General features: G+C 39.8%; 37 protein-coding genes and 1 pseudogene. 19 read left to right on the top strand and 19 right to left on the bottom strand.

Annotated features, from left to right (window positions below; genetic code table 11):
• Window positions 1-19: 19 nt before the first annotated feature.
• Window positions 20-364 (bottom strand): LysE family transporter, encoded by a 345-nt coding sequence (locus HC000_RS12410; RefSeq protein ID WP_257025516.1) that lies wholly within the window; start codon window positions 362-364, stop codon window positions 20-22.
• Window positions 365-467: 103 nt separating this feature from the next.
• Here HC000_RS12410 and HC000_RS12405 point away from each other — a divergent pair, with 103 nt between their 5' ends.
• Entirely contained in the window at window positions 468-920 is a 453-nt protein-coding gene (locus HC000_RS12405) for an Lrp/AsnC family transcriptional regulator (RefSeq protein WP_011329694.1), read from the top strand.
• 135 nt (window positions 921-1055) lie between these two features.
• Here the strand turns inward: HC000_RS12405 and HC000_RS12400 are convergent, their stop codons facing one another.
• The 4 genes from HC000_RS12400 to HC000_RS12385 form a co-directional block, all read right to left on the bottom strand.
• Entirely contained in the window at window positions 1056-1715 is a 660-nt protein-coding gene (locus tag HC000_RS12400; RefSeq protein WP_179807810.1) for a class I SAM-dependent methyltransferase, read from the bottom strand.
• A gap of 73 nt (window positions 1716-1788) precedes the next feature.
• The gene (locus HC000_RS12395) at window positions 1789-5442 is read right to left on the bottom strand and encodes an AAA family ATPase (RefSeq protein ID WP_179807809.1); all 3654 of its coding nucleotides are present in this window, start codon (window positions 5440-5442) and stop codon (window positions 1789-1791) included.
• Entirely contained in the window at window positions 5439-6686 is a 1248-nt protein-coding gene (locus tag HC000_RS12390) for an exonuclease SbcCD subunit D C-terminal domain-containing protein (protein ID WP_179807808.1), read from the bottom strand. Before HC000_RS12390 ends, HC000_RS12395 begins: the two co-directional genes overlap by 4 nt.
• Window positions 6687-6778: 92 nt before the next feature.
• A complete protein-coding gene (locus tag HC000_RS12385; protein ID WP_011329698.1) occupies window positions 6779-7021 on the bottom strand; it encodes a hypothetical protein in 243 nt (80 codons plus the stop codon).
• Window positions 7022-7492: 471 nt separating this feature from the next.
• Here HC000_RS12385 and HC000_RS12380 point away from each other — a divergent pair, with 471 nt between their 5' ends.
• The 4 genes from HC000_RS12380 (at window position 7493) to HC000_RS12365 (ending at window position 12336) form a co-directional block, all read left to right on the top strand.
• The gene (locus tag HC000_RS12380) at window positions 7493-9943 is read left to right on the top strand and encodes a M1 family metallopeptidase (RefSeq protein WP_179807807.1); all 2451 of its coding nucleotides are present in this window, start codon (window positions 7493-7495) and stop codon (window positions 9941-9943) included.
• A complete protein-coding gene (locus tag HC000_RS12375; RefSeq protein WP_058374662.1) occupies window positions 9943-10437 on the top strand; it encodes a DUF6702 family protein in 495 nt (164 codons plus the stop codon). Before HC000_RS12380 ends, HC000_RS12375 begins: the two co-directional genes overlap by 1 nt.
• A gap of 430 nt (window positions 10438-10867) precedes the next feature.
• Window positions 10868-11479: an HAD family hydrolase gene (locus HC000_RS12370; protein ID WP_011329701.1), complete on the top strand. Its 612-nt coding sequence runs from the start codon at window positions 10868-10870 to the stop codon at window positions 11477-11479.
• A 131-nt stretch (window positions 11480-11610) separates the two neighbouring features.
• Window positions 11611-12336, top strand: coding sequence for a YebC/PmpR family DNA-binding transcriptional regulator (locus HC000_RS12365; RefSeq protein WP_011329702.1), 726 nt, complete (start codon window positions 11611-11613; stop codon window positions 12334-12336).
• A gap of 224 nt (window positions 12337-12560) precedes the next feature.
• Here the strand turns inward: HC000_RS12365 and HC000_RS12360 are convergent, their stop codons facing one another.
• Entirely contained in the window at window positions 12561-14744 is a 2184-nt protein-coding gene (locus tag HC000_RS12360) for a malate synthase G (protein WP_179807806.1), read from the bottom strand.
• Between the two features lie 238 nt (window positions 14745-14982).
• Between HC000_RS12360 and HC000_RS12355 the strand changes: the two genes are divergently transcribed.
• The gene (locus tag HC000_RS12355) at window positions 14983-16584 is read left to right on the top strand and encodes an isocitrate lyase (RefSeq protein ID WP_011329704.1); all 1602 of its coding nucleotides are present in this window, start codon (window positions 14983-14985) and stop codon (window positions 16582-16584) included.
• Between the two features lie 1087 nt (window positions 16585-17671).
• Here the strand turns inward: HC000_RS12355 and HC000_RS12350 are convergent.
• The 6 genes from HC000_RS12350 to HC000_RS12325 all read right to left on the bottom strand — a co-directional run bounded on the left by HC000_RS12350 (window position 17672) and on the right by HC000_RS12325 (window position 25349).
• Window positions 17672-19690 carry a S9 family peptidase gene (locus HC000_RS12350; RefSeq protein WP_179807805.1) on the bottom strand — a complete coding sequence of 673 codons (2019 nt, stop codon included), beginning with the start codon at window positions 19688-19690 and terminating at the stop codon, window positions 17672-17674.
• A 148-nt stretch (window positions 19691-19838) separates the two neighbouring features.
• Window positions 19839-20567 (bottom strand): 5-oxoprolinase subunit PxpA, encoded by a 729-nt coding sequence (locus HC000_RS12345; RefSeq protein ID WP_179807804.1) that lies wholly within the window; start codon window positions 20565-20567, stop codon window positions 19839-19841.
• 11 nt (window positions 20568-20578) lie between these two features.
• On the bottom strand, window positions 20579-22378 hold the full coding sequence (locus tag HC000_RS12340) for a glycoside hydrolase family 3 protein (RefSeq protein ID WP_179807803.1): 1800 nt from the start codon (window positions 22376-22378) through the stop codon (window positions 20579-20581).
• A gap of 206 nt (window positions 22379-22584) precedes the next feature.
• Window positions 22585-23370: a heme ABC transporter ATP-binding protein gene (locus tag HC000_RS12335; protein ID WP_179807802.1), complete on the bottom strand. Its 786-nt coding sequence runs from the start codon at window positions 23368-23370 to the stop codon at window positions 22585-22587.
• A complete protein-coding gene (locus HC000_RS12330) occupies window positions 23371-24426 on the bottom strand; it encodes an iron ABC transporter permease (RefSeq protein ID WP_011329709.1) in 1056 nt (351 codons plus the stop codon).
• Window positions 24427-24431: 5 nt separating this feature from the next.
• Window positions 24432-25349, bottom strand: a complete 918-nt coding sequence (locus tag HC000_RS12325) for an ABC transporter substrate-binding protein (RefSeq protein WP_179807801.1) — start codon at window positions 25347-25349, stop codon at window positions 24432-24434.
• A gap of 124 nt (window positions 25350-25473) precedes the next feature.
• On the opposite strand from HC000_RS12325, the gene HC000_RS12320 reads away from it, so the two are divergent.
• The 8 genes and pseudogenes from HC000_RS12320 to HC000_RS12285 all read left to right on the top strand — a co-directional run bounded on the left by HC000_RS12320 (window position 25474) and on the right by HC000_RS12285 (window position 33854).
• On the top strand, window positions 25474-26169 hold the full coding sequence (locus HC000_RS12320) for an energy transducer TonB (protein ID WP_157696012.1): 696 nt from the start codon (window positions 25474-25476) through the stop codon (window positions 26167-26169).
• A 14-nt stretch (window positions 26170-26183) separates the two neighbouring features.
• Window positions 26184-26735 (top strand): MotA/TolQ/ExbB proton channel family protein, encoded by a 552-nt coding sequence (locus HC000_RS12315; RefSeq protein ID WP_011329712.1) that lies wholly within the window; start codon window positions 26184-26186, stop codon window positions 26733-26735.
• The gene (locus HC000_RS12310; protein ID WP_179807800.1) at window positions 26728-27141 is read left to right on the top strand and encodes a biopolymer transporter ExbD; all 414 of its coding nucleotides are present in this window, start codon (window positions 26728-26730) and stop codon (window positions 27139-27141) included. The genes HC000_RS12315 and HC000_RS12310 overlap by 8 nt, the downstream gene beginning before the upstream one ends.
• A gap of 146 nt (window positions 27142-27287) precedes the next feature.
• A complete protein-coding gene (locus HC000_RS12305; RefSeq protein WP_089369033.1) occupies window positions 27288-29375 on the top strand; it encodes a TonB-dependent receptor in 2088 nt (695 codons plus the stop codon).
• Window positions 29376-29420: 45 nt separating this feature from the next.
• Window positions 29421-30473 carry a ChuX/HutX family heme-like substrate-binding protein gene (locus HC000_RS12300; protein WP_179807799.1) on the top strand — a complete coding sequence of 351 codons (1053 nt, stop codon included), beginning with the start codon at window positions 29421-29423 and terminating at the stop codon, window positions 30471-30473.
• 827 nt (window positions 30474-31300) lie between these two features.
• Window positions 31301-32818, top strand: coding sequence for an RNA-guided endonuclease TnpB family protein (locus HC000_RS12295; protein WP_089369036.1), 1518 nt, complete (start codon window positions 31301-31303; stop codon window positions 32816-32818).
• Window positions 32819-32839: 21 nt separating this feature from the next.
• Window positions 32840-33394, top strand: a pseudogene (locus tag HC000_RS12290) (GGDEF domain-containing protein); the annotation flags it as partial.
• A 250-nt stretch (window positions 33395-33644) separates the two neighbouring features.
• Window positions 33645-33854 carry a cold-shock protein gene (locus HC000_RS12285; RefSeq protein WP_002959120.1) on the top strand — a complete coding sequence of 70 codons (210 nt, stop codon included), beginning with the start codon at window positions 33645-33647 and terminating at the stop codon, window positions 33852-33854.
• 1048 nt (window positions 33855-34902) lie between these two features.
• On the opposite strand, the gene HC000_RS12280 is transcribed toward HC000_RS12285, so the two are convergent.
• Together HC000_RS12280 and udk are read right to left on the bottom strand one after the other, a co-directional pair.
• Complete coding sequence (locus HC000_RS12280; protein WP_179807797.1) at window positions 34903-36126, bottom strand: NupC/NupG family nucleoside CNT transporter; 1224 nt, start codon at window positions 36124-36126, stop codon at window positions 34903-34905.
• A 17-nt stretch (window positions 36127-36143) separates the two neighbouring features.
• Window positions 36144-36773 (bottom strand): uridine kinase, encoded by a 630-nt coding sequence (udk, locus tag HC000_RS12275; RefSeq protein ID WP_011329721.1) that lies wholly within the window; start codon window positions 36771-36773, stop codon window positions 36144-36146.
• Window positions 36774-36964: 191 nt separating this feature from the next.
• On the opposite strand from udk, the gene HC000_RS12270 reads away from it, so the two are divergent.
• Together HC000_RS12270 and deoD are read left to right on the top strand one after the other, a co-directional pair.
• The gene (locus HC000_RS12270; RefSeq protein WP_179807796.1) at window positions 36965-38182 is read left to right on the top strand and encodes a phosphopentomutase; all 1218 of its coding nucleotides are present in this window, start codon (window positions 36965-36967) and stop codon (window positions 38180-38182) included.
• Between the two features lie 13 nt (window positions 38183-38195).
• Window positions 38196-38897 carry a purine-nucleoside phosphorylase gene (gene deoD / locus HC000_RS12265; RefSeq protein ID WP_179807795.1) on the top strand — a complete coding sequence of 234 codons (702 nt, stop codon included), beginning with the start codon at window positions 38196-38198 and terminating at the stop codon, window positions 38895-38897.
• 569 nt (window positions 38898-39466) lie between these two features.
• Here the strand turns inward: deoD and HC000_RS12260 are convergent.
• The 4 genes from HC000_RS12260 to HC000_RS12245 all read right to left on the bottom strand — a co-directional run bounded on the left by HC000_RS12260 (window position 39467) and on the right by HC000_RS12245 (window position 40791).
• The gene (locus HC000_RS12260; protein ID WP_257025514.1) at window positions 39467-39841 is read right to left on the bottom strand and encodes a hypothetical protein; all 375 of its coding nucleotides are present in this window, start codon (window positions 39839-39841) and stop codon (window positions 39467-39469) included.
• 90 nt (window positions 39842-39931) lie between these two features.
• On the bottom strand, window positions 39932-40300 hold the full coding sequence (locus HC000_RS12255) for a hypothetical protein (protein WP_086993876.1): 369 nt from the start codon (window positions 40298-40300) through the stop codon (window positions 39932-39934).
• Between the two features lie 78 nt (window positions 40301-40378).
• Window positions 40379-40582, bottom strand: coding sequence for a hypothetical protein (locus HC000_RS12250; RefSeq protein ID WP_179807794.1), 204 nt, complete (start codon window positions 40580-40582; stop codon window positions 40379-40381).
• Between the two features lie 107 nt (window positions 40583-40689).
• Window positions 40690-40791 carry an ATP-binding protein gene (locus HC000_RS12245; RefSeq protein WP_275942346.1) on the bottom strand — a complete coding sequence of 34 codons (102 nt, stop codon included), beginning with the start codon at window positions 40789-40791 and terminating at the stop codon, window positions 40690-40692.
• On the opposite strand from HC000_RS12245, the gene HC000_RS12240 reads away from it, so the two are divergent.
• From HC000_RS12240 to HC000_RS12230, 3 genes are all read left to right on the top strand, one after another.
• On the top strand, window positions 40752-41291 hold the full coding sequence (locus HC000_RS12240) for a hypothetical protein (protein ID WP_275942347.1): 540 nt from the start codon (window positions 40752-40754) through the stop codon (window positions 41289-41291). The genes HC000_RS12245 and HC000_RS12240 overlap by 40 nt on opposite strands.
• Before the next feature lie 55 nt (window positions 41292-41346).
• On the top strand, window positions 41347-41487 hold the full coding sequence (locus tag HC000_RS12235) for a hypothetical protein (RefSeq protein WP_179807792.1): 141 nt from the start codon (window positions 41347-41349) through the stop codon (window positions 41485-41487).
• Window positions 41488-41795: 308 nt separating this feature from the next.
• Entirely contained in the window at window positions 41796-42320 is a 525-nt protein-coding gene (locus HC000_RS12230) for a hypothetical protein (RefSeq protein ID WP_179807791.1), read from the top strand.
• 21 nt (window positions 42321-42341) lie between these two features.
• Here the strand turns inward: HC000_RS12230 and HC000_RS12225 are convergent.
• Window positions 42342-42701: transposase (locus HC000_RS12225; protein WP_179807790.1), on the bottom strand; the 360-nt coding region annotated here is incomplete at its 5' end.

The raw sequence follows: 42701 nt of genomic DNA, 5'->3' as shown, positions 1-42701 counted from the left end.
TAGCGAAACTAATTACGGATTATTCACGATCATTTAGATCGGTCAACCGATCAATTAACCTTAACTGATCGGCATTAGCGGGTACTGGCGGGTTTTTATAAAGCGAAACCGCGATCCAAACAACATACAGTGCGCCAAATAAGGTTAAAAATTTCATTAACATCACATGTGAAGCTAAAATAGCACCCAAACCTACCACTACAATCAGCGCGGCAATAAGGTGGCCTAACAAGAGCCCTGAAACTGCCGGAATAATTTTATCTCCCGCAATTCCTGCGCTTATGGTATACGCCCAATCAGCACCAGGGGTAAGTACAAACAATATTGACACCAGCCAAAAAGAAAAAATAACATTAATATCCATCAACAATAACCTAAAATAATTGGGAGCTTATTTTATTGCTTTCTTATGGGGAAAAATACTATATTTTACCTTATTAAACGCCATTATTAGGAAACAATTGAATATGGATAGCATAGATCGGAAAATTCTTGCTGAGCTGCAAGTTGATGGCCGACTCACTCTTTCAGAACTTGCAGATCGCGTGGGGCTTAGTGTTTCGCCATGTCACCGCCGAGTTAAAGAATTAGAAAAAACCAAAGCTATTGTGGGCTACAGGACGGAGATCTCTCCAGAAAAAGTAGGGCTTAATTTTTCTGCGTTGGTTTTTATTACTATTAAAGAAGGTGATAAAGCATCGTTGGCTAAACTTGAATTAGCAGTTGAAGATATTCCACAAATAACTAATGCGCAGCGTTTGTTTGGTACACCTGATTATTTAATACATGTGGTGACTAGAGATTTAGGCGCGTTTCAAAAATTATACGATGATAAACTATCGGCGCTGCCAGGCGTGCAACGTTTAACCTCAACCATTGTGATGAAAGATATTGTTCGAGCCCGAAACCTGCATTTTTAATTATATACCCCATTAAAAAAGCCCTGCGCTAGGCGGGGCTGTTTAATATTTAAAGCTGAGCTACTAAGTGGTGTAGTTACTAAGTTACTAAGTTACTAAGTTACTAAGTTACTAAGTTATTTAGTTAAGCAGTTACTAAATTACATAGCCGCTAAAACCTAGCGCTTTAAAGTACAATTTAGGAATAGTGCTAAATCCACACTCATGCAGTAGCTCGCTAAAACGCATGCGATCTAACGGATAAAATTCATTTTCTAGGCTATGACGAATATGAGTTTGTCCGGCCTCACCTAAGCCTAGTTTTGCACTAGTTAAAAGTTGCGCGTCACGCTCAAATAAGGTTTCTGGGCGCATTAAATCAGCAATATACAGTGCAGCTTCTTTGTTCAGACTTGCTTTAATGTTTTTAAGAACTTGCTTTTTATCGCCATTATCTTCTACAAACTGTAGCACTAATAAGCATAAGGCTGCATCGGCTTTAGTTTTAAGTTTTTCTAAAGGCCCGCAATGTACAGTTACTCTATCGCTTATTCCTTGCTCAGCAAACTTATCGCTAGCAACACTAAGCATGTCGTTTGAGGTATCTTGTGCGGTAAACTTCCATGTTGGATTAATGCTAGCTAATTCAATTACCTCTTTGCCAGTCCCCGCCCCTACCACTAAAATATGTGCGTTATCTTTTAATGTGGCTTGCAGTTGCGCATTAGTTAGTTGATGCAATAACTCGTAGCCTGGTACTAGTCGCGTAATGCGGCTATCGTATTGTGTTGCTTGATCATCTGTAAATGTTGGCATTATTACTTCCTTTATAGACCCCAAGTTTTTTGGGGATCATAAATACAATGGGTGTTATCAAGATAAATTAATATCACACAATTTCTACGCTAGAATAACCGCCCGGCTTTTTAGCCACATGGACTTGTGTTGCTACGCGCTCACTCATTTCGCTTACATGCGATATAACACCTACTTTTCGCCCTTGTGCTTGTAATGAATCAAGTGCATCCATTGCAACACTGAGCGTTTCGCTGTCTAACGTACCAAACCCTTCGTCAATAAACAAAGAATTGATTTGTACTTTGTTTGACGACAATGAAGCAAGCCCTAAAGCCAGCGCCAAAGAGACTAAAAATGATTCACCACCAGAGAGCGTATTTACAGAGCGTTGCTCATCGGCCATGTCGCGGTCAATAATAGCAATATCTAAAGAGTGCTCAATAGCAGTTAATTCATAGCGTTTATTAAGGGTTTTTAAATGACTATTTGCATAGTGCAGCAGTATTTTTAAAGTTTGCGTTTGCGCTAAATTACGCATGGTTTTACCGGTTGCATCGCCTAATACTTTATTAAGTAAATGCCACTGATCAACTTGCGTTTTAAGCGTAGTTAACTCAGCTTGTTTGCCTTTGAGCGTTTTAGCATTTTGGTTGTGCTGCTCAATAGCGGTATTAGTGGCAAGCAAGCTATTTTGTAGCTCTGTTTGCTGGGTATTTAATACATTTAGCTGCTCAGTTAACTCATCGTGGTTTTTTGAAGGCTTGTCAGTATTTTGATGCTCAGTGTACGATTTTTGTTGCTGTTTAAGCGCCGCATTTGTATCGGTTAGCGTTTGTGATACTTGTTCAAACTGTTTTAAGTGCGCTTTAATTTGCTCGCTACTTAAGGTTAGTAAAATAGTGACCTGTTCGTGTGTTGCATCGCTATGTTGCGCTTTAAACTCAGTAAACCACTCTAAGTAACGTGCCTCAAGGCTGGTTAGCTCCTGGGCGTGCTCTTGCAAGCGTTGCTCAACATTTTTAAGTGTAATGGCATGCTCGTCGCGCTGTTTAATTGCTTTTTCGTGCGCTTGTTGGCTGGCATTTAGCTGTGTTTGACATTGCTCAAGCTGCATGGCTAGTTTGGTTTGATAGTCGCTTGCGCTTATTTGCTCATTATTAAATAAAGCTAAGCGCTCGCTTTGCGTAATATTTTGCTGTTGCTGCGCTTTGGCTAAATCGTCATTTAATGCTTTAAGTGCGTGCTCACTTTTAGTGATTAATGGCGTTAATTGCTGTAGTTGCTGGTTTGCACTGTCGAGCTGTTTTTGGCTTTGCTCAAGCTGCGTTAGTGTTTGCTGGTATTGCTCAACCTGTTTGTTTAAATCGCTTAGGGTAAGCGATTCACTTTGCAGCTGCTGCCAAAAATCGCTGTGTTCAAATTGCGCGTTAAGCGCTGCGCTTAGCTCGTTTATTTGTACGCTTAGCTCGTTATGTTTACTGCTTAATTGGTTTAGCTGATTAGTTAACTCAACATGCTGGTTTTGTAATTGCTGCTGTGCGTGTTGCTCGGTTTTTAAAGCATTAAACTGCTGATTTACTTTTTCTTGTAAGGTACGCAGCTGTGTTTGTACTGCAAAGTACTGGGCTTTTTGCTCGCTGAGTTGCTGGTAGGTTTCATCAAGCTGCTCGGTTGTTAACGCGTTAAGCTCGGTGCGAGCCTCTTGCATGGTCGTTTTAATTTCTAGCTGCTTAGCCTGTGCAATTTGTATTGCTTGGCTATGTTGCGTTTGCTCGGCCACTAACACAGCATGTTGTGTTTGGTGCTGATGCAGCTGGGTTTGGGCGCTATCGCGTTGCTGTTTTGCATTGTTATAAGCTGTTTCAAAATCGGCTATTAAGTTATTTAATTGCTGGTTTTGAGTGCTTGCATATGGGTGCTCAGTTGCACCGCACACTAAACATGGCTCGTTAGGAGCAAGTTGTGTACGTAAGTGTTCTACATTTTCACTGGCGCGAAGGCGTGCTTGGCTAAGCGTGTATTCGTTGTGCTTAAGCGTTTGCTCGCACGAAGCCAAATTTTGTAATAATGCGTTTTGCGCTTGCTCACTTTGGATAAGTTTTTCTGCAACGCGTGTTTGCTGTTGTGTGCTGTATTTTAGTTCATGATTAAACTGTTTATAGCGCTCGCGTTGATCTTTTAAGTAATCAATATTTTTAAGCTTTACATCGCACTGTTCAATATTAAATTGGCGTTGCTGCTCATTTAATTGGTTAAGATTTTTTTGCTCACTAGCAAGTAGCTGTTCTTGTGACTCAACCTTTGCATTTTGCGCGGTTAAAAGCGTCGCTTGCTTAGCCTGCTCAGCCACTAACTTTTGGTTTTGATGTGCCGTTGTTTTTAATTGCTCAGTTGCGTTTAAAAACTGATTAAAACTGTGCTGATAGTAATTCCAATCATTGGCTAAAGGTTTTAATTGTGTATGCGTAGTTAACCACTGCTGATGCTGGGCACTTAATTTTGTAGCTTCATCAAGCACAGATTGGCTTTGCTTAAATTGCTGCTGCAAATCGTTTAATTGTAATTGCTCTTTTTCGCTTTGCTGGGTAAGGCTTGCAATGGTTTGTGCTTGAATAGCTAATTGACTGTCGAGCTCGCGCGCTTTAGCAATAATAGGCTCAGCAGTTTGTTTTTGTTCTTTAGCTGTTTGTAATATCTCTTGGTGCTTACTAAGCGTATTAGCATGCGCAGTAATTATTGCAGTGTGATCTATACTTTTTAAGTCACTTACTTTCGTACTTAACTCAATATTTTGAGCTGTTAAACTTTTAAAGCGACTGCGGTTATCTTTAATTTCAAGTGCGCTTTGTGCTTGTTTAGCTTGCTCACTTTGCTGAGCAATAGCATTAAGCTCGTTTTGCGCTTGTTGCTGGTTTTGCTGTGCTTGTTTAAGTGCTTGCTCAAGCGTATTGGCTTGTTTATACCAATTTAAATTTTTCTCTGTAGTTGTTAAGGTTTTTTTAGTGTGTTCAATTTGCAGTTTTAATTCATTAAGCGAAGTTTGTTTAGCGGCTAATTCATCTTCACTTAGTAATGTGTAACTTGCTAAACTCGCTTGGAGTAATTCAAACTTTTCTTTTAGCTCTTTATTACGCTCAAAAATACGTACACCAATACGGCTAAATTTATCGGTACCGGTTAAGCATTCTAAAAGCTGTGCGCGCTCATCGCCGGTGGCTTTTAAAAACGCGGCAAATTCGTGTTGCGCTAATAACACTGCTCGCGAAAACTGATCAAAGGTTAAGCCTATTTTGGCTTCTATTTGTTTTACTGTTTTACTTTTATCTGATGAAATTAACGTATCATCAGGTAACAAATAAAGCGTATGCTGTGCTGCTTGTAAATTGCCGTCGCTTTTGCCTCGCGAGCGATTAACGCTCCAACACGCTCGGTAACTTTCTTTATCTTGTCCTACAAAGTCTACTTCAGCAAAGCCATTAGACGTTCCTCGCCTAAGTAAATTACGTGCGTCATTAAGCCTAATGCTGTCGCCTTGAAACTCTACCTTATTGCCTCTATCGCCACCTAACCTTGCGGTTTTAGCATATAAAGCTAAGCAAATAGCATCTAAAATAGTACTTTTACCTGCGCCGGTATCGCCGGTAATTGCAAATAATCCGGCGTCTTTTAGCGGGGCTGCTAAAAAGTCTATTTCGGCATCAACAATAGAAGCTAAGTTATGAATACGCACTGCGGTTATTTTCATAGTTGCTGTTGCTCCTCTAGTTCGTTAATAACATCGTTTAATAGATTTTTTAGTGCGTCGGGTACGCTTTCACCGTGCATATCTTTGTCGTTTGCAAATGCTTGTTCTAATAAATTAAGTGGGTTGAGCATTTCAACTTCAGTTAAATCTTCAAATACTGCGCCGCCTTCATTGTTAGCTGATTGTTCGCGCACGCGCTCTATGCCACAAAAACGAATATGTTTACCCTCAAGAGCTTGTTCTATTTGTTCTCTGAAGGTGGTGTCGGTATCGCTAGATTTAAGTTTTACCCGTAAATATGGTGCTATTGTATTGGCTGTGGTGTCGAGGGCTTTAATTTCCTCGCATAGCTCAGCTAATGGTACGCACTCCCCTTTCGGTAAAACTATTACATCGGCTAAACGAGGAATGTAAAGGGGGTTTACAGTTACACTAATTTGCTGTTTTTCATCGCTATTAAATTCAACTACATTTACTTGGTGGCTGTAATTTCGCTCTGAAAACGACATAGGAATTGGCGTACCGCTGTATCTAATGCATTCATTTTTAGCAACTTGCTGCGCTTTATGTAAATGCCCCAGCGCAACGTAGTGTGCTTGTTTACCAAATACGTTGGCAGATATGGCTTCTTCGCCGCCTATTACTAAGTTGCGCTCAGAGTCACTCGATATATCGCCGCCTTTAGCATGAAGGTGCCCCATAACAATTAACGGGGTATTTTCACTTTGTAAAGTAGCTGCATGCTCAAGGGCAAGTTCATATGCCTTTTTAACGCCTTGGGCATAGCTAGGGCCGCTTTTGGTTTGACTGAGTGTAGTTGCATCGCTTGCGCGCAAAAATGGCATGGCAACGATTACAGCGCGTTTTTTGTTAGTGTTAATAGTGATTACGCTATCAGCCGCTGCTGTTGCCTCAAAACGCCCTACAACATGGGTATCAAATTGAGCGAGTAACGGTTGCGCGGCTAAAATACGATTTGCAGAGTCGTGGTTCCCGGCAATAATTACTACATGTAAATTAGGGCACTGCTTTTTGGCATCTTTAATAAATTGATAGAGTTGATTCTCGGCGCTAGCACTGGGGGTTGCAGTATGATAAATATCGCCAGCAACGAGCAGTAAATCTATTTGTTGCTCAACGAGAGTGGCTAACAGCCAAGTGAAAAAAGCAAGGTGTTCATGACGACGGTCATATTCATAAAATTGTTGGCCAAGGTGCCAATCAGAAGTGTGCAGAACTTTCATGTAGCGCTCTTAAAAAATCGTAAGAGCGCCAATATACCCAAGGCAGTTAAAGATGCAACCTTATAGGCTCATCTTGCTAGGGTGAATGGGCTTTAGCTAGCTCCTAAGCTAAACCAACCAACATAAATAAGAGGCAAGGCTAAAAGTGCCATAAATAACGGCAGTTTAATTGCTTTGGCTTTTTTAGCTTGTAACGCTTTCAATGCATTTTTTTCGTTACAAGCGGCCACTTTGTCAATATACAAATAACCTGAGTTTAAATACTGCTTACAGTTTTGCGCGTCTGCTGGAATAGCAATTAGTTTTTGCTGCTTTTTTAGAACATAAAAATCCATACACCACCACACTTTTCAACACTAAAATATTAATAAACATATTTGAAAATAATTATATTAAATTACCCTCAAATGAAAAAAGTGGGCGATTCTAAGTACAAATGGATACAAAGATCAACCTTAAACTTCACTATTGGCGGTTTCTCATACAAAGGGATTAACTTTTTTGCTAAATAATTACATTTGGCTACCTTTGAAGCCAAAATACAGAGGGAGATTTAGTAGCTGTAAGCCGTTATTTTTAGCTGATATTTGGCAATTATTTTTATTTAAAACGACAAACTGTAAAGCCCCTTTACAGTTTTATTATTTTAATTCACGTTTAATTAATTTTATCTAAAAGAATAATGCGCTTTAATTGTAAAAAAATAGTGAAAACTAGCCTGAAAAAGTCGCACTTTATCGTTATTTTATTGAAGAAAAACGATAATTTTGTCAAAGTGCGCACACTAAAATCTAACAGGTTTAATAATGAAAAAAATAATTTATACGCTAAGTGCGGTTATATTGCCAATAGCAATGTCGAGCACTGTTTTAGCGTCTGCTATTGAGCAAACCAAAGGCAGCTATATCGATAAGTTTCGTCAACTAGACGAAGCATTGCCAACACCAAATGTTTATAGAAGTGCTGCCGGAGAACCTGGCGAAAATTATTGGCAGCAACGCGTTAATTACGATATTGACGTACAATTAGACGAAAAAAAGCGCCGTATAAGCGGTAGCCAAAAAATAGAATATAAAAACAATTCACCACACACATTAAAGTACTTATGGTTACAGTTAGATCAAAACGTTTTTAAAAATGATTCAATTGCAGAAACCACGCAAACGTTTAAAAGTACTTTAACAAGTTTACCAGCCGATAAACCCGCCAAGTTAAGTTTAGGCGACCTTCGTCGTCAACAGTTTATGAGTGACAACGAGCTTGGCTATACAATTAGCAATGTAAAAGATGACAATGGCAACGAGTTACGTGTAACCGTGGTTGATACCTTAATGCGCATTGACCTAAATAAGCCGTTAAAGCCAGGTAAAGAAGCCGAATTTAGCATGAACTTTGCATTTAATTTAGTTGAAGAAGATGCAGTAGGCGCACGCTCGGGCTATGAGCACTTTGAAAAAGATGGTAACGATATATTTTTAGTGGCGCAGTGGTTTCCGCGTTTAGCTGCTTATACTGATTACGAAGCTTGGACTAATAAAACATTTTTAGGTGGCGGCGAATTTACCTTAGAGTTTGGTGATTACGATGTTGAAATTACCGTACCTGCGGACCATATCGTGTCGGCAACGGGTAAGCTTAATAACGCAAGTAGCGTATTAACGAGCAGGCAACGCAAACGTTTAAAGCAAGCCGAAAATGCTAAACGCCCTGTGTTTATTGTTAGTGAAGAAGAAGCGCTCGATAACGAAAAATCCAGTACAGATAAAACTAAAACTTGGCACTTTAAAGCTAATAACGTACGCGACTTTGCTTGGGCGTCGTCACGCAAATTTATGTGGGATGCTAAAGGCTATCAGCAAGGCGGTGATGAGCAGCCATTGGTTATGGCTATGTCGTTTTACCCTAAAGAAGGGGGCGATTTATGGAAAAAATATTCAACCGAAGCTGTTATTCACACTATGGAAGTGTATTCAAAGTATTCATTTGATTACCCATACCCAACCGCGCAGTCAGTAAATGGCCCTGTTGGTGGTATGGAATACCCAATGATCACCTTTAATGGCCCGCGCACTAAGCTGCAAGATGATGGAACTCGTACTTACTCTCAAGCAGAAAAACGATTTTTACTCGGTGTAGTGATCCATGAAGTGGGTCATATTTACTTTCCGATGATAGTAAACTCAGATGAGCGCCAATGGACTTGGATGGATGAAGGTTTAAATAGCTTTTTAGACGGTGTTGCAGGGCGAGAGTGGGACCCGAGCATTCCATGGGGTGTTGAGCCGCGCGATATAGTGGCGTATATGAAGTCAGAAATTCAAGTGCCTATAATGACCCAGTCAGACAGCGTATTGCGTTTAGGCCCTAACGCGTACACTAAACCCGCTGCTGCACTTAATATTTTACGTGAAGTTATTTTAGGCCGAGAGCTGTTTGATTTTGCGTTTAAAGAATACGCCCAGCGCTGGAAGTATAAGCGCCCTACCCCAGCTGATTTTTTTCGTACCATGGAAGAAGCTTCGGGTGTTGATTTAGATTGGTTTTGGCGTGGTTGGTTTTTTACCACAGATCACGTAGATATTGCTTTAGATAAGGTATATCAACTGCGTTTAGACACTAAAAACCCTGATATTGATTTTAGTCGCTTGCGCGATATTGAAGCAAATAAGCCAACTTCGCTGTTTGTAGAGCGTAACCGCGCACAAGGTAAAAAAACCTGGGTAGAAGAAAATCCCGATGTTACTGACTTTTATGATGAAAACGACCGTTTTACCGTTACTAATAAAGAACGCAACGCGTACAACAAGTTTTTAAAGGGCTTAGAGCCGTGGGAGCGTAAAACGCTTGAGCGTGCAATAAAAGAAGACCAAAACTACTACGTAATGGAGTTTTCTAACGTAGGCGGCTTAGTAATGCCTATTTTATTAGAGCTGACTTTTGAAGATGGCAGCAAAGAAGATCGTTATATTGCGGCCGAAATTTGGCGTCGTAATTATAAAAATGTGCAAAAACTAATAGTGACAGACAAAAATAAATCGCTGGTGTCGGTTACTATCGATCCGCGCTGGGAAACGGCTGACGTAGATATTGAAAATAATAACTACCCACGTCGTATTATTCCATCACGCATAGAAGTATTTAAAAAAGAAAAGAGCAAAGCAAAAGTAAGCCGCGATATCATGCAAGATATTAAAACCGAGCTTAAAAAAGATGAACCTAAAGGTGACGAAAATAACAGCAGTGAGGAGCAACAATAATGCGCATATTGCTAATTATTGTTAGTTTATTAATTGCTGCGCCTAGTATGGCGCATCAATTAAAGTCGTCTGTTACTACTGTGCTTTTTAATAAACGTACTAATAATATTGAGCTAATGCATCGTTTTTATTTGCACGATACTGAGCATGCTGTGGCGCACTTATTTAAAGGTAAGGTTGATATTATTAGCAATAAAATAGATCAACAACGCTTTGCTAAGTATGTAGAGTCGCATGTTGCGCTACAAACGTTAAACGGTGAACCACTGCCGCTTAACTTTGTAGGAGCACAAGTTGATGGCAAGTTTTTTTGGGTTTACCAAGAAGCGCCAATTCCGGTAAAAATTGCAGGAATTAAAATGAGTAACGGTGCACTGCGCGACTTATGGCCTTCGCAAGTTAATATGGTTAACGTTGAAGGACAAGGAAAAATAAAAACCTTAAACTTTACTCAAGACGACACTTGGCTTGAAGCAAGGTTTGAGCAACAATAATCCTACAAACTACGCGCACAGTCACTGTGCGCGTTTTTGTTATTTTCATTCCCGTTTTTCTGATCGACTTAATACTAAATTACGTTAATATACCTTGTATATTAGTGTGCTTTTTAGCAAGCAAGGTAACCTGAACTTTGGATAATAAATCTATCTCAAGCAGCTACTTTCAGCGCTAACTGCGTTGAATTTACTTGCAATAGGCCAGCTATTGACGCGTAAATTCGCCTTGTTTTCACTGAAAATCTCTGGCTAGAGAAAATAAATTTAAATATAACTATGATTTAGTATGTTAGTAAATCTCTTAACCAGAGGTCAGGTTAGGTATATAAATTTTGTTATTCATCAGTGATTTAGTTTTATAAACGATGAAGTTATTTTTATATAGGGTTTAATTCAATGGGTATTAAATACAAGGAAGGATATATAAATGCAGATTGAAGCGATTAAAGGTGTGATTTTTGATTTAGATGGCACTTTAGTGTCATCAGAATTAGATTTTTCATTAATTAAAGCGCAAATAGGGTGCCCGTGTGAGCAAGACTTACTCGATTATATTGCCCAATTGCCTTCAGCATATATGCGCGAAGAAGCAATGAATATTGTACATCAGCATGAGTTACTCGACGCTCAACATGCCAAAATGCTACCCGGTGTGAGTGAGGCTGTAAATGCCCTTAAAGCTAAAAACATTCCAATGGCGATAGTTACACGCAATTTTGACAAAGCGGCCGCTATTAAGTTACAAAATAATCCACTGCCAATAGAAATCGTACTTACCCGAAGTGACGCGCCAGCAAAACCCGATCCGAGTGCATTAAATAATATTGCTACCTTGTGGAATATGAGCCCAAGTAATTTATTGTATGTGGGCGATTTTTTATATGATATTCAGGCAGCGCATAATGCCAATATGCGTGCATGTTTATACGCCCCCGATGTTACTCCTAGTTATGCTAGCCAGGCCGATTATGTATTACATGATTTTACGCAGTTAGTTACTTTAATTGACAATTACGCACAAAAAGTTGTGTTATGTTAAATAGCGCTTTGTTTATTTTTTTATGTAATTAGTGTGGTGTTATAAACGTTATATATTAACGTGGTGCTAGCCCAATACGTTTTGAATTGGTAAAATGTCGACAAGTTTAACGTATTCATTAGAGGTACATGATGGGCAGAGCATTTGAAGTTCGTAAAAGTTCGATGGCTAAAACGGCTAACGCAAAAACTAAAGTAAATTCAAAATACGGCAAAGAAATTTACGTTGCAGCTAAAAACGGCGAACCTGACCCAGATGTAAACCAAACTTTGCGCCGCTTAATCGAAAAGGCAAAAAAAGATCAAGTGCCTGCGCATGTTATCGAAAAAGCAATTGAAAAAGCCGCCGGTGGAGCAGGGGAGGATTACTCAACTGCACGTTACGAAGGTTATGGCCCTGGAAATTGTATGGTTATTGTTGACTGTTTAACCGATAACCCAAATCGTACTATTAAAGATGTACGTTTGCCTTTTACTAAAACAGATTCAAAAATTGGTACACCGGGTTGTGTAGCGCATATGTTTGATCATTTTGCTGTGCTTGGTTTTTCAGGCGATGACGACGAAGTTGTGTTAGAAGCACTAATGATGGCTGACGTTGATGTAACCGATGTTGAAGTAGAAGACGGTAAAGTATCGGTGTTTGCCCCACATACAGAATACTTTAAAGCTAAAACAGCCCTTGAAGAGGCGTTTGAAGGCATTAATTTTGAAGTAGACGAAATTACTTTTGTCCCGCAAGTGCATATTGAAATTACAGATGAAGAAGTAATTGCTAACTTTGATAAGTTCATCACTATGCTTGAGGATTGTGATGACGTACAAAATATTTATCACAACGCAATCATCAAAAACTAATTAAAGCTGTATATTAAAGCGGTAATAATTTTAGAAAAAGCGTGTTTTGTGCAAGCAAAACGCGCTTTTTTGTGGTTAAAAACTAATAACGGTTACTAAGATGAATGTTAGCCATTCACCTTAGTTATTAATAATGGCTGGTATTTTTGGCAAATAAATAAAAACCAGCACTTTGGCTGGTTTTTGTATGCTAACTAGGGGGTTTTATTACTTGAAGTTAAGTGTTAAGTACCCTGCTGCGCTTTATATTTTAAGCGGTAGCTGTGCAATAAAGGCTCAGTGTAGCCACTTGGTTGCTTAGCTCCTTCTAACACTAAGGCTAGTGCAGCTTGGTAGGCAATATTATTAGCAAGTGATTGCTCACTAATTGCCATAGGCTTATAAGCACTGTCATGTTCATTTTGGCCATCTACCACTTTTGCCATTTTGGCCATGGTTGATCTAATTTGTTGCTCGCTGCAAATACCATGATGCAGCCAGTTAGCCATATGTTGGCTTGAAATACGCAGTGTTGCTCTGTCTTCCATAAGGCCAATGTGGTTTATGTCGGGCACTTTAGAGCAGCCAATCCCTTGGTCAATCCAGCGTACTACATAACCTAAAATACCTTGGGCGTTGTTTTCAAGCTCGGTTTTAATATCTTCTTTGCTAAGTAGCTCAGGCTCGTCCATTAATGGCGGGGTAAGTAGCTCATCTAGGCTGGCAATAGCACGCTTAGCAATGCTTTGCTGCTCGCTAAATACATCTACATCATGATAATGCATAGCATGCAGAGTTGCTGCAGTGGGGGAGGGCACCCACGCGGTATTAGCACCTGATTTAGGATGAGCTATTTTTTGCTCCATCATTAATGCCATTTTATCGGGCATAGCCCACATACCTTTACCTATTTGTGCTTTATGGCTTAAGCCACAAGCCAAACCAATGTCTACGTTGCGATCTTCGTAGGCGCTGATCCACGGCTCTAATTTAATAGCGGCTTTAGGCAGTACTACACCGGCGTGCATTGAGGTATGAATTTCATCACCTGTTCTATCTAAAAATCCGGTATTAATAAATACAACACGCTCTTTTGCTGCATGAATACAGGCTTTTAGGTTAGCTGAAGTACGGCGCTCTTCATCCATAATGCCCATTTTAATGGTGTTTTTTTCTAAGCCAAGTGCTTCTTCAACCATGTTAAATAGCGTGTTTGTTAATGCCACTTCTTCTGGGCCATGCATTTTAGGTTTTACAATGTTTATACTTTGCGCACTGGAGTTTTTAAGCGCACTGCTAGAATTTAAGTCATGTAGCGCCGCTGTTGCAGTAAACATGGCATCCATAATGCCTTCAAACACATCGTTACCGCTTACGTCGGTAATTGCAGGATTGGTCATTAGGTGGCCTACATTGCGCACAAACATCATGCTGCGGCCCTTTAAGCTTAAGGTTTCACCATTTAGCGCAGTATATTGACGGTCGCTTTGCAGGGTACGTTCGACTATGTTATCGCCTTTTTTAAACGATTCGACTAAGTTGCCTTGCATTAAACCTAACCAGTTTTTATAAACTTGTACTTTATCCTCTGCATCAACTGCAGCTATAGAGTCCTCGCAGTCCATAATAGTGGTAAGCGCAGCTTCAAGTACCACATCTTTTAAGCCTGCTTTATCTGCTTGGCCTATTGGGTGATGGTGATCTATATGCAGTTCAAGGTGTAGGCCATTATTTTTGAGCAAAATAACGCTAGGGTTTTGTGCTTCACCTTGGTAACCCACTAATTGTTCTGGCTTTTTTAGTTTGGTTTGTGAGCTGTCGCGTAGAGTAATTGATAGCGCGCCATCAACAACTGAATAGTTAGTACTCTCTATATGCGAGCCGTTTTCTAGTGGCAAGGCTTTATCTAAAAACTGTCTCGCGTATGCCATTACTTTAAAACCACGAACTGAGTTATACGTGCGGCCTTTTTCGGCACCATCTTCTTCGCTTAGTACATCAGTACCGTATAGGGCATCGTATAACGAACCCCAACGCGCGTTTGCAGCATTAAGTGCAAAGCGTGCATTGCTTACCGGCACTACCAGCTGCGGCCCAGCTGTTTGTGCTATTTCGGGCTCAACATTTTTTGTTTCAATACTAAAATTTTCAGGCTCGTTTACTAGGTAACCTATGTCGGTTAAAAACGCCTGATACTGTGCTTTATCCCAGCTTTTATTGGTCAGATGATACTCATCAATTTGCTGTTGTAGCTGTTCGCGTTTAGCAAGTAGAGCTCTATTTACTGGCGTTAATGTTTGTACAATATGCGCAAAGCGCTGCCAAAATTGCTGCTCATTTAAATGTGTACCAGGTAATAGCTGGTTTTTAACAAAGTCAGCTAGTTGGTTGTCTACGCTGAGTCCTGAGTGAGTGAGAGTATGGGGCATTTTAATAATCCTTAAACGGTCGCGATATTGTAAATTTTAGTGTGCGTAGTGTAACCATAACGTAAAAAAGGGAGGTTGAGTGCAATTTACTCATTCATGATATGTATAGCCGTAATAACAACTATAAATTTACTAAATCTGAAAAATAAGCCTAATGTTTAATTAAGCGCTGCAGAGCAACTAAAGCAGTCACTCTCATAACACTATAATAATTTACCCCGTTCAAAGGATTTTAATTATGACTACATATAAAAGCGAAACAGATACATTAGCAACACTTTGTAAAAAACAAGGTAGTGCATGGAAAACCATTAACCCTGAATATGCAACACGTATGCGTTTACAAAATCGCTTTCGTACTGGGGTAGAAATTGCACAGTTTACTGCTGACATTATGCGTGAAGACATGGCCGCATACGACGCTGATACAAGCCAGTACACTCAGTCTTTAGGTTGTTGGCATGGATTTACTGCGCAACAAATGATGATGGCTATTAAGCGCCATCAAAAAACAACTAAGCGTAGTTATGTATACTTAAGTGGCTGGATGGTTGCGGCACTTCGTTCAGAGTTTGGTCCGCTTCCGGATCAAAGTATGCACGAAAAAACCTCAGTTCCGGCACTAATTGAAGAAATTTACACCTTTTTAAAGCAAGCCGATGCACGTGAACTAGACCATTTATTTAATGACCTAGATGCAGCTAAAGCAAACGGCGGCGACGTACAAGCGGTACTAGATAAAATTGATAACTTTGAAACGCACGTAGTGCCAATTATTGCTGATATTGATGCCGGTTTTGGTAACGAAGAAGCGACTTACCTACTCGCTAAAAAAATGATTGAAGCAGGTGCTTGTGCAATTCAAATCGAAAACCAAGTGTCCGACGCTAAGCAATGTGGCCATCAAGCAGGTAAAGTAACTGTACCGCACGAAGACTTTTTAGCTAAAATTAACGCAGTACGTTACGCATTTTTAGAACTGGGCATTGATAACGGTATTATTGTTGCGCGTACCGATTCACTAGGCGCCAGCCTAACGCAAAAAGTACCGGTTTCACAAACTCCAGGTGACTTAGCTAGCCAGTACAATGCATTTTTAGAAACTACGCCAATTAACGGTGTTGAAGATTTAAATGAAGGCGACACTGCAATGAAGCTTAATGGCCAACTTTGCAAACCAACGCGCCTTGATAATGGTTTATTCCAGTTCCGCGAAGGCACAGAAAAAGACCGCGTAGTACTAGATTGTGTAACTAGCCTACAGTCGGGTGCAGATTTACTGTGGATTGAAACCGAAAAACCACATGTTAAGCAAATTGCTGAGCTGGTTAATCGTGTTAAAGAGCAAGTGCCAGATGCTAAGCTTGTTTATAACAACTCACCGTCGTTTAACTGGACACTTAAGTTTCGTGAGCAAGTGTATCAAGAATGGCAAGAAGCGGGCCGTGACCTTAGCGCTTACCCAAGCTTGGGTGACAATAAAGGCCTTATGGCACCAGAAATGGATGCTACCGAGCTTGCAGTAGCAGCCGATTTACTAGTACAAAACTTTCAACGTGATGGTGCACGTGAAGCCGGTATTTTCCATCACCTAATCACATTGCCAACGTACCATACAGCAGCACTAAGTACGGATATTTTGTCAGAAGGTTACTTTGGTGACTTAGGTATGCTGGCTTATGTACGTGATGTACAGCGTCAAGAGATTCGTCGCGAACAAGCGTCTGTTAAGCACCAAGACCTTGCAGGCTCTAACATTGGCGATACACACAAAGAGTACTTCTCTGGTGATAATGCGCTTAAAGCCGGTGGTGAAGATAACACCATGAACCAATTCTAATTCAACTAGATAGTGTTACGTAAAGGGCCGAAAGGCCCTTTTTTTATGCGTATAATTAAGTAACCTGTCTGTGGGTAATAAAGCTATCTCTAGTCGCTTTTTGACGTTAACTGCATTGAATTTGTTTGCAATAGGCCAGCCATGGGCGCGTAAAGCTGCCTTGTTTCCTCCCCACTCCTCAAATAAACCTCTAATTAAAGAAAATAAAATTATCATTACAGTTTAATACTTTAGTAAACCTTTTAACCAGTTCAGTTAAGTAGCTACCCGCAACAGATCAGTATTTAACTAGCTGGCTATAATTACGGATCAGAGTTTAACCAAGCTTAGTGTAAAGCCCATTATTTAACCTTTTTAGCACTTTTATGGCTTTATAAACTGTAAATAAAGGCCATAAGTGACTGATTTTAGCTTTTTGAGTGAACATTCACCTTATAATAAACCGATTTTTTACTAACTTGAGCCATCGACAAAACACTTTTTTACTAACTGAGGGCCTATAAACACTAGCTCAAACCGGTTTTTTACCAACTCAGTGGGTATTTAATTGTATAAACCGAAATTTTACCAACTCAAATAATAGTTAAGTCCGATACTTAAGCTAGGCATTAAGATAGCTTAAGTATTAGTAAGCATTTAGATGGCTTTATCTCTATATTGCTGATGTTAGCGTGTAGGTGAATATAGTTAAAGTGGACTATATCCCTAAAGGGGGAGTGAGTACTTTTTGGCTATAATTAACCTGAGATCCGGATCTCAAGCAGCTTTTTTCAGCGCTAACTGCGTTGAATTTTCTTGCAATAGGCCAGTTATTGACCCGTAAATTCGCCTTGTTTTCACTGAAAACCTCTGACTAGAGAAAATAAAATTAAATATAAATATGATTCAATACGTTAGTAAATCTCTTAACCAGAGGTCAGGTTAATTAACTTGCCGCGGCGTTTGTAGTTTGCCTAGGCGTTACTATTAAAAATACCTAACCTGAGTTTAGGTTACTTACTGTAAACCCCCTTTACACTTATTGGTAATGTAAAAAAGCCACTTTAAAAAAGTGGCTTTAACTTACATACCAAGCGGTATGTTTAGGTTATTTAGTGTGTTTATCAAACCACCATTGAATATAGGCAACTTTAGCCATTAAATTAGACGGACGAGCGGTAATACCATGTGATGCATCGGGAATACGTACCATAGCGGTTTCAACACCTTGTAGCTTTAATGCTTGATAAAACTGTTCGGTTTCTGAAATCGGTGTACGGAAATCAGATTCACCGGTTAGTAGCATAGTGGGTGTTTTTACATTGCCGACATAACTAATTGGCGAGCGTTTCATATAATGTTCTATATGATCCCACGGCTTACCCGGAAACCAATAGTCAGCAAAGAACGGGTAAAAGTCGGCAGTTAGTACAAAACTGATCCAGTTAATTACAGGTTTAGCAACCACGGCTGCGGCAAAACGGTCGGTATGGCCAACTATCCACGCGGTAAGTACGCCGCCACCAGAGCCACCGGTAACAAACAATTTAGACTCATCAATAAAACCTTTGGCAATTAAAGCATCTACTCCAGTCATTAAGTCGTCATAATCGTTACTTGGGTAATTATGATGAATAGTTTGTGCAAACTCTTTGCCGTAAGAATCACTCCCGCGAGGGTTCATATACAATACAACGTTTCCCTTAGCCGCATATAATTGTACCTCGGCGCTAAAGTGCGGGCCGTAATTGGCTACCGGGCCACCATGAATTTCAAGAATTAATGGGTACTTTTTATTACTGTCAAAACCAGGCGGGTAGGCTACCCAAGCTTGAATTGGCAGTTGATCGTGGCTCGATTTAAGCCATAGCTCTTCTACCTTGGCTAGTTGTTTATGCCCCAGCGAGTTGTCATTTAAACTTGTTAAGCGCTGTGCTTTACCACGTTTAATTGCCGCTACATCGGCAGGGCGCTGCGTGTCGGCTAGGGTAAACACAATTTCGTCATCTTCGCTCACATCAAAGTCGCCACCAGAATAAGGACGACCAAACGAAACGCTGCCAATTTTTTCAGTAATAACTTTACGTGAACCGCTACGAGGTTGGTACGCTAACGTGGTTTGCCCTTGATCAGCGTAACTAAAGTAAATGCCTTTAGAGTTACCGCTCCACTTTATTTTAGCTACGCTGCGGTCTAAGTCGGCAGTTAAATTAGTTGTTTTACCCGAACGTAGGTCGCGAATATACAATTGGGTGTTTTCGTAATTAGTTTGCTTGTCATCGTAACCGGTATACGCAAGGTAGCGGCCATTAGGCGATACTTGAGGTTGGCGATCGGGGCCGTTTCTATCGGTTACAGCGGTTACTTCAAGCGTAATTAAATTAAGTTTATATACTTCGCTGTTAGTTGGTTTTAACAAGTAATTGTTATGCCTATTAGCCGAAAAATATAACGCTTTTTTATCTTTACTAAAGCTAACTTCGCCGCCGTTATTAAACTCATCAAAGGTGAGCTGTTTAGCATTGCCGCCATTTGCGTCAATAATAAATAATTGCTCAAAGCCCTTCTTAGAGTAACCAGCACCATCAGCACGATAATACACATCGTCAATATATTTAGCTGGCTCTGCCCAAGTAGCGCCTTCAGGTTTACCAGGTAAGTTAATGGGTGAGCTTGATGTGGTGGCAACAAACATACTAAATGCGAGTTGCTTAGCATCTGGGCTCCAGCTTAGCGCTTTTGGCGTACTTGTAAGGTTACTTATTTTGCTAACCGCGCCAGTTTTAAGCCATTTCATGTAAATTTGGTTGCTACCGTCACGGTTTGAAATAAACGCTAAACGAGAGCCGTCCGGCGACAACTTGGGCGAATGATCCATATGCACGCCAGAAGTAAGCGGTTGAATTTGTCGTGTTTTATAATCTACTGTCCAAATATTACCTATTTTACGGTCGGTTTTTATATCCATTCTGTTACGTACAAAATAAACTGTTTTACCGTCTTTGGTAATGTCTAGCTGGTTAGCGTATTCAAGCGTAAATACATCTTCTAACTGTAGGGTGCTGCTATTGGCAAAGGCAAGATTACCTGTGCTTATTAATAGACTAAGCGCAAAAAATGTTTTCATTTCAAATCCCTGTGGTTGTTAATAATAGTTATATGTTAGAGAGTTTAAAAATAATAGCTAGGGCGATGAAGTAATTGCGTGGGTGACTAAATCTGTAAAACGGTTCAGCTGTAAAGGGGGTTTACAACTGAACATATTAAATAATGCTTTACCGTTTACACAATAACTTTATTTGTTGAATGAGTGCAATACCGGCAGGGTTATCGCCGTGTACGCATAAACTATCGGCATCTAAAATTAACTTTTTACCTGAACGCGTAGTTACGCTGCCATCAGCTAACAGTTGCTTTACTTGCTCAATTAAAGCTTGCTCGTTATGCACACTGCCTGCTAACTGCCTTGACACTAAAAGCCCTTCGTCGGTGTATTGTCTGTCGGCAAAGGCTTCTAATATTAATTTTAACCCTAAAGTGTCGGCCATTTTTTGATGCTTTTTAGCATCAGCAGTAGCTAAAATCATTAATTTTAATGGGCTAGGGTAGTGTGCTACTGCGCTCATTACGCTAGTTAAAAGCTGCTCGTTAAGCATCATGTCGTTATAAAGTGCGCCATGGGGCTTAACATAACTAAGGCTTAAGCCTTGTACTTTGGCCATACCTTCTAATGCAGCAATTTGATAGTGCAGACAATTTGTAAGCTCGCTTGCACTTAGCGCCATAGATCGTCTGCCAAAACCTTGTTGATCTGGGTAGCTAGGATGAGCGCCAATTTGTACCTTATGCTGTTTTGCCAGCTTGAGCGTATTTGCCATTACATCGGCATCACCCGCATGAAAACCACAAGCAATGTTAGCCATATTAATGTGCGGCATAGCTTCTTCATCTAAGCCCATTTTCCAAGCACCAAAGCTTTCACCTAAATCGCAATTTAATAGCATTTAAGTTCTCCTTACTTTTTTATTGTTACAGGCAAAGTGCCATTAGCTGGCAATTTACCTAACAGTACGTGTGCTAAAGCGGTAAATGCGGGGCCTGTTACAATATCGTTTTTATCGTGATCAATATTATAGGCATATGATGCAAGTACAGCATGCGCATAATCGCTAAACTCAGCAATGTCGTAAGGCGCTCTTAGACTAATAAATACCGTGTTTTTATTTTGCTTTTTTGCCACTTTTAATAACGACTCAAGTGCTTTTGGTTGCTGTGCGTTGCTAAGTGCAAATTGAGGAGCGTTTTTTAAATCATCCATACCGCCAATTTCTACCGCACTTTGATTTGGCGTTGCGTTACCCGCTATAACAACATCGGCTTTATTAATGTCTGTGTGCGCTTGTTGCGGATCAAAGCCTTGCAAGCTACTACAAGTATAGTTAAGCGTTTGTTTACTAATGCTTTGCAGGGCTTGTTGTAGTGCCATGCATTTGCGGGTGTCGGGCATTATAATATGAACATGTTGCCCAGTTTTAAGTGTAAGTGGCAGTGTATTATGAGTGTTTTTAACCTGTGTAATAGCCTCTACCGCTAATTGTGCTTCAATATCGCGATGCGCTTTACTCCCAATAACGTGCTTGGCGTTAACTAGCGCATTAATGGCATTAAAACTGGTATTAAGTTTAAACTTACTTTTAAGCGTTGTAATACGCTGCGCCGACTCAGTTATTTCTTGCTGATTAAGTTGCTTTGACTTAACTGCAGCGACTAAATCTTTAATGAGCTGATCAAGTTTGGTTAAGTCATCTATGCTGCGAATTTCTATTGGCATTAAGGCAATATCGACCCCTGCAGCAAAGGTGTTTATAACCGCTTGAGTAGGATTAAAAAAGTGACTAATACCTGCCATATCAAGTGCATCGGTTACTACTACGCCATTATAATTAAGCTCATGGCGTAAAATATCAGTAATTATTTTACGCGACATAGTTGCGGGTTTAATCATGCTTTTACCATCAACACTGGTAAAGGTACTGCTATCAAGCGCAGGGTACTGAATATGTGCGGTCATGATCATGCCAGGGCTTTGCGTGGCAATAATCTGTTTAAAAGGGGCTAGATCTTGTTGGTAAATAACCTCTTTTGCATGGTTTACCCTAGGTAAGCCCGTATGGCTATCTACGTTAGTGTCGCCGTGGCCCGGGAAATGTTTAAGTGAACTAATAATGCCGTTATTTTCAAACCCAGCAACTTGAGCGGCACCTAAAGTTGCAACGCGCTTAGGGTCCTCGCCAAAAGAGCGTACATTAATAACGGGGTTATCTGGATTCATATTTACGTCGATTGAAGGCGCATAATTAACGTTAATACCCAAAGCACTTAGCTCGGTGGCCATTACTTTAGCGCTTTGCGCGGCAAAATAACTGTCGTGCTTTTCAAAAGTAGCACCAATCGACATATTACCGGTAAACGAGGTTGCTACATCGCGCGGTAGGCGTGCAACACGGCCGCCTTCTTGATCAACCGAAATAAACAAAGGTAATGCAGAGCTTGATTTACTTGCAGCATGTTGTAATTGTTGGTTAAGGGTAATTATTTGTTCAATAGATTGGGTGTTTTCAGAAAATAAAATCACCCCGCCAATATTGTATTTACTAATGGCGTTTGCCAGTTCATCGGGTAATTGAGTCATTGGCGTTCGGCACTGTTTGCTTGCACCTTGGTGACAAAAATAGCGAAAGTCGAGTAATAGCTTTTGGCCAAGTTGTTGTTCAAGCGTAAGCGCAGGTTGAGCTATAGAAGATTGTAATGGCATTAAACACCCGATTAAAAAAGCAATAGACGATACAGCATACTTATTTAGCAAAACACACTCCAAAGCTAAATAAAATAGATAAGTGCATGCAGCTTATCTATTTTTTAGTGCAACTGCAAAGCCGATACGCAATAGCGGTGCGTTTAAGTCTTATTGATTTTTAAAGCTGAATAAACGCTGATATTAGGGCGTTATTTTTAAGTAATTTAGTAACACATTTGAATGTGTGGCATAACCTCGGTGGTGTTATTTTCAAGCCTGGCGCTAATGTTATATACCCGCTTAAGCAGCGCAGGGGTAAGCACTTCTTTTGGTGTACCGCATGCGGCTACTTCGCCATTATTAAGCATGTAAATTCGATCTGCAAAACTGGCAGCAAGCGATAGGTCGTGGATCACGGCAACCACTCCTGCGCCTTGGCTTGCAATACTTTTAGCTTGAGCCATTACATCGTATTGATGAAAAATATCTAAGCTAGAGGTGGGCTCGTCAATTAGTAAGTAAGGTGTTTTATTGGCAACTAGGCTAGGCTGAATTTGGCATAATACCCGCGCAAGTTGTACGCGCTGCTTTTCTCCGCCAGAGAGTTGTGTAAAGGTATGGGCTTTTAAGTGCGTTACACTAAGTGCTTGCATTACTTGCTCTGAAAAATGCATAAGCTGCTGTTTACTATAGTCTGCTTGATGGGCAAAGTGCGCCATATCAACCACTTCAGCTACGCTAAATGGAAAGTCGAGTTCGTAATTTTGCGTAAGCACAGCGCGTAATGTAGCCAAGCTTGCTATTGAGTAGTCGCTAAGTAGGCGATCATTAAGTGTGATATCACCATTATTAATTTTTATATCGCCGCATAAGGCTTTTAGTAACGACGATTTACCTGCTCCATTAGGGCCTATAATTACCACTAACTCGTTAGGTTTTACATAAAAGTTAATATGCTTGAGTAGTTTTTTTTGCCCAATTTGGGCCGACACATTATTAGCGCACAGCATTTATAAGCTCCGTTGCTGATAAGTTTTTAACAACATAATTAAAAAGAAAGGGCCACCAATAGCACTGGTTATTAAGCCAATAGGTAACTCTGCAGGGAGCATCACAGTGCGTGCAAATAAATCAGCAAAGCTTAATAACAGCGCCCCGCCTAAAATACTTGCTGGCATTAAGTAACGATGATCGGGCCCTAAAACAAGCCTTACAATATGCGGCACAATAAAACCAACAAAGCCAATAATACCGGTAATGGAGACGGCAGCACCGGTGCACAATGCCGTACAAATAAATACCTGTTTTTTAAGCCGCGTTACATTAATGCCTAAATGTTTAGCTTGCGCTTCGCCTAGTAAATATAAATTAAGAGGTTTTGCTAGGCGTAGTAATAAAACCACACTCAAAACAATAATACATAAAGAGGGCAGCATCATGGCAAAGTGATTACCGGCTAACGACCCCATACTCCAAAATGTTAAATCGCGCAGTTGTTGCTCGTTACTAATTAATGTAAGCCCACCAATGAGCGATCCCACAATGGCGTTAACAGCAATACCTGCTAGTAATAAGCTTATAATTGTAAACTGACCACTGTGAGCGCTTAATCTATAAATAAATACACACACACTAATACAGCCAATAAATGCGCCAACCGGTACTGCATAAACACCCAAGGTGCTGCTAAAGTTAGCAAATAAACTACTGCCTAACACTATAGTGGCTACAGCGCCAAGTGCTGCACCACTCGACACACCAATTAAACCCGGATCGGCTAATGGGTTTCTAAAAATTGCCTGCATAGCACAGCCACAAGCGGCTAGCCCTGCACCTACCACCATGGCTAACACTATGCGCGGTAAGCGTATTTGCCAAATAATAGCGTTTTTTAAGCTATCAGTTTCAAGCTGGTTAATTATTGCCACTATTTCACTTAAGCTTAAATTTACGCCACCTTTACTTAGTGCAATAAAAAACATAAAAACACAGGCTAAAAATAAACAGGGAATGGCCATTTTTCGCTGTTTTTGTTCGGTTAATAGCGTACTTCCTAATGCCAGCATAGTTATTACTCACTTAGCTCAATGTTAGGTTGAGAGGCTTTAGCAAAGCGAAACTTATACGTTGCAGGTAATTTAGCATTAGGGTGTAAAACACTCGCAAGCTCTACTACTGCTTGTGGTGTACGTGGACCCATGCCTAATAAATAACTGCCGTCGAAGCTATAAACTTGCTTATTTTTAACTGCATTAGAGAACTTAAAATGTGCTAGTTTTGATACGTTTTCCAGTGGGGTGTCGCCGTGTCGTCCCATGGTAATAATTGCGTCTGGATTAAGAGCAAGGGCCGCTTCAGTTGAAAGCGGTTTCCAATTTTGTATATGCTCTGCTGCAATATTAATTGCTCCAGCGGCATTTATTAATTCATTTGCAGAGGTATTTTCCCCGGCTACAATAGGTTGCCCGCTGCGTACATTAAGAATAAAAAGTACTCTAGGCTTATAAGTACTTTGTTGTAAAACTGTGTTTAAAGCAGCTCTGTCTATTGCCAAGCTATTTGCAAGTTGCTCTCCCTTTTTAGGTACATTGAGTAAACGTGCAATGTGTTTTATTTTAGCTTCAATACCTAAAAAGTTATCTTCTTGTGTAAGTATGGTCATGTTTATTCCCGTACTTTTTAGCTGCTCTACTACCTTTTGAGGCCCTGTGTCGGCTTCGCCTAAGAGTAAATCTGGGCTGAGCGATAATATCCCCTCTGTACTTATTTTTCGTACGTACCCTATTTGCGGTTTTTTAGTCGCAGCATTTGGAAATACACTGGTGCTGTCTACACCTACAATACGATGCTGCTCATTAAAGGCATAAATAATTTCGGTTATTGAGCCTCCCGAAACAACAATTTTTTGTGCCGAAAATGGAGCTGAATTACTGCTACAAGCAAATGTTAACAGGGTAAGCGTAATTAAATATGTGAATAGGGGTTTCATAACAAATCCAATGTTGATATTATCAATAAACACGAACAATAACAGTTATCATTTATATTTAAAAGCTATGAAGTTTACTATTTTTATATTACTGTCAGCAGTTGCTCATTATATTGGGTTGTTTATGCAACCTGCTCCCCCTAAAGCTATGACATTTTCGCAGGGGCAAAAAGCCGATCGTGTAGCAATTAATATTATTAACTCAACCCAGGTTAACGCCAGTAAAGTAGCTAAAAAAATACCAGCTGAGCCAAAACTAACAGCGCCTGTGGTTAAAAACGATAATGTTAGTACTGAGTTTTCGGGCACCAAGCAGCACCTTAAAATAGTAAAAAAAACACCTAAAAATATAAAAAAAATAATAGATAACCCGCCAAAAAAACCAGCTAAAGCCAAACCGGTTAACATAGCTAAAAGCACTGAACATAAAAAGTCTGTAAAAAATGCCCCTGCAAACAAAAATAAAATAAAGCCTGCTGCGCCCAGTTCTAGTACCACAAAACTAAGTAACCAGCACTCTGCTACTAATCAATTAGTTACCGTAACCGAATTACCATTATTTAAAGCCCCTAAGCCAATATTAACGTATCCGTTACGGGCTAAAAAAAGAGGTTACGAAGGGGTTACGTTATTACAAATTGAGTTGAATAAGCAGGGGCATATAGCAAAATTAACTGTGTTAAAAAGCAGCGGATTTACTGAGCTCGACAAAGCTGCTTTAAATAATGTAGCGCAGTGGCAGTTTCATCCTGTTGTTAAAAATAACCACCCGATAAAAGCACGATTTAGCGTGCCAATTCGGTTTTCGTTAAACGTATAACAAAGAGTAATAACATGCAGTCAACTTTTAATGCGGTAGGTATTATGGCTTGGCCATTACTATTGGTGTCAATTATAGCTTTGGCTATTGTGCTGGAGCGCAGCACTATTTTAATTATTGCTAAGTGGCAATTAAAGCAACATAAACTAGGGACAAGTCAATTTGCAATTACGCTGCAAGCTAAGCAGTTGCTGCACAGTGAGCAACGTTTGCAATGGTGTCAATTGTATTTACAAGACTGCTTAATTGATTGGCGAAAACGGCTAAACATATTGAGCTTATTGGCCTCTTTAAGCCCTTTAATGGGGTTACTTGGTACTGTGTGGGGGTTGGTCGTTATGTTTAAACGTATTGCCGAAACTAACCAAGCGGTTACGCCTGCTTTACTAGCTGATGGCTTGTGGGAAGCTATGTATTCAACTATGGCTGGATTAGTTATTGCTATTCCATGTTTATTAGTTAGCGGCTTATTAAACACCATACTAGAAGGGTTACAAAATGATTTTACAAGAATTATCAATCATTTAAATTATAAGTTTACCTATAGTGACTCACCTTATGCTTAGCTTGCCACCGCATAATACAGCGGCGCAATTAGTGCCAGACTTAACCGCTTTGCTTGATGTGTTATTTATTTTATTGGTTTTTTTATTACTTACAGCAGCGGTTAAGTTAAATATGCTTGATGTAACGCTTCCCGATACAGGTAAAAACACCAGCACACCGGTACAACAAGCAGATGTACAGGTGCTTAGTATTCGGTTAGAGCATAATAAGCTTCAATACGCCCTCGAAAAAGAATCATTTACTACGTTAAATGAAGCGATTAACGCCTTAAAAAACAGTAAAGAAAGCTTACCTCTGTATTTAGCGGTTGATCAGCAAGTACCTAGCGGCGAATTAGTAAAGCTATTAGCTAAACTTTCTGCTGAAAAGTATCAAGTTGCAAATATTTTAGTTAAAAACGATTGATAACTATTATCATTTGATGTTTATTTTGTTATAGTCAAGTTGCTTTAGGCAGTAGGGGCTAACCCAAAGCGTTATGTAATTTTTTTGCATTCAATATAAGTAGAGCAAAAGAGTAAACAAAATATAATTATTAAATGGAGTAAATAATGCGTATTACCAAACTGGCAGCTTGCCTTGCCACTCTGTCTTCGCCCTTAATGGCAGCTGATCTTGAAAACCCTAACCACACTAATATGCCGGTTACAGCACTTGATGCCGTAACCGTTACGGCAACCCGTACCGCAAAGTCTGCACTAAATTCAGCTCAAGCCGTTAATGTTATTAACGCAGAACAAATAGAGCAAGTACTTGCTAGTAGCGTATTCGACAGCCTTATTAGTATTCCTAACGTTACTGCAACCGGTGGCCCACGTAATATGGGACAAAAGTTTAATGTACGTGGTTTTAGTGACGCAGAAGATGTGTTGATAAGTGTAGATGGTGCAATTCAAACATTTGAAAAGTATCGAATGGGAAGTTTTTTTTCAGATCCTGAACTTTATCGCTCTGTAAATGTTAAACGTGGACCAAGTACTGTTTTGCATGGCGGTGGTGCTTTAGGTGGTGTGGTAGAAATGGAACTTAAAGATGCCAGCGACTTTTTAGCACCGGGTGAGCAAGGTGGCGTTAAAGTTAAGCTAGGTCACCATGGCAATAATAATGAAAATAACGGTACCGTATATGCTTATGCACGCCCTACTGACTCATTAGATATACTTACTTCGTACGTAAAGCGCAGCAGTGACGACTTTAAGTTATCAAATGGTGAAACGCTCGATAATTCGGGTATTGAGGCCGAATCGTTGCTTTTAAAAGCTGAATATTACTTAAACGAAGACTCCTTAATTGGATTGTCGTATACAAAAAGTGAAGACAATCAGCGCACCGAGTTTAATACTACCGATCCTGGCGCATGGGGTACGGTATATAGAGAAATTGAACAATCGGTTACTAATTTAAGCTATGAGCTTAACCCCGCCAATAATCCTTATGTAAATTTAACAGCACGCTTAGGGCGCACCCAAAGTCAGGTTGTTGAAAGTGATGGTTCAGGCACTTTAAAAGATTTTATTGGCTTAGAGTCTAACTACGAATACAACATAACTACACTTGATATTGCGAATACATCTTTAATTAAACAGCATACTTTAACCTATGGCATGCAGTATTCTGAAAAAGATCGAGTGGGAACCAAGTTAAGTTATCCATGCCTTAATTTAGACATGCAAACTTATCAATGTATTGATTATGCAGAGCAAGCAATACAAGACGAAATAACCTCACAGCCCGGAGGTACTCAAAAACGTATAGGCGTTTACCTACAAGACGAATTTACTTGGCAGGCATTAACGCTTACCACAGGGCTACGTTATGAAAAGTATAAAACCACAGCAACCTCTAGCTTTGCCAACTCATTTAATAATTTAGATACCGATGTTGATCACTCTCAAGTGGTGCCTGCATTAACCGCTCACTATCAAATTAATAACCAGCTAGCTGTTTTTTCAAGTTATCAGCAAGGATTTAGAGCCCCATTAATAGATGAGCTTTATGATCAATATGGTGGCCGTGATCCGGCACTCGAACTTAAAGTAGAAAACAGCACCAATAAAGAAATAGGTGCGAGTTACCAAAACCAAAACATATTTACAAACAGAGATGCTTTAACTGCCCGTGTTATTTATTTTAAAGTAAAAATAGATGACGAAATTCAATCAAACACCAATATAGCCACTAATCCCGAACCCGCAGCGCGTTATAACAATAGTGGCGAAAACCAACGAGACGGCATTGAGTTTGAAATTAATTATGCACATACCTTAGGTTATGCCAACTTTTCTTATAGTCGAATATCAGGTGAAAACCAAAACAATGAACCACTTTGGTATTTACCAGCAGATAAATTTGCACTAAGTAGCGGGTTAAACTTTTTTAACGACGTGCTAAAAACAGGCTTTAATATTCAACATGTTAATGATCGCACTGTACTTGTAGCAGGTATTGAGCAGCAACATAAAAGTTATGTTTTAGCCGGTATAAACGCCAGTTGGGATATTAACGACAGCTGGAATGCCCGCTTAGCAATAGATAATTTATTTGATAAAGAATACCAAGTTATAGCGGGTACTACAGGCGCCATTGGCGACTATGGTGTTGGCCGTAATATTAAAACGCAAATTAGTTTTAAATTTTAAGTTGCCGTAATGGCCACTTAGGCCATTACCTTTTAGGAGTAAATTATGAATACCTTAGTTAACCAATACCAAACATTAAAAGTAGCGCAGCCCAATATTCGCAGTGTAGATGCCGCCGTACAACTTGGCACCACAGAAGCACAACTTATTGCTTCTCAAGTAGGGCAGCAAGCAATTAAATTAAATATTAATCAAATCGAAAACATTCTCAAAGGGTTAAAAAAGCTAGAACATGTAATGGCACTTACACGCAACGGCGTTGTAGTGAGTGAAATTAAAGGCTGCTACGAAAAACTATATACTTCACAGCGTAATAATAAAAAAATGGGAATAGCAATTAACCCAGGAGGCATAGATTTAAGGTTGTTTTTATCGCAATGGGCCAGTGTATTTGCTGTTAAGTTAAATAACATGGTGAGCATTCAGTGCTTTGATAAACATGGCCTAGCCGTTCATAAAATATTTAATACAGATAAAACTAATTTAACCGCGTATCAGGCGCTAATTAATAAATATAGCGACCCAGAGCAAAGCACTACATTAATGGTCGAGCCAATCAAAACCCAAGAGCTTGAGCCCGCGCCGCAAGAAAATATAAATGTAGCAGGCTTTTTAACCGCATGGGAAAACTTGCAAGATGTGCATCATTTTCCGGCATTATTAACCGAGTTTAAAGTAGGCAGAATACAAGCACTTGAACTTGCACAGCCCAATTGGGCACAAGAAATACCAACCACAAGCTTACCGTTAATATTTAGCACGTTAAAAGAGCAGCAAAGCGAGGTAATGATTTTTGTAAATAACAACGCCGCGGTGCAAATATACTCAGGAGCACTCAATAACTTAAAGCAAGTAGGCCCTTGGTATAACGTACTTGATGAAGACTTTAATTTACATATTAAAAGTGAAGGTTTAGCGCGTGCTTTTGTCGTTAAAAAGCCAACAGATAACGGTAATACTGTGGTGCACTCAATAGAGTTTTTTGATGAGAGCAGCAACACAGTGATGACCTTATTTGGCCGCAGGGTTGAAGGTAAAGAGCAACCGAAGCAGTGGATAACGCTGTGTAATAAATTAATCGATAGTTATAAAAGTTAACTTGATACAACACATTTCTAATTATTGTCTACCGATAGGTAGGCAATAATTAACCGGAACTCTGGTTAAGAGATTTATTAACGTATTGAATCATACTTATATTTAAATTTATTTTCTCTAGCCAGAGGCTTTTAGCGAATTTACGCGTCAATAGCTGGCTTATTGCAAGTAAATTCAACGCAGTTAGCGTTGTAAATAGCTACTTGAGATAGTTTTGTTATCCAAAGCTTAGGTTAATTAGTACTTCACATTATTAAAGTTGGTTAGATTCTTGGTTTTAAAGCAGGTAGTATAAAATGTATTGAATATATTATGCATGCAAGTTGTACGTGAGGTATAGACAGAGTGTTTCACAAACTATTACCAACATTAAACCTCAGGTTTCTTATACTATTACTTGTTTTACTTGCCTCTATTTGCACCTTAGTAAGTAGTTTTTATGCTACTTATCAAGTGCAAAAAGAGCAGTTAATCAACTACACGTTACACAGTAATTACGCTTATGCTAATAAGCTTGCTTCAGCAACAGATAGCTTTCTTGAACATTTGCAGGGTGCATTCTCGTCGGCTTTAGCTACGAGTTAAGCCCTGCGGTTTTAGTGGTTGTGTTTTGCTACAGCTTTACTCTATTTTACAGCTAGTTCAGAGGGTGGCTTACGCTGCGAGCGAACACGTCACAGCGGTATTTTGCAACGAATGCTAGGTGTACTTGGTTCTTATAAACGCAGTTCCTGCCAGTTCTCCATTCGTGCATATTAAACTCATGATTGTTTTTTGTATAGCGCTATAATATTCTGTGTTTAGTGACTGTTCAAGGCATTTAATTAATGGCAATTCGTGGCTTTAATATCGAAATAACTTACAAAATGAGTAGTAAAGCAGCTACTCATTTTGCGCGGTGGATTGGTGGATCGAATGTCATGCGTAATCAGAGAATTGAGGAAAGCCTCGAACTTATCCGAGCCGACAAAGGCTCGGATATTGATCAGAAGTATGCAGGTATTAAGGCTAAACCTGAGCTTTCCTTCTTAAAAGAAATACCACCACAAATACTTCGAAACGCTGCAAGTATGTTATTTAGTGATATTAATGCGTGCCGAAGTGGGCTTCGGAAGTTTCCTAAGCCCAAAGGGCGTAATCGCAAGCGTAGCTGTGTAGTAACAAAGGAAATGTTCATCCTTGAGCCGCTAAACGAAGGTCGGGCACTTCTGACATTCTACGAGAAGGCTTCGAAGAAGCCCGCACGTATGTTTTCTATAAAGCTCGACTACGAACCCGACCAGCTCGCAAAGCAGTTCCGTATATCGCGCCAAGGTAGACGCTTCTACCTCTCAGGGTCGTATAACGACGGTGTTGAGTCTGCAACGAATGAGGAACTGTTGAAAGGCTTTGTTGCACAAAGCCTCAGTGATGACGAATTACTATCCCAAATCACAGGTATCGACCGTGGCGTTAAGCTGCCTATTGCAACAAGCGACGGTTTGCGCAAAGCCTATAGCCCTGAGACGACTGAAAGGCTAAAGCGATTAGTGCAAAAGAAGGCTCGGTATCAGCGTATTTTGGCGCGTAAAAAGCGCCAAAACAATAACAAAAACACTAGACGTGTTGAGTCTAATGAGCAGCAAAAGCTAGCAGATAAGATAGCTAACTTCGACGCCAAGACTGCGCGAATTAGGCACGACTTTTTGCACCAGACCTCGAAAGAGGTCGTGCTTTCGGCGAAGTCTATAATCGCTTTGGAAGACTTAAAACTCAAAAACATGACCAAGCGTGCTAAACCAAAGCGCGGCAAGCATGGCCGTGGCTATGCGCGTAACAACGCGAATGCCAAGAGCAGTTTAAATCGCTCATTATTAAATGTCGCTTTAGGAAAGCTTGGTGACTTCATCAAGTATAAAGCGAACGACTACGGTAAGGCCGTAGTCGAAGTGAGCCCCGCAGGCACGTCGCAGACGTGCCATATGTGCGGTGAAAAAAATACGATAAGACCTCAGCAAGATACATTAATTTGTTTAAATGGCTGCGGAACTTTTCATGCGGACGACAATGCCAGCATTGTCGTAGCGCAACGAGCTGTACCTTACATACAAGAGTCTACGTTTGCCCAGAAAGCAAAAACTCGTAAGAAAACAGCAGTACGTAAAAAGGCGGTAACACCGCCGTTGGGGAGCGAACTGGCCTCAACTGAAAAATCAGGGGAGTTAGAGACTGCATCAACTGATGTGTCCCTTGTGTGCTCACGCACGCAAGCTGACGTAAGACCGTCATCGACGGCAAGCCTTGTACAAAGAAACTCTCTTACAACAATGGACGCCAGTGTTACTGGCGTCTTGGAAACTCGATAGTTTTAGCTACGAGTAGTTCATAGTCAGCAATTAAAAGTAGCAATGTTAAAAGGCGAAAGTATTTTACAGCTGCAAATAGGGCAGTTACGCCACGATGCACAAACAGATCCTCTAACGGGGCTTCATAATCGCAGAAGCTTAAAAGTATGGCTTGATAAACTAATCCACGAACAAACGTTATTTACCATTTTAGAAATAGACATCGACTTTTTTAAACGCGTAAATGACACATATGGCCATGACAAAGGCGATGAAACACTCAAAGCATTAACCGTGCTTATTCAAAGTATTGCTCGCAAAGACGATATTGTTGCGCGCATTGGCGGCGAAGAGTTTGTACTTGTAATACCTAATCAAAACAGTGAAGGTGCATTTAAAATAGCTGAAAGGTTGCGCCTTGCAGTTGAGTCGTCACATATAGATACAGTTGGTTACATAACCATATCAATAGGTATTGCTAGTTACCCAGAGCACGGCACTAATATTGAGCAAGTATTTAAAAAAGCCGATAACGCACTTTACTATGCAAAAGAGCATGGTCGTAACCGTAGCGTTATTGCTAATTTAATAGAGTAACTGAAAGACCCTTAACTAATCTAAACAAGGTTTATTATTTTAAAACTATTTAAATAATAAGCTTGACACAAATTAAAACTTCTATATAGTGGGCCGCAGCTAGAAAGAAAGTATGTAATCTATAAATCTCCATTTCGATGTTGTATAAGTAATACTTGTAGTACCGTCCTGAAGTTTTTAAAGTACCATCTCATTTTTTGCTATACCCGCTCATATGAGCATATTTTTATTTTTATATCAGGATATTACAATGTCAAACATCGTATCAGGTACAGTTAAGTGGTTTAACGAGTCTAAAGGTTTTGGTTTCATCGAGCAAGAAAACGGCCCAGACGTTTTCGCACATTTCTCAGCAATCAAAAGCGAAGGTTTCAAAACTTTAGCTGAAGGCCAACGTGTAGAGTTCACTCTTTCACAAGGTCAAAAAGGTCCACAAGCTGATAACATCACAGCTGTATAATTTTACTTTTTAAGTAAAATGAAAAAAAGCGCTTAAGGCGCTTTTTTTGTGCCTAAAATTTGGTATTCCTCGGTAACTCCCCCCACAGTATTGTATTTCAACGTATTAAATTTAACTGCCAAACTCCGTATCGATTTTGTGAATGCAATTTTATATAAAATACAGGTGCCAGGCTCCAAGCTTTAGGCTCTAGGTTTCAGGATTTATATCTCAGGCAAAATTTGCCAAGCTCAATGTGTATAGCTTTGGCCGTAAATGCAAAAGGCAGAGCTCAGGCTTGAGATATCAATCAACTATCAATTAACCAATCAACTATCAGCGAGCAGTTAGAACCCCATCCAAATTAATGGCTGCGAAAGCAGGCGGGAGTTTACCTCGCGTTTTTTACTGTGTTTTCGATGTTGTATATAAACTTACCCTGGGCGAGTAGCTTGTTACCTGCCGCACGCTCGTAGTACGAAAAACGTATTCGTAAAAGGTGATGAGATCACAAAGTAGTGATTTAAACCCTATAGATGAAATGCCAGCATGAGGTAAAAACAGGTTTATATTTCAGGTTTTGGGCGTCAGGTGTTTGATGCAAATTCAATGTTTAGCTTTGGCTGTAAATACGAAAAGGGATAGCACTCAGGCTTGAGCTGTCTGCCAGTCAACTATCAACTATCAACTTCTTAATTATTAGCGAGTAGTTATAATCCCACCCAAGTTAATGGTTATGGAAGTAGACGGGAGTTTCTCTCGCACGCTTTTTACTGCTTTATATTACGCTTATGACAGGGGACTGTTATCTGATGTTGATCTCTGGTTGCTGGTGAATACCATTTTAGTGTTTAAAGGCGGTGGTTGGCAGGTGGTTCTTTATTTTATTATATGATTCAAAGATTAGCCTTTAAGCTCATTATAAGCCTATTGATAAGCCAATTTATAAGCCCAAAACGATAAAAGGGCCTTGCGGCCCTTGATGAAGTATCGTTCAAGTCAGATAGAGCTTTAACCCCTTAAAGCACTATCCTATTGTTTTGCAACAGTGGTTCATCTCATTAAGTTTCTAAGCTAGCGAGAGGAAAAATCCAGCAATTGCGGCGCTCATAAGGTTAGCCATAGATCCTGCTAACACTGCTCTGAGCCCTAAGCGAGCGATATCCTTTCGCCGACTAGGCGCCATACCGCCTAATCCACCTAGTAAAATGGCTATCGATGATAAGTTAGCAAAGCCACACAGTGCAAAAGTAACAATTGCTTGTGTGTGCGCACTTAACGTATCGCGATAATTTATAAAGTCTAAGTAAGCAACAAATTCATTCACTACTAACTTTTGACCAATAAAGCTACCGGCTAGTATTGCTTCATTCCATGGCACACCAAGTAACCATGCAACAGGCGCAAATACATAACCTAAAATTTCTTGCAGCGTTAATGTCGGGTAGTCAAACCAGCCGCCAATACCACCTAATAAACCGTTTAACAATGCAATTAATGCTACAAAAGCAAGTAGCATTGCACCTACGTTTAGTGCCAAGTGCATACCACTTGCAGCACCCGATGCAGCAGCATCAATAACGTTAACGGGCTTTTCATCATCTACATCTAAGTCAGCTAAATTGTCTTTAGGCGTTTCGGTTTCTGGCACAATCATTTTGGCCATTAAAAAGCCACCAGGAGCCGCCATAAAGCTAGCTGCTATTAAATACTTAAGGTCAATACCAATAATTACGTAACCGGCCATAACAGAGCCTGCTACCGTTGCCAAACCACCTACCATTACGGCAAATAATTCCGATTTGGTCATAGTGGCAATAAAGGGTTTAACAATTAACGGTGCTTCTGTTTGACCAACAAAAATATTAGCAGTGGCCGATAGTGATTCAGTACGTGAGGTTTTTAACAGCTTTTGCAAGCCGCCACCTAAAATCTTAATAACCCACGCCATAATGCCTAAATGATATAACACGGCCACTAACGCAGAGAAAAATACAATTACCGGCAGTACTTGAATAGCAAAAATAAATCCTAATGTATCTTGCGATGCTAAAGGTCCAAACAAAAAGCTTATACCGTCGTTAGCAAAACCAATAACCGATGAAACAGCGGAAGATACACTTGCTAATGCATTTTTGCCTGCATCAAAAAATAATACAAAACCACCAATAATTACTTGCATCGCAAATGCGATACCTACCGTTCTAAGCTTTATTGCTTTGCGATTAGTTGACGCCGCAAACGCAATAGCTAGCAGCATAAACATGCCAACTACGCTCATAAAAGTTGTCATACAAATGTTTCCCGTTACTATTCTTGAAGAATATGTTTAATTTTACTTTTTATTATATCAATCGCAACGCGATTCATGCCGCCTCGAGTGACAACTAGATCTGCATTATGCTTTGACGGTTCTATAAATTGATAAAACATCGGTCTAACAGTTGCTTGGTATTGTTCAACAACAGATTGTAATGTTCTGCCCCTTTGCTCCATATCGCGTTGCATTCTACGCATTAAGCAAATGTCTAAGGGAGTGTCTATAAACACCTTAATATCAAATTCTTTATTAAGCGCTTTATCGCTAAGTAGTAAAATGCCTTCTACGATTAATATTTTAGCTGCAGTTACATACCGCGTTGTTTCGCTGCGAGTATGTTGTGCATAATCATAAATAGGTACTTCTACAGCGTGGCCGTTACGAAGTTGTGTTAAATGCTCATGCATTAGCTTATATTCAAATGCATCAGGATGGTCGTAGTTAGTTTGCGTACGATGTGCAAACGGTAAATGCGACTGATCCTTATAATAAGCATCCTCTTCGATAATGGCGATAGCGCCTGGTTCAAGTTCATTAACCAATTCATTGTAAATTGTTTGGCTAAAAAGAGATTTACCCGACGCTGATGCGCCAGCAATGGCTATAATAGTTCGTGTCACTAAAGTTCTCACCCACACAGGAAGATATATTGTTGGTAGATCACAATAGCAAAAAAGACACGATTAATCTCTTTTGCTTCGCTTAAGGGCGTAAATTTATAATGTTTAGGTTATATGAAACAGGACTTATGTCCTGTGCGTAAAAATCGAAGAGCAGATAAAGTAACCATATTGAATAACGGGAGGTCACAATGGCAAGAGCAATTATCCTAATGGCGGACAGTTTAGGAATTGGCGCAGCACCAGATGCAGATAAATTTGGTGATATTGGCGCGAATACTTTAGCACATCTGCTAAAAGCATATTATGACGAAACAGGCACAGCATTATCGCTACCTAACTTATCAAAGTTAGGGTTAATAGATGCCTGCGAAGCGGCCGGTAAAGAGCCTTGTTTAGTGTCAAATCGTTCAGCATCGCAAGGTGCATGGGGATACGCTAAAGAGCTTTCGAGCGGTAAAGATACGCCATCAGGCCATTGGGAAATGGCGGGAGTACCCGTTTTATTTGATTGGGGTTATTTTCCTAAAACTCAGCCAAGCTTCCCACAAGAATTTATTGACGAGCTTATTGCTCGTACCGGTATCCCAGGCATATTAGGCAACTGCCATGCATCAGGAACCACTATTTTAGAGCAGCTAGGTGAAGAGCACGTTAAAACAGGTAAACCTATCTGTTACACCTCAGCTGACAGCGTGTTTCAAATAGCCGCGCATGAAGAGTCATTCGGCCTAGAAAAGCTTTATCAGGTTTGCGAAACTGCACGGTCGCTACTAGATGAAATGAATATAGGACGAGTGATTGCGCGGCCATTTTTGGGTTCAAATAATCAAGATTTTGCCCGTACCAGCAATCGCCGTGACTACTCGGTATTACCGCCAGCCCCTACATTGCTAGACGTACTAGCAAAAGACGGTGGCGAAGTAATAAGTATTGGCAAAATTTCAGACATATACGCGCATCAAGGTATTACCCAAAAGCATAAAGCACCAGGGTTAATAAACTTGCTGAAAAAAACCAACGAATTAATGCAAAGTGCGCCCGATCACAGCTTAATATTTACTAACTTGGTCGACTTTGACGAAATGTTTGGTCATCGTCGTAATCCTGTTGGGTATGCAAAAGCGTTAAAAGAGTTTGACGATTATTTACCAACTATATTAAACGCACTAAAAGCCGATGATTTACTAATTATTACTGCCGATCATGGCTGCGATCCAACCTTTCCAGGTTCTGAGCACACCCGTGAATACGTACCAGTAATTGCTTACCAACCGGGTATGACCGACACCCCACTTGGTGAGCGCAATAGTTTTGCAGACATAGGTCAAACCTTAGCACAATGGTTTAACTTACCTGCGCTTGAATACGGTGATGGCTTTATAGATAAGCTAACTACATCTAAATAAAAAGGAAAGATTAATGAGTACTCCGCATATCAATGCAAACGTAGGTGATTTCGCCGAAACAGTATTAATGCCAGGCGATCCGCTACGTGCAAAATATATTGCTGAAAACTTTTTAGATGACGCAAAACAAGTAACCAGTGTACGTAACATGCTTGGCTTTACAGGCACTTACAAAGGTAAGCCTGTAAGCATTATGGGATCGGGCATGGGCATTCCATCAATGTCTTTGTATGCGCGTGAGCTAATTGTTACTTTTGGGGTTAAAAACCTGATTCGTATTGGCACGTGTGGCGGTATTGGTAGCGACGTTAAAATACGCGATGTTATTTTTGCACAAGGTGCATGTACCGATTCAAATGTAAATCGTGCCCGTGTACGCGGTACTGATTTTGCAGCAATTGCTGACTTTGACCTGCTTTTAAACGGCGTAAATGCTGCAAAAGATCTTGGTATTAAAGCAAAAGTAGGTAACGTATTTACTACCGATACATTTTATCAAGCCGACGACACCTTTTATAAAGATTTAGATAGATTAGGTGTGCTTGCTGTTGATATGGAAACAGCCGGTTTATATGGCGTTGCAGCCGAATATGGCGCAAAAGCAATGGCGCTATTCACAGTAAGTGATCATGTGATCACTGGCGAAGCAACTCCTGCTGACGAGCGTCAAAGCACATTTAACGAAATGGTTAAAATTGCTTTAGAGTCTATCTAAGTAATTGGCTATTTAAGTAAAACAGTTCCTTGGTAACGTATTCACTAAATTTTGGAGACACGCCCAAAGTGAAGTGAGACTAAACCCCAAAGCCGCATTTATGCGGCTTTTTTTATGCTTAAACTTTAGTTTTTAACGTGAGTTAGCTCTGCATCTACAAATTAAGTTTAAGCCAGATATTATTTTGCAGCCAAGCAACTTACTGGCGTAATGCGCTAAAACCTGTTTGTATACTTTCACACCTTCTGCTCTTTATACAAAAACATCTAAGCCCATTTATTCACAAAGAGAGTATGAGACGCTGCGCTTTTAAAAAAATAACAAAGCCAAGAACAATGTGTTTTATGTCTACTCATTTACTCTCATTGTCTTCTCTTTTTGCAAAAACATTTAAGCCCATTTTATTCACAAAGAGGGTATGAGGCGCTGCGCTTTTAGAGGAATAACGTAAGCGCGCATTTAAGCAGTGCGCTTACTTTGAAACAATAAAAAAAGGCCGCTCAGTCGCAGCCCTCTCATTTGAATTTAAAAAAAGTGCCCAATTAAAAATGGACTTGTAAAATCTAAAATTAATATTTTCTACGATTTATAGAAAAAGTAACTTCAGCTTCTCCAGTGTTAAGGTTAAAAGAATCTAATTTACCTGAGCAAATAGCCTTATCTCTATATGATCCACCCTCATTCTCAGCAATTACTTTTTGAGGTAACATTTTACCACTTCGATAATCTTTCATGATAACAAAGCGAAAGTGACAACGAGGAGCTACTGAACTATCACTAAATTTATATTCAAAATCTACTAAGCGAACTACATCAGGGTAATTACTAAATACATAAAATCGGTCAGCTGAATTAGCACTAAGAGTTTCTAATGGCTCTGGTGAATAACGTGGATGTTTGAACGTCTTTACTCGTAAATGTGACATCATAATCTTTAGAGTCATTCTCAACATTAACTTTTATATTTGCTACTGCAGAAGAGCTTATAACTAAAGCTGATGTAAACAATATTTTTTTTAACATAAACTAATCCTTTATATTTTGTTGTGATAATAACTTCCTGATTCGTAAGAAGTCATAAAGGACAGTACACCACTATCATTCTTTTTAACAGCTAAATTAGGTACAGAATTATTCTCTTTATCTATTTCTATTACCTGTCCTATCCGACCTGAATTTAATCCTAATTGCTTTCCTAACTGCTCCATTTCTTGTTGCATTTTAGGAAGGATTTCTGTTTTTAATTGCTCAGCTGCTTGAGCATATCGTTCTCTTTCTTCTGGAGATTCAGCATTTTTAGCTCGTTGCTCAAACTCTGCAATACCTTCTTTTGCTCCCTTAACATCGCCAACTCTACCGTTATAACCAAAAAATACATCCATAAAATTATTAGATACCTGCATAGCGCTTTCTCCTTGTGTATATAGACTAAAGTTTAGAACAAATAGTGAGCATTTGACAGTGTGAAATAACGTTGCACTTCACGACTGTTTTTTCTTCGATACCCACACAGGAAGCTCTAAATTATTCCCTTCAGCGAGCCACTTTTCGAGGGCCTCTTTTTTGTCTGCTGGCGCTAGTTCGTCTCCCTCTAAATCAGCATAAAATTGACGTGTTTTTTCACTCTCTAAATCCGAATTAATTGCATCGCATAATTGCGTAATATCATCTTTTTTCGGCGTCATTTTTCGCTCCTTTTTGCACCCAATTTAGGGGGTGCACGAACCACAATTTTAGCGTAGCGTTTAAAAGTTATCTAGCGTCAATTAACTTGGCCGGTTGACACCGAATTTCATTTGCTCTTATTGAGCGCTGTTTTGCGCTGGTAACTGTCACCTTCGCAATGAATAATCGTTGCATGATGAACCAAACGATCGATTGCCGCGACAGTCATTGTTGAATCTTCAAATAGTTCATCCCATTGCTCAAATGATTTGTTTGATGTGTAAGCGCGCATTTAAGCAGTGCGCTTACATTCGTTTTGTCGATGGACTCACAGCAAAGTTAGGGTGGCTCGATAGACACCATATCACATTGCTCGATATCAATGGGCTCAGTAGCAGAATAGATGCAGAACTTACAGATAACGCGCTTGTTTTCATAGGTCAAAGTGCCAAACATTTCCCCGATGTCTTTTGCTTTAATCTCAATAAGCAAAAAATGATCAATGCTTCGGGTAATCATACGCAACTCACAGGCCTTGATTTTGGCCTAGCTAAAAGATTCAATTGGTTCTCTGAAGACGGCTTATCGTTGCAAGGCGTACTGCGTTTCAGCAAAAACCAGTCAAACCTGTCCCAAGCTCCTGTAGCAGTGATCATTCATGGGGGCCCGAAAGACTTTTCTGAATTGCAATTATTCAGCGATCACCACTGGCATGCCCCCTATTTGTAAGCGCTCAATTCTGCGCGTATATTGACAATTATGCTAATTGATCGCTGTTGCTGAAATGCCAATTTCAGTCATGGATATTGAAGAGTGTGTTATTAGTGATGAGCATATTGAAGCGTGGCAAAATGATTACGATGAAGATGATTTTGGTGATGTCGATCAAGTCAGCTTTATTAAAATAGCGAAAAGTAATACATAGAAAAAAGGCTTGCGGTTTGCATAAACCAAGAGCCTTTGCCTTTAGGAACTAGTGATATGTGGTGTAGGCTTATAATCGTTGGTGCTTTTGCATGCTCATATCCAAACTTATTGCATTCCGTAGTATTCACCTTACTTCACATTGTGATAAAAATAAAATTATTAATGTGCCTCGCTTACAAGCTGTCGCTTCCTACTTCATTTATTTCTAAACAACATGCAAAAATATAGCAGTTAAAGACTGTTTGCTTTTTAATCGGAAGTCGTTATTGTTGAATTGAAATTACATCTAATATAAGGATATAATTTATGAGCAAAGTTTCTCTCACTTTAATTTTACTCTGCGGGATTAGCTTCCAGGCGAAGGCTCAAAATTCTGATCTTCACGTTAATAAATACTCTCAAAGCAAGCGTGTGGAATCGTTTGAATTAAACAACCTCCAAAAAAGTACACTACAAGCTATTATCCAAAATGCTGAGTCAGATAAAGAAATAGATGCTGAATATGAAACCGGGGTTATAGATACATTTGGGGATTTGAGCCGGAAAATCCCTTACACGGGCGTAGAAGTTATAAACATAAATCTAAAGGGCAGTAAGAGCAGCTTAGCAAACTACACTCTAAAACCAGTTTATATCGCTTATGGCGATGATTTAAAGTTAAGAAGAGTAGAGTTCGAATCAAAAAACAAAAAAATTAATGCTAGGCTGTATTCATTTATGGAAAGTGACGAAAGTGCTTCGTCTTCTAAACGTTATTATGAATTCATTATTAATATGAATGAAAAAGAAATGTTTATAAAACTCTCAAAAGATTGGCTGGTTATTAAGTAAGCGCGCATTTAAGCAGTGCGCTTAGCTATAATCGAAGTCTAGCTGCACATTCCACGGCATTAGGTCGGTAAAATCATCATCACCCTCATCTCGATTCGGCAACGTTTTAAATAAATGCACAAAGTAGTAATAAGGATTGATGTCATTGGCACGACACGTCATCACAATACTATAGAGTGTGGCGCTTGCTTGGGCACCATTAATTGACTTTGAGAATAGCCAGTTTTTCCTACCAGTGGTAAACGGCCGAATATCTCGCTCAGTAATATTATTATCAATCCCTAGTTCGCCATCTTCACTATATCGCATTAATTTCGGCCATTGATTAAGCGTGTATTTTATCGCTTTGCCAATATAACTCCCCGCCGTTACTTTACCTTC

The organism is Pseudoalteromonas sp. MIP2626 (genome assembly GCF_013414205.1).
Taxonomy (GTDB): domain Bacteria; phylum Pseudomonadota; class Gammaproteobacteria; order Enterobacterales; family Alteromonadaceae; genus Pseudoalteromonas; species Pseudoalteromonas nigrifaciens.
This window is presented reverse-complemented; position numbering and strand designations above follow the sequence as displayed.

Coding starts and splice junctions, on each gene's coding strand:
- HC000_RS12410 (WP_257025516.1), bottom strand. CDS start 364: ATGGATATTAATGTTATTTTTTCTTTTTGGCTGGTGTCAATATTGTTT.
- HC000_RS12405 (WP_011329694.1), top strand. CDS start 468: ATGGATAGCATAGATCGGAAAATTCTTGCTGAGCTGCAAGTTGATGGC.
- HC000_RS12400 (WP_179807810.1), bottom strand. CDS start 1,715: ATGCCAACATTTACAGATGATCAAGCAACACAATACGATAGCCGCATT.
- HC000_RS12395 (WP_179807809.1), bottom strand. CDS start 5,442: ATGAAAATAACCGCAGTGCGTATTCATAACTTAGCTTCTATTGTTGAT.
- HC000_RS12390 (WP_179807808.1), bottom strand. CDS start 6,686: ATGAAAGTTCTGCACACTTCTGATTGGCACCTTGGCCAACAATTTTAT.
- HC000_RS12385 (WP_011329698.1), bottom strand. CDS start 7,021: ATGGATTTTTATGTTCTAAAAAAGCAGCAAAAACTAATTGCTATTCCA.
- HC000_RS12380 (WP_179807807.1), top strand. CDS start 7,493: ATGAAAAAAATAATTTATACGCTAAGTGCGGTTATATTGCCAATAGCA.
- HC000_RS12375 (WP_058374662.1), top strand. CDS start 9,943: ATGCGCATATTGCTAATTATTGTTAGTTTATTAATTGCTGCGCCTAGT.
- HC000_RS12370 (WP_011329701.1), top strand. CDS start 10,868: ATGCAGATTGAAGCGATTAAAGGTGTGATTTTTGATTTAGATGGCACT.
- HC000_RS12365 (WP_011329702.1), top strand. CDS start 11,611: ATGGGCAGAGCATTTGAAGTTCGTAAAAGTTCGATGGCTAAAACGGCT.
- HC000_RS12360 (WP_179807806.1), bottom strand. CDS start 14,744: ATGCCCCATACTCTCACTCACTCAGGACTCAGCGTAGACAACCAACTA.
- HC000_RS12355 (WP_011329704.1), top strand. CDS start 14,983: ATGACTACATATAAAAGCGAAACAGATACATTAGCAACACTTTGTAAA.
- HC000_RS12350 (WP_179807805.1), bottom strand. CDS start 19,690: ATGAAAACATTTTTTGCGCTTAGTCTATTAATAAGCACAGGTAATCTT.
- HC000_RS12345 (WP_179807804.1), bottom strand. CDS start 20,567: ATGCTATTAAATTGCGATTTAGGTGAAAGCTTTGGTGCTTGGAAAATG.
- HC000_RS12340 (WP_179807803.1), bottom strand. CDS start 22,378: ATGCCATTACAATCTTCTATAGCTCAACCTGCGCTTACGCTTGAACAA.
- HC000_RS12335 (WP_179807802.1), bottom strand. CDS start 23,370: ATGCTGTGCGCTAATAATGTGTCGGCCCAAATTGGGCAAAAAAAACTA.
- HC000_RS12330 (WP_011329709.1), bottom strand. CDS start 24,426: ATGCTGGCATTAGGAAGTACGCTATTAACCGAACAAAAACAGCGAAAA.
- HC000_RS12325 (WP_179807801.1), bottom strand. CDS start 25,349: ATGAAACCCCTATTCACATATTTAATTACGCTTACCCTGTTAACATTT.
- HC000_RS12320 (WP_157696012.1), top strand. CDS start 25,474: ATGCAACCTGCTCCCCCTAAAGCTATGACATTTTCGCAGGGGCAAAAA.
- HC000_RS12315 (WP_011329712.1), top strand. CDS start 26,184: ATGCAGTCAACTTTTAATGCGGTAGGTATTATGGCTTGGCCATTACTA.
- HC000_RS12310 (WP_179807800.1), top strand. CDS start 26,728: ATGCTTAGCTTGCCACCGCATAATACAGCGGCGCAATTAGTGCCAGAC.
- HC000_RS12305 (WP_089369033.1), top strand. CDS start 27,288: ATGCGTATTACCAAACTGGCAGCTTGCCTTGCCACTCTGTCTTCGCCC.
- HC000_RS12300 (WP_179807799.1), top strand. CDS start 29,421: ATGAATACCTTAGTTAACCAATACCAAACATTAAAAGTAGCGCAGCCC.
- HC000_RS12295 (WP_089369036.1), top strand. CDS start 31,301: ATGGCAATTCGTGGCTTTAATATCGAAATAACTTACAAAATGAGTAGT.
- HC000_RS12285 (WP_002959120.1), top strand. CDS start 33,645: ATGTCAAACATCGTATCAGGTACAGTTAAGTGGTTTAACGAGTCTAAA.
- HC000_RS12280 (WP_179807797.1), bottom strand. CDS start 36,126: ATGACAACTTTTATGAGCGTAGTTGGCATGTTTATGCTGCTAGCTATT.
- HC000_RS12270 (WP_179807796.1), top strand. CDS start 36,965: ATGGCAAGAGCAATTATCCTAATGGCGGACAGTTTAGGAATTGGCGCA.
- deoD (WP_179807795.1), top strand. CDS start 38,196: ATGAGTACTCCGCATATCAATGCAAACGTAGGTGATTTCGCCGAAACA.
- HC000_RS12260 (WP_257025514.1), bottom strand. CDS start 39,841: ATGACTCTAAAGATTATGATGTCACATTTACGAGTAAAGACGTTCAAA.
- HC000_RS12255 (WP_086993876.1), bottom strand. CDS start 40,300: ATGCAGGTATCTAATAATTTTATGGATGTATTTTTTGGTTATAACGGT.
- HC000_RS12250 (WP_179807794.1), bottom strand. CDS start 40,582: ATGACGCCGAAAAAAGATGATATTACGCAATTATGCGATGCAATTAAT.
- HC000_RS12245 (WP_275942346.1), bottom strand. CDS start 40,791: ATGACTGTCGCGGCAATCGATCGTTTGGTTCATCATGCAACGATTATT.
- HC000_RS12235 (WP_179807792.1), top strand. CDS start 41,347: ATGCCAATTTCAGTCATGGATATTGAAGAGTGTGTTATTAGTGATGAG.
- HC000_RS12230 (WP_179807791.1), top strand. CDS start 41,796: ATGAGCAAAGTTTCTCTCACTTTAATTTTACTCTGCGGGATTAGCTTC.